This is a genomic window from Xanthomonas euroxanthea, assembly GCF_900476395.1.
In the GTDB taxonomy this organism is placed as follows: domain Bacteria; phylum Pseudomonadota; class Gammaproteobacteria; order Xanthomonadales; family Xanthomonadaceae; genus Xanthomonas; species Xanthomonas euroxanthea.
In genome coordinates this window covers 57672-115342 of record NZ_UIHB01000005.1, presented here as the reverse complement: position 1 = coordinate 115342, position 57671 = coordinate 57672, and the positions used below count along the sequence as shown (strand labels likewise).

General features: G+C 67.1%; 36 protein-coding genes (2 of these 36 cut by a window edge). 17 read left to right on the top strand and 19 right to left on the bottom strand.

Going from position 1 to position 57671, the window contains the following annotated elements; translation table 11 throughout:
• From yajC to secF, 3 genes are all read left to right on the top strand, one after another.
• A protein-coding gene (yajC, locus tag CPBF1521_RS14635; RefSeq protein ID WP_104533651.1) for a preprotein translocase subunit YajC crosses the window boundary here: on the top strand, window positions 1-41 show its final stretch. It extends 313 nt beyond the left edge of the window; only the last 41 of its 354 coding nucleotides appear in the window; its start codon lies beyond the left edge, outside the window; the stop codon is at window positions 39-41.
• Between the two features lie 185 nt (window positions 42-226).
• A complete protein-coding gene (secD, locus tag CPBF1521_RS14630; protein ID WP_166767480.1) occupies window positions 227-2071 on the top strand; it encodes a protein translocase subunit SecD in 1845 nt (614 codons plus the stop codon).
• A 59-nt stretch (window positions 2072-2130) separates the two neighbouring features.
• The gene (gene secF / locus CPBF1521_RS14625) at window positions 2131-3099 is read left to right on the top strand and encodes a protein translocase subunit SecF (RefSeq protein WP_115677457.1); all 969 of its coding nucleotides are present in this window, start codon (window positions 2131-2133) and stop codon (window positions 3097-3099) included.
• A 210-nt stretch (window positions 3100-3309) separates the two neighbouring features.
• On the opposite strand, the gene CPBF1521_RS14620 is transcribed toward secF, so the two are convergent.
• The 4 genes from CPBF1521_RS14620 to ptsP form a co-directional block, all read right to left on the bottom strand.
• The gene (locus CPBF1521_RS14620) at window positions 3310-4587 is read right to left on the bottom strand and encodes a carbohydrate porin (RefSeq protein WP_181901244.1); all 1278 of its coding nucleotides are present in this window, start codon (window positions 4585-4587) and stop codon (window positions 3310-3312) included.
• 186 nt (window positions 4588-4773) lie between these two features.
• On the bottom strand, window positions 4774-6510 hold the full coding sequence (locus CPBF1521_RS14615) for a PTS fructose transporter subunit IIC (RefSeq protein WP_115677456.1): 1737 nt from the start codon (window positions 6508-6510) through the stop codon (window positions 4774-4776).
• 113 nt (window positions 6511-6623) lie between these two features.
• On the bottom strand, window positions 6624-7580 hold the full coding sequence (pfkB, locus tag CPBF1521_RS14610) for a 1-phosphofructokinase (protein WP_115677455.1): 957 nt from the start codon (window positions 7578-7580) through the stop codon (window positions 6624-6626).
• A complete protein-coding gene (ptsP, locus tag CPBF1521_RS14605) occupies window positions 7577-10096 on the bottom strand; it encodes a phosphoenolpyruvate--protein phosphotransferase (RefSeq protein WP_115677454.1) in 2520 nt (839 codons plus the stop codon). Before ptsP ends, pfkB begins: the two co-directional genes overlap by 4 nt.
• A gap of 161 nt (window positions 10097-10257) precedes the next feature.
• Between ptsP and CPBF1521_RS14600 the strand changes: the two genes are divergently transcribed.
• Window positions 10258-11247 (top strand): LacI family DNA-binding transcriptional regulator, encoded by a 990-nt coding sequence (locus CPBF1521_RS14600; RefSeq protein WP_115677453.1) that lies wholly within the window; start codon window positions 10258-10260, stop codon window positions 11245-11247.
• A gap of 278 nt (window positions 11248-11525) precedes the next feature.
• Here CPBF1521_RS14600 and CPBF1521_RS14590 read toward each other — a convergent pair whose 3' ends face one another.
• Genes CPBF1521_RS14590 through CPBF1521_RS14580 form a run of 3 tightly spaced genes read right to left on the bottom strand, consistent with a single transcriptional unit; the run spans window position 11526 to window position 16687 of the window.
• A complete protein-coding gene (locus CPBF1521_RS14590) occupies window positions 11526-14696 on the bottom strand; it encodes a multidrug efflux RND transporter permease subunit (RefSeq protein WP_104582122.1) in 3171 nt (1056 codons plus the stop codon).
• Window positions 14697-14708: 12 nt separating this feature from the next.
• Window positions 14709-16013 (bottom strand): efflux RND transporter periplasmic adaptor subunit, encoded by a 1305-nt coding sequence (locus CPBF1521_RS14585; protein ID WP_115677452.1) that lies wholly within the window; start codon window positions 16011-16013, stop codon window positions 14709-14711.
• Window positions 16014-16027: 14 nt separating this feature from the next.
• Window positions 16028-16687 (bottom strand): TetR/AcrR family transcriptional regulator, encoded by a 660-nt coding sequence (locus tag CPBF1521_RS14580; protein WP_104582124.1) that lies wholly within the window; start codon window positions 16685-16687, stop codon window positions 16028-16030.
• Window positions 16688-16977: 290 nt separating this feature from the next.
• Between CPBF1521_RS14580 and CPBF1521_RS14575 the strand changes: the two genes are divergently transcribed.
• Window positions 16978-21987 (top strand): NAD-glutamate dehydrogenase, encoded by a 5010-nt coding sequence (locus tag CPBF1521_RS14575; protein WP_115677451.1) that lies wholly within the window; start codon window positions 16978-16980, stop codon window positions 21985-21987.
• Window positions 21988-22596: 609 nt separating this feature from the next.
• Here CPBF1521_RS14575 and CPBF1521_RS14565 read toward each other — a convergent pair.
• From CPBF1521_RS14565 to CPBF1521_RS14555, 3 genes are all read right to left on the bottom strand, one after another.
• Window positions 22597-23721 carry an NADP-dependent oxidoreductase gene (locus CPBF1521_RS14565; RefSeq protein ID WP_328589305.1) on the bottom strand — a complete coding sequence of 375 codons (1125 nt, stop codon included), beginning with the start codon at window positions 23719-23721 and terminating at the stop codon, window positions 22597-22599.
• 83 nt (window positions 23722-23804) lie between these two features.
• A complete protein-coding gene (locus CPBF1521_RS14560) occupies window positions 23805-24593 on the bottom strand; it encodes an SDR family NAD(P)-dependent oxidoreductase (RefSeq protein ID WP_115677448.1) in 789 nt (262 codons plus the stop codon).
• Window positions 24594-24641: 48 nt separating this feature from the next.
• Window positions 24642-25724 (bottom strand): alkene reductase, encoded by a 1083-nt coding sequence (locus CPBF1521_RS14555; RefSeq protein WP_115677447.1) that lies wholly within the window; start codon window positions 25722-25724, stop codon window positions 24642-24644.
• A 131-nt stretch (window positions 25725-25855) separates the two neighbouring features.
• Between CPBF1521_RS14555 and CPBF1521_RS14550 the strand changes: the two genes are divergently transcribed.
• Window positions 25856-26431 (top strand): TetR/AcrR family transcriptional regulator, encoded by a 576-nt coding sequence (locus CPBF1521_RS14550; RefSeq protein WP_104647918.1) that lies wholly within the window; start codon window positions 25856-25858, stop codon window positions 26429-26431.
• Window positions 26432-26522: 91 nt separating this feature from the next.
• Here the strand turns inward: CPBF1521_RS14550 and CPBF1521_RS14545 are convergent, their stop codons facing one another.
• From CPBF1521_RS14545 to aptA, 6 genes are all read right to left on the bottom strand, one after another.
• Window positions 26523-27959 (bottom strand): DHA2 family efflux MFS transporter permease subunit, encoded by a 1437-nt coding sequence (locus CPBF1521_RS14545; RefSeq protein ID WP_104582130.1) that lies wholly within the window; start codon window positions 27957-27959, stop codon window positions 26523-26525.
• A 540-nt stretch (window positions 27960-28499) separates the two neighbouring features.
• Window positions 28500-29492 (bottom strand): HD-GYP domain-containing protein, encoded by a 993-nt coding sequence (locus CPBF1521_RS14540; RefSeq protein WP_115677446.1) that lies wholly within the window; start codon window positions 29490-29492, stop codon window positions 28500-28502.
• Between the two features lie 31 nt (window positions 29493-29523).
• On the bottom strand, window positions 29524-33618 hold the full coding sequence (locus tag CPBF1521_RS14535) for a CHASE domain-containing hybrid sensor histidine kinase/response regulator (protein WP_115677445.1): 4095 nt from the start codon (window positions 33616-33618) through the stop codon (window positions 29524-29526).
• A 152-nt stretch (window positions 33619-33770) separates the two neighbouring features.
• Window positions 33771-35075: a DUF445 domain-containing protein gene (locus CPBF1521_RS14530; protein ID WP_104647914.1), complete on the bottom strand. Its 1305-nt coding sequence runs from the start codon at window positions 35073-35075 to the stop codon at window positions 33771-33773.
• A 493-nt stretch (window positions 35076-35568) separates the two neighbouring features.
• The gene (locus tag CPBF1521_RS14525) at window positions 35569-36426 is read right to left on the bottom strand and encodes a plasmid replication/partition related protein (RefSeq protein ID WP_115677444.1); all 858 of its coding nucleotides are present in this window, start codon (window positions 36424-36426) and stop codon (window positions 35569-35571) included.
• 111 nt (window positions 36427-36537) lie between these two features.
• The gene (gene aptA / locus CPBF1521_RS14520) at window positions 36538-37890 is read right to left on the bottom strand and encodes an omega-aminotransferase AptA (RefSeq protein WP_104582135.1); all 1353 of its coding nucleotides are present in this window, start codon (window positions 37888-37890) and stop codon (window positions 36538-36540) included.
• 407 nt (window positions 37891-38297) lie between these two features.
• Between aptA and CPBF1521_RS14515 the strand changes: the two genes are divergently transcribed.
• The 5 genes from CPBF1521_RS14515 (at window position 38298) to CPBF1521_RS14490 (ending at window position 46118) form a co-directional block, all read left to right on the top strand.
• Entirely contained in the window at window positions 38298-39977 is a 1680-nt protein-coding gene (locus CPBF1521_RS14515) for an OFA family MFS transporter (RefSeq protein ID WP_115677443.1), read from the top strand.
• 6 nt (window positions 39978-39983) lie between these two features.
• The gene (gene fdhD / locus CPBF1521_RS14510) at window positions 39984-40829 is read left to right on the top strand and encodes a formate dehydrogenase accessory sulfurtransferase FdhD (RefSeq protein ID WP_115677442.1); all 846 of its coding nucleotides are present in this window, start codon (window positions 39984-39986) and stop codon (window positions 40827-40829) included.
• On the top strand, window positions 40826-43174 hold the full coding sequence (locus CPBF1521_RS14505; protein ID WP_115677441.1) for an FdhF/YdeP family oxidoreductase: 2349 nt from the start codon (window positions 40826-40828) through the stop codon (window positions 43172-43174). The genes fdhD and CPBF1521_RS14505 overlap by 4 nt, the downstream gene beginning before the upstream one ends.
• Window positions 43164-43442, top strand: a complete 279-nt coding sequence (locus CPBF1521_RS14500; protein ID WP_166762180.1) for a hypothetical protein — start codon at window positions 43164-43166, stop codon at window positions 43440-43442. Before CPBF1521_RS14505 ends, CPBF1521_RS14500 begins: the two co-directional genes overlap by 11 nt.
• 1371 nt (window positions 43443-44813) lie before the next feature.
• A complete protein-coding gene (locus CPBF1521_RS14490) occupies window positions 44814-46118 on the top strand; it encodes an MFS transporter (protein WP_115677439.1) in 1305 nt (434 codons plus the stop codon).
• 27 nt (window positions 46119-46145) lie between these two features.
• On the opposite strand, the gene CPBF1521_RS14485 is transcribed toward CPBF1521_RS14490, so the two are convergent.
• From CPBF1521_RS14485 to CPBF1521_RS14475, 3 genes are all read right to left on the bottom strand, one after another.
• Window positions 46146-47444 carry a diguanylate cyclase gene (locus tag CPBF1521_RS14485; protein WP_047125193.1) on the bottom strand — a complete coding sequence of 433 codons (1299 nt, stop codon included), beginning with the start codon at window positions 47442-47444 and terminating at the stop codon, window positions 46146-46148.
• Between the two features lie 96 nt (window positions 47445-47540).
• Window positions 47541-48857, bottom strand: coding sequence for an NAD(P)/FAD-dependent oxidoreductase (locus CPBF1521_RS14480; protein WP_115677438.1), 1317 nt, complete (start codon window positions 48855-48857; stop codon window positions 47541-47543).
• Window positions 48857-50236, bottom strand: a complete 1380-nt coding sequence (locus CPBF1521_RS14475) for a glutamine synthetase family protein (RefSeq protein ID WP_115677437.1) — start codon at window positions 50234-50236, stop codon at window positions 48857-48859. Before CPBF1521_RS14475 ends, CPBF1521_RS14480 begins: the two co-directional genes overlap by 1 nt.
• Before the next feature lie 288 nt (window positions 50237-50524).
• Between CPBF1521_RS14475 and CPBF1521_RS14470 the strand changes: the two genes are divergently transcribed.
• From CPBF1521_RS14470 to CPBF1521_RS14445, 6 genes are all read left to right on the top strand, one after another.
• Window positions 50525-51280: a gamma-glutamyl-gamma-aminobutyrate hydrolase family protein gene (locus tag CPBF1521_RS14470; protein WP_115677436.1), complete on the top strand. Its 756-nt coding sequence runs from the start codon at window positions 50525-50527 to the stop codon at window positions 51278-51280.
• Between the two features lie 6 nt (window positions 51281-51286).
• Window positions 51287-52672 carry a glutamine synthetase family protein gene (locus CPBF1521_RS14465; RefSeq protein ID WP_104582144.1) on the top strand — a complete coding sequence of 462 codons (1386 nt, stop codon included), beginning with the start codon at window positions 51287-51289 and terminating at the stop codon, window positions 52670-52672.
• Between the two features lie 201 nt (window positions 52673-52873).
• The gene (locus CPBF1521_RS14460; protein WP_115677721.1) at window positions 52874-54250 is read left to right on the top strand and encodes an aspartate aminotransferase family protein; all 1377 of its coding nucleotides are present in this window, start codon (window positions 52874-52876) and stop codon (window positions 54248-54250) included.
• 212 nt (window positions 54251-54462) lie between these two features.
• Window positions 54463-55578, top strand: coding sequence for a polyamine ABC transporter substrate-binding protein (locus tag CPBF1521_RS14455; protein WP_115677435.1), 1116 nt, complete (start codon window positions 54463-54465; stop codon window positions 55576-55578).
• A gap of 192 nt (window positions 55579-55770) precedes the next feature.
• A complete protein-coding gene (locus CPBF1521_RS14450) occupies window positions 55771-56973 on the top strand; it encodes an HlyD family secretion protein (protein WP_104649074.1) in 1203 nt (400 codons plus the stop codon).
• On the top strand, window positions 56970-57671 hold the beginning of the coding sequence (locus tag CPBF1521_RS14445) for an MDR family MFS transporter (protein ID WP_104582146.1). The gene runs 885 nt beyond the window's last position; the window shows 702 of its 1587 coding nt (coding positions 1-702); its start codon is at window positions 56970-56972; the stop codon falls past the right edge of the window. Before CPBF1521_RS14450 ends, CPBF1521_RS14445 begins: the two co-directional genes overlap by 4 nt.

Sequence of the window (57671 nt, the reverse complement as noted above, 5' to 3'; positions counted from 1 at the left end):
GCCACGTGCTGCCCAAGGGCACGCTGAAGTCTGCCAACTAAGCGGCAGCCAACCTGCTGCGCCCACTGTCAGGTGGGCGCAGTTGGTGCCGCGAACCGGCGCGCATCGCTCCGCTCCGCGCACCGCCGCATCCACCTGACGACCGCTGGCGTCATTGTGTTGGCCGCTGGAAGTCGTTTTCACTGCTAGGCGCGTCGCCGGGATGGTGTCGCGCGGGACTGTCGCAATGCTCGAATTTCCTCGCTGGAAGTATTTCCTGATCCTGCTGGTGCTGGCGGTCAGTGCGTTGTACGCGCTGCCCAACATCTACCAGAAGGACCCGTCCGTGCAGATCACCGCCAGCCGCGGTGCCCAGCTCGACGACGCCTTGCGCAGCCGCATCGACGCCGACCTCAAGGCCGCCGGCATCACGCCGAAGGCCGTCACCAAGGAGGGCGACAGCCTGATGGTGCGCCTGCCCAGCCTGCAGGCACAGACCCGCGCCAACGACGTGCTGCGCCAGCAACTGGGCGAGAACTACACGGTGGCGCTGAATCTGGCCTCGACCGTGCCGGACTGGCTGGCCAAGCTGGGCGGCCGGCCGATGGTGCTGGGCCTGGACCTAGTCGGCGGCGTGCACTTCGCCATGCAGGTGGACCAGAAGGCCGCGCTGGAAAAGCGCCTGGACGGCTTTGCCGAAGATATCCGCACCACGCTGCGCGATGGCCGTATCGCCTATCGATCGGTCGAGCGTCGCGGCGACAACAGCATCCAGGTCAGCCTGAGCGAAGGCGCCAGCGCCGACGCCGCGCGCACCGCGCTGGCCAAGTCGCAGCCGACGCTGACCTATGACGTCAGCGGCCAGAACATCTCGGTGAAGGTGCCCGAGGCCGAGCTCAAGCAGATCGCCAGCGGCGCGATCGAGCAGAACCTCACCACCTTGCGTAACCGTGTCAACGCGCTTGGCGTGTCCGAACCGACCATCCAGCGCCAGGGCGAAGACCGCATCGTGGTCGAACTGCCCGGCCTGCAGGACACCGCCGAGGCCAAGCGCCTGATCGGTGCCACCGCCTCGCTGGAATTCCGTGCGGTGGTCGAAGGCAATGCCGAAGACGCCGTGCGCAGCGGCAGCATCCCGCCGGAAGCCAAGGTCTACCGCGTGCGCGATACCGGCGCACCGGTGCTGCTGAACAAGCGCGCGCTGGTGACCGGCGACCAGATGGTCAGTGCCAGCGTCAGCACCGACCAGAACGGCATGCCGGCGGTGGCCGTGACGCTCAACAACGTCGCCGGCCAGCGCATGCTCGATTACACCAGCGCCAACGTCGGCAAGCTGATGTCGGTGGTTTACATCGAGCGCATCCCCACCGTGACCATGGTCGACGGCAAGGAAGTGCGCAGCGTTCGGGTCAAGGAAGAAGCCTTGTCGCCGACCCGCATTGCGGGTGTGTTCGGCAAGAACTTCCAGACCACCGGTCTGGAGAAGACCGAGGCCGAAAACCTGGCCAAGCTGCTGAAATCCGGCTCGCTGGCCGCGCCGATGGATTTCGTCGAGGAATACGTGATCGGCCCCAGCCTGGGCGCGGAGAACGTGGAGCGCGGCGTCACCGCAGTGATCTACTCGTTCCTGTTCACGCTGGTGTTCTTCACCATCTACTACCGCGTGTTCGGCGCGATCACCTCGGTGGCGCTGCTGTTCAACCTGCTGATCGTGGTGGCGGTGATGTCGCTGTTCGGTGCCACCATGACGCTGCCGGGCTTTGCCGGCCTGGCGCTGTCGGTGGGCCTGTCGGTGGACGCCAACGTGCTGATCAACGAGCGTATCCGCGAGGAGCTGCGCCTGGGCGTGCCGGCCAAATCGGCGATTGCCGCCGGTTACGAAAAGGCCGGTGGCACCATCCTGGACGCCAACCTCACCGGCCTGATCGTGGCGGTGGCCTTGTACGCGTTCGGCACCGGCCCGTTGAAGGGCTTCGCGCTGACCATGATGATCGGTATCTTCGCCTCGATGTTCACTGCGATCACCGTGTCGCGTGCGCTGGCGGTGCTGATCTACGGCCGCCGCAAGAAGCTGAAGACCGTCGCTATTTAATGCGAGTCCCTCGCAAGAGCCCGCACATCCATGTGCGGACTTTTTAGGAAGATCTTTCAATGAAAATTTTTCCGCTTCATCTGATCCCGAACGACACCAGGATCGACTTCATGCGCCTGCGCAAGCCGGTGCTGATCCTGATGCTGGTGATCGCGGTGGCCTCGGTCGGCGTCATCGTCGGCAAGGGCTTCAACTACGCGCTGGAATTCACCGGCGGCACGCTGGTGCAGACCTCGTTCCAGAAGACCGTGGACGTGGATCAGGTGCGCGAGCAGCTGGCCAGGGCCGGCTTCGAGAACGCCCAGGTGCAGAACGCACGTGGCGGCAACGAAGTGATGATCCGCCTGCAGGCGCGCGAGCAGCACAACAACCGCGACGATGCCGCCAGCACAGTGGCCGAAGAAGTGCGCAAGGCGGTCAGCACCGCGCAGAACCCCGCCACCGTGCAGCCGGGCGAATTCGTCGGCCCGCAGGTCGGCAAGGATCTGGCCTTGAACGGCGTGTACGCCACGGTGTTCATGCTGGTGGGCTTTCTGATCTACATCGCCTTCCGCTTCGAGTGGAAGTTCGCGGTGGTCGCCAGCCTGACCGCCTTGTTCGACCTGCTGGTCACCGTGGCCTTCGTGTCGCTGACCGGCCGCGAGTTCGACCTGACCGTGCTGGCCGGCCTGTTGTCGGTGATGGGCTTTGCGATCAACGACATCATCGTGGTGTTCGACCGCGTGCGCGAAAACTTCCGCGCGCTGCGCGTGGAACCGCTGGAAGTGCTGAACCGCTCGATCAACCAGACGCTGTCGCGCACGGTGATCACCGCGGTGATGTTCTTCCTGTCGGCGCTGGCGCTGTACATCTACGGCGGCGAGTCGATGGAAGGCCTGGCCGAAACGCACATGATCGGCGCGGTGATCGTGGTGATTTCCTCGGTGATCGTAGCGGTGCCGATGCTGAGCATCGGACCGTTCGCCGTCACCAAGCAGGACCTATTGCCCAAGGCCAAGGACGTGGAGGCGCTGGCGCGTCGTCCTTGATCGGCCATGGATCTTGGATCACGAAAAAACCGCGCGCTGCGCGGTTTTTTCGTGTTGGCGCATCGAGCGGGTCAGCGCAACCCGTCGTAGGAGCGCGCCTGAGCGCGACCGGGCTTTATCGGGAATGCCTCATCGCGCTCAGGCGCGCTCCTACCGAGCTAGGTAAGTGCGCTGCAGTGTCCTGCAACGCACGCACCGATCCTCGCGGACCTACAGATTCCAATCGATCCGCATCCCCGCAATCAACGCGTTCTTCAGATCGTTGCTGCGGGTGGGTTCGTTGAACTGGTCGGGGTTGATCACGTAATGCAGGTTCGGCGCGATGCGCAGGCGCTTGGTGACCTGGATGCCGTAGCTGAGCTCCATCATGATCTGGTTGTCTGCGGGGGTGCCGGTGCCGCCTGCGGAGGCGCGCGCCAGGCGCAGGTTTTCGATGGCTTCGTCGCTGTACTTCTGCTGGGTGATCACAAACGCAATGTTGTCCTGCGGGCGGCTGGCGAAGGTGCCTTTCTGCACCAGGCCCAGTTGCACGAAGTGGTCCTCGATCGCCTGGCCGCCGGTGCTCTTGAGGATGGCGCCGAACACGGTCAGGCCGCGGGCGCCGGACGGATCCGGGTTGGTGACCTGCTGTTCGAAGCGGGCGAACAGGCCCGAGCGGCCCTGCTTGTTCTCGTAGCCCAGGCCGCTGAGCACAGCCGGGTTGCCGTTGCGGTCGCGCAGCGGGTCGGTGTAGTCGGAGTTGTCCTGCCAGCCGCCGAGTTCGTACATCGCGGCCATGCTGCCGTCGCCGCCCTTGTTCTTGTAGCCGACCGCGTACGGCACCACCACGCCGGTGGTGTCGTCGGTGCTCCACTTCAGGCCGTGCTGGCCATCCTGGGCCTGCACCGGGTTCACCTCGTAGGCGCCCACATGCACGTAGACCTTGGGCGTGACCCAGGCGGTGGCATGCGCAGCCCAGCTGGACACCGGCCAGTAGGTGAAGTTGCTGGTGCGGAACACGAAGGTGGGGTTGCCGCAGGCCGAGTTGCCCTGGAAGTACTGGCACAGGTCCGAGCCGAGGAAGTGGATGTTGGCCACGCTGCGGCCGGCTTCCAGTTCCAGGCGGTCGTTGAAGAGTTTTTGCAGCAGGGTGAAGTTGGCCAGGCGCGTGCCCTGGCCGCCGTAGATTTCCTGCACCGAGGTGCTGTTGCCGATGCTGCTGTTGGCCAGGTTGGTGCCGTGGCGGTTGGTGACGTACAGCTTGACCGTGGCGCCGCCCCAGCCGAACAGGCGGTCCATGTCGACGTCGGTGCCCACCATCAGCTGGCCGGCGTAGGCATCGCCGTTCTTGCGGCCGCCATCGATCATCGATGCCGCTTCGCCGGTGTAACCCAGCTTGAGCTTGAAAGCATCGGCGGCATCCTGCGCGTGGGCGAGCGGGGTCAGCGCCAGTGCCAGCGACAGGCACAGCAGGCGGGGACGGGCATGGCGGGGGGCGAGGGCGGTCATGGCAGGACTCCGAACGAAGGAAGGCGTGGCCGAGGTGGCGAACGCGACAGCTAGGGGATGGGCAAGCCGCTGGCCGCGCACGAAGGTGCGCAGCGCAGCGGTGAAACCAGTCAGGGGTGGAGTGGGGCGGCGATCAGGCGTGGCGCATGCGCGGACGGCACGCGGCAATGGCGAGGTGGCCGACCGTCAGGCGACCACGTCGGCCACCGGCTTCTTGAGCAGGCGCAGTGCCACCGCGGTGACCACCACGCCGACCACCAGGGCCAGCACGTAATTGAGCAGGTGGGTCACCGCGTTGGGGATCAGCAGCACGAAGATGCCGCCATGCGGTGCCTTCAACTCGGCACCGGCAGTCATCGAGATCGCGCCGGCCACGGCCGAGCCGATCACCAGCGCCGGGATGGTGCGCAGCGGGTCGCGCGCGGCGTACGGGATGGCGCCTTCGGTGACGAAGGCCAGCCCGAGCACGCCGGCGGCGGTGGCCGAGCCGCGCTCTTCCACGGTGAAGCGGTTGCGGAATACCCAGGTGGCCAGCGCGATGCCCAGCGGCGGGGTCATGCCGGCGACCATGGCGGCGGCCATCGGGGTATAGACCTGGCTGGCGATCAGACCAGTCGAAAAAGCGTAGGCGGCCTTGTTGACCGGCCCGCCCATGTCGAAGGCCATCATGCCGCCGAGCAACAGGCCCAGCAGCAGCGCGCTGCTGCCCTGCATGCCGCGCAGCCAGGCGGTGAGCCAGGCCAGCAGGTCGGCCACCGGTTGGCCGAACACGTACATCATCGCCAGCCCGACCAGCAGCGTGCCCAGCACCGGCAGGATCAGCACCGGCTTGAGCCCTTCCAGGTTGCGCGGCAGGCGGATGTAGCGGTTGAGCGCGGCCACGCCATAGCCGGCGATGAAGCCCGCAATAATGCCGCCAAGGAAGCCGGCATTGAGGTTGGCGGCGACCAGGCCGCCGATCATGCCCGGCGCGATGCCGGGGCGGTCGGCGATGGAGTAGGCGATATAGCCGGCCAGCGCGGGCACCATCAGGGTGAAGCCGGCCTTGGCGCCGATCTGGAACAGCGACCAGGCCAGCGTGCCCTGGTGCGCATCGTCGCCGGCATAGATGCCGCCGAGCGCGAATGCCAAGGCGATCAGCAGGCCGCCGGCGGTGACGAAGGGCAGCATGAACGACACGCCGGTCATCAGGTGCTTGTAGGCGCCGGTGCGGCCGTTGCCCGTGTTTTCGGCCTTGGCGGCGCCTGCGACCGGCGCCGCGCCGCCGTGCACGCCGGCTTCGGCCAGCGCTTTCTGGATCAAGGCCGGGCCATCGTTGATCGCCGGCTTGGTGCCGCTCTTGAACAGGCGCTTGCCGCCGAAGCGGGCCAGGTCGACCTCGCGATCGGCGGCGATCAGCACCAGGTCGGCAGCGCGGATTTCCTCGTCGGTCAGGGCGTCCTGCGCGCCCACCGAGCCCTGTGTTTCCACGCGGATCTGGTAGCCGAGCTTCTTGGCTGCCTGCTGCAGGCCCTCGGCGGCCATGAAGGTGTGCGCGATGCCGGTGGGGCAGGAGGTGATCGCGACGATGCGCTTGCTGCCGGCGCTTGCGCTGGCTGCGGCAGCCGACGCGTTTGCAGCTGCCGGTGCGGCGAGCTGGTGCACTGCGGCGGCCGGGTCGTCGAGTACCGCGCCCAGGCTCAGGCGCAGCAGCTGCGCATCGCCGAAGCGGGCGGTGTCGGCATCGGCGTCGCCGATCACCAGCACCTGGGTGGCGGCGCTGGCCAGGTCGCCCGGCAATGCGCCGAGCACACCCTGGTCGCTGCGGATCTCGATCGTCACGCTGCGCCCGGCGGCAGTGGCCGCGCGGCGCAGCGCTTCGGCCGCCAGGACGGCTTCGGTGCTGCGGTCGCCAGCGGCGATGACCACGATGGAAGAGGACATGCAAATCTCCTGCGTTGTTCGGTCGCCGGCGAGCGCCGGCGGGATACGTGGTGTCTTGCGCAAGACCCGGGCGCATTGCGGTGGTGTTCCCACCGGGCGCGCCGCCGGCCTTGCTAGGAGAGCTGGTCGATGACGACCTCGCCGGTGAGCTTGCGTACCTGCTGCGGGTTCAGCCGGCGCGCATCGCCGCTTTCCAGCCGGCTGACCGAGAACGCCGTCGCCAGACGGGCGCACTGTTCCAGATCGGTGGAGTCGTCGAGCAGCGCGGCGGCCAGGCCGGCCACCATCGCGTCACCGGCGCCCACGCTGCTGCCCTGCGCCAGGCGCGGCGGACGCGCGATCAGGCGCTGGTCGCGCTGCACGAACAGGGCGCCCTCGGTGCCCATCGAAATGACCACCAGCTGGATGCCGCGGGCGATCAGTTCGTGCGCGGCGGCGCTGAGGGCGGCGCGGTCGGTTAGCGGGCGGCCGGTCCAGGCTTCCAGCTCGTGCCGGTTCGGCTTGACTGCGTAGGGCAGCGCCTGGCGTGCGGCACCGAGTGCGGCCACCAGCGGCGCGCCACTGGTGTCCAGCAGCACGCGCGCACCGGCGGCGCCGGCCTGCGCCTGCAGCTGCGCCCAGCTGTCGTCCGGCAGGCCGGCCGGCAGGCTGCCCGATAGCACCACCGGCAGGCCGGGCCGCAGCAGCGGGGCGAGGTGGTCGGCCACGCCCTGCAGGTGCGGCTGGCCCAGGCGCAGGCCGGGCAGGTTGATGTCGGTGGTGTCGTTGCTGCGCGCCTCGACCAGCTTGAGGTTGGTACGGGTCTCGCCGGCCACGCGCTGGCAGTGATCGGTGATGCCGCGCTCGCGGAACAGCGCCTCGAACACGCCGGCATTGCCGACCCCGAGCACGCCGAGTGCGGCGACCTGGCTGCCCCAGTCGGCCAGGCACGCGGCCACGTTGATGCCCTTGCCGCCGGCATCGTTGCGCACGCTGCTGGCGCGATGCACCGCGCCCGGCTGCAGGCTGTCCAGCTGGATGGTCTGGTCGATCGCCGGGTTCAGCGTGACGGTGATGGCGTGCAGGTTCATGCCTGGCCCTCGCGCTGCGCTTCCAGGGCGCGCACCTGCTCTGCGGTTTCGCAGTTCAGCGCCTGCTCGGCCAGCTGCTGCAGCTTACTCAGCGCGGTGCCACGCAGGCGGGCCTTGACCGCCGGGATGTCGTTGGGCGTCATCGACAGTTCCTGCACGCCCAGGCCGGCCAGCAGGCTGGCGCCGAACGGATCGCCGGCCAGGCCGCCGCACACGCCGACCCAGCGGTCGTGTTTGCGCGCACCTTCGATCGTGCTGCGGATCATGCGCAGCACCGCCGGGTGCAGGCTGTCGGCTTCGGCGGCCAGTTCCGGGTTCTGGCGGTCGATCGCCAGCACGTACTGGGTCAGGTCGTTGGTGCCGATCGAGAAGAAGTCCGCATGCCGTGCCAGCACGTCGGCCTGCGCGGCGGCGGCGGGCACTTCGATCATGATGCCGATCGGCACCTCGGGCGCGTCGAGTTCGGCGCGGAGGCGCGCGCAGATGGCGCGCAGGGTGATCAGCTCCGGCACCGAGGTGATCATCGGGAACATGATCGACAGCCGCGCCCCGTCCTTGGCGGCGCGGTACAGCGCCCGCAGCTGCGGTTCGAGCAGGTCGGGGCGGCGCAGCAGCAGGCGCGCGCCGCGCACCCCCAGGAACGGGTTTTCCTCGTGCGGCAGCTCCAGATGCGCCACCTGCTTGTCGCCGCCGATGTCCAGCGCACGCACGATCAGCGGGCGGCCATCCAGCGCCTGCGTCATCGCCAGGTAGGTCTGGTACTGCTCGTCTTCGCTGGGCGTGCTGCCGCTTTCCAGGAACAGGAATTCGGTGCGCATCAGGCCGACGCCTTCGGCGCCCTGGGTCAGCGCCATCGCGACCTGGTCGGGCAGGTTGACGTTGGCACCGATGTCGATGTGGTGGCCGTCGGTGGTTTCGGCGGGCAATGCGCGCTGCGCGGCCTCGCGCTCGCGGATGGCCTGTTGTTCGGCGATATGCGTGCGTGCTGCGTCCAGGTCGAGTGCGGACGGGTTGATGTACAGCCGCCCGCTGCTGCCGTCGATGATGGCGGTGACGCCGTCTTCGATATCCAGCAACTGGCCGCCGGCCGCGACCAGCGCCGGCAGGCCCAGCGTGCGCGACAGGATCGCGGTATGCGAGGTCGGCCCGCCTTGCGCGGTGGCCAGGCCGAGCACGCGTGCGGTGTCCAGATTGGCGGTGTCCGACGGCGACAGATCGCCGGCGAGCAGGATGCAGGGCTGCTCCGGCAGGTCGGTCAGGCCGGCGCCGGCGGCGGCCGGGTCGAGCTGGGCCAGCACGCGGCGGCCGACATCGCGCAGGTCGGCGGCGCGGCCGGCCAGCACCGGGTTGCCCAGCGCGGCCAGGCCCGAGGCGATCTGTTCCACCGCCTGGTGCCACGACCACGCCACGCCGTGGCCTTCGACCATCAGCTGGCAGGTGCGGGTGATCAGGTCGGTGTCGTTGAGCAGCTCCGCCTGGGCCTTGAAGATCGCCGCGTCCGAGGCGCCGAGCCGGCGCTGGGTGTCGTCCTGGATCGCCGCCAGCTGCTGGCGGGTGCGGGTCAGCGCGTCGTGCAGCAGCGCGCCGCCATCGCCCAGGCCGACCGGTTGATCGGCCACTTCGGTCTGCGCCGCACGCAGCCGGTGCACGATGCCGATCGCCACGCCCGGGCTGGCGCCGATGCCGACGATGGCCGGCTGCGCCTGCGGCGGCGTCCAGCCGACCACCGGGGCGGCGCGGCGTTGCGCGGCGCGTTCGGCATCGGCCTTTTCCTGCGCGGTCAGGCTGTCCATCACCGCGCGCAGGCGCTTGAGCAGCGCGGCGGCATCGGGGCCTTCGGCCGAGACGGTGATGCTGTCGCCGGCACGCAGGCCGAGCTGCAGCAGCCCGACCAGGCTCTTGGCATCGGCGGCCTGGTCGCCGGCGCGCACCTGGGCGCGCGCCGAGAAACCGCGCGCGGTCTCGGCCCAGCGGGTGGCCGGGCGCGCGTGCAGGCCGCTGGGGTAGGCGATGGTCCACGCGAAGGTTTCGGCCAGGTCGGTGGCCGGTGCGGCGCTGGTGTCGGGCGCACGGTCGCCGGTCAGGGCGGCCACGATCACGCCGGGGTCGTCGGTGGTGAACAGTGCTTCCAGCTGGGCCGGGTCCTGGATCAGGCGGGTCAGCCGGCGCAGCAAGGTGATGTGGGTGTCGGACTGGGCGGCGATGCCGACCACCAGCCGGGTGGTCTGGCCCGGGTTCCACTCCACGCCCTCGGGCAACTGCAGCACCGCGATGCCGTCGCGGCGCACCAGGTGGCGGTCTTCGCCGACGCCGTGCGGGATCGCCAGGCCATGGCCCAGGAAGGTGTTCGCCAGGCCTTCGCGGCGCCGCATGCTGGCGTCGTAGCCCGGCGCCACGCAGCCGGCGGCGACCAGCAACTGGGCAGCCTGTGCGATGGCATCGTCCTTGTCGCGGGCATGCGCACGCAGACGCACGAGTTCGGGGGTGACGGGGGCGGCTGGCGACGGAGAGGACAAGACGGACTCCGGGATGGGAACGGGCTGGGCAGTATAGTGGGAACGTTCCCACGTTCCAGGTCAATGTGCGCTGCACAAAAACGGCGTAGTGCTTTCGGGTTAGCATCGGATCAGGCACCGCACCTGGCTGCAGGTGCGCAAATGGAGCGGGAACGGTCCCAGTGAGTATCAGCATCAACGACGTGGCCCGCGTGGCCGGGGTTTCCAAATCGACGGTCTCGCGCGCGCTGGGCACTGGCCCGGTCAGCGAGGAAGTACGGGCAAAGGTCGAGGCGGCGGTGCGCCAGACCGGCTACCGGCCCAACCTGATGGCGCGGCGCCTGCGCTCCCAGCAGTCCGGCATCCTGGGGGTGATCGTTGCCGACATCCGCAACCCGTACTTCACCGCGCTGATCCGCGCGGTGGAGGAGGTGGCCTACCGTGCCGGCATGCGCGTGACCCTGTGTAACACCGACGAAGACCCCGAGCGCGAGGCGCTGTACCTGCAATTGATGCAGGAAGAACGCATCACCGGGCTGATCTTCGCGCCAACCCGCAGCACGGTCGGGCGCATGCACGAGCTGGCGCTGGACTACCCGACCGTGCTGGTGGACCGCGCCGGCCCCGGCAGCCGCTACGACAGCGTGGTGCTGGACAACGCCGCGGCCATGGGGGAGCTGGTCGCGCATCTGCAGGCGCAGGGGTATCGGCGCATCGGCGGGCTGTTCGGCACCAGTACCACTGCCACCGAGCGCCGCAACGGCTATCTGGCCGCGATGGCGGCGCCGGGGCTGACGCCGGCCTACCGCGAAGTGGCGCCCACCGCCGAAGCGGCGATCGCCGAAGTCGGCCAATGGCTGGCCGGTGCAGACCGGCCCGAGGCCATTGTCACCAGTAACAGCCTGCTGTTGATGGGCGCGCTCAAGGCCGCCCGCACCGCCGGTCTGCGCCTGCCCGACGACCTGGCCCTGGCCGGCTTCGACAACGAGCGCTGGACCGACCTGGTCGAGCCCGGCATTACCGTGGTCGAGCAGCCGGTCGAGGACATGGGCCGCGCAGCGATGTCGCTGCTGCTCGAACGCCTGGGCAACCCGCAGCTGCCGATCCGCCGCATGGTGATGACCGGCCGCTGCGTGGTGCGCGGCTCCACTGGCCCCCGCACCCCACCGTAGGAGCGCACCCGGGCGCGACGGGCGTTACCGGTAGAGCCCATCGCGCCCAGGGGCGCTCCTACAGGTGCCTGGCGGGTGTTGCGGATCGCGCAGTGCGGCCTTGCCCGAGCACGGCATGTCACCAAACTCCGCCACCCGTAGGAGCGCACCCGGGCGCGACGGGCGTTGCCGGTCATGCCCGTCGCGCCCGGGTGCGCTCCTACGAGATATCACGGTTGCGCAACCCAAAAAAAAGCCCCGGCAGTGCCGGGGCTTTTCGTTCTACGCCATGTCCCAGATCAACGATCCGGACGATGGCTTCCGGCGTCGCCCTGTGCCGCGAGGTAGTCCTTGGACTGTTCGTCCAGCTTGTCGCCCAGCATGCGGCGCACCACCACGAAGAACAGCGGGATGAAGATCACGCCGAGCACGGTGGCGAACACCATGCCGCCGATCACGCCGGTACCGATGGAGTGACGCGAGTTGGCGCCGGCACCGGTGGAGATGGCCAGCGGCAGCACGCCCAGGATGAAGGCGAACGAGGTCATCAGGATCGGGCGGAAGCGCAGGTGTGCCGCTTCCAGCGTCGCCTCGCGCAGCGTCTTGCCTGCCGCACGCTGTTCCACCGCAAACTCCACGATCAGGATCGCGTTCTTCGCCGCCAGGCCGATCACGGTGATCATGCCGATCTTGAAGTACAGATCGTTCGGCAGCCCACGCAGCATCGAGAAGGTGATCGCACCCAGCACACCGATCGGCACCACCATCAGCACCGCCACCGGAATCGACCAGCTCTCGTAGAGGGCGGCCAGACACAGGAACACCACCACCACCGACAACGCCAGCAACAGCGTGGCCGCATTACCGGCGATGATTTCCTGGTACGACATGCCGCTCCAGTCGAAGCCGAAGCCCGGCGGCAGATCGTTGTTGACGATCTCTTCCATCGCCGTCATCGCCTGGCCGGAGCTGCCACCCGGCGCCGGGTTGCCGACGATGTTCACCGCCGAATAGCCGTTGTAGCGGTTCAACGCCGGCGAGGCGAAGGTCCAATCGGCCTTGACCACATTGCTCAGCGGAATCATTCCCGGCTGCCCATCGGCACCGACTGCTGTCGCACTGGGGCTGAAGAAGCTGCGCAGCGACTCGGGGCCGGTGCGGAACTGGTCGTCGGCACGGATGTTGACGCGCTTGATGCGGCCTTCGGAGAAGTAGTCGTTGATGTACACAGGCGCCAGCATCAGCTGGATCGAGCTGTAGATATCGCTGACGTCCAGGCCCATCGACTGCGCCTGCACACGGTCCACGGACAGCTGCAGCTGTGGTGCGTCTTCCAGGCCGTTCGGGCGCACGCCCACCATGGTGTCCTGCCTTTCCGCCGCCTTGCCCAGCACGATGTTGCGCGCCTGGGTCAAGGCTTGCTGGCCTGCGCCGGAGCGGTCCTGCAGCCACATGTCGAAGCCGCCGAACTGGCCCAGGCCCTGCACGGTGGGCAGGTTGACCACGAAGATCTGCGCGCCCTTGATGCCGTAGAAGGCACCGTTGAGCTGCTGGATCAACTGTTCGGCAGTGACGTCGCGCTCTTCCCACGGCTTGAGCCGGATGAAGCCCATGCCGACGTTTTCGCCCGAGCCCAGGAAGCTGAAGCCGGCGATCTGCAGCATGCCTTCCACGGCCGGCTGCTTCTCCAGCACCGCACGCATCTGCGCGAACGCCTCGTTGGTGCGGATCTTGGTCGCGCCCGGCGGCAGCTGCACGATGGCCACTGCAAAGCCCTGGTCTTCTTCCGGCAGGAAGCTGCCCGGCATGCGGGTGAACAGGAAGCCGCACAGCACCACCAGCACCACGAACACGATCATCCACGGCGGCGAGCGCTTGAGGGTGTGCCCGACCACGCCGACATAGCGATGCGCCAGCTTGTCGTAGTACTTGTCGAAGGTGCGGTAGATCCAGTTCTTCTTGGTCGAGTGGGTGGACTTGAGGAACGCGCCGCACAGCGCCGGGGTGAAGCTCAACGCCAGGAACGCGGAGAACCCCATCGACATGGCGATGGTCAGCGCGAATTGCTTGTAGATCGCGCCCGAGGCGCCGGGTTGCAGCGAGGAGGGGATGAACACCGCCGCCAGCACCACGGTGATGGCCACCACCGCGCCGGTGATCTGGGTCATCGCCTTCTGCGTGGCCGCCTTCGGCTCCAGGTGCTCCTCGCTCATGATGCGTTCGACGTTCTCGATCACCACGATCGCGTCGTCGACCACGATGCCGATCGCCAGCACCATCGCAAACAGCGTCAGCTGGTTGATGGTGAAGCCGATCATGTACATGCCGAAGAACGTGCCCAGCAGCGCGACCGGAATCACCAGCGTGGGAATCACGGTGGCGCGGAAGTTCTGCAGGAACAGCAGCATCACCAGGAACACCAGCACGATGGCTTCCACCAGCGTGTGGATCACTTCCTCGATGGAGATGCGCACGAAGGTGGTCGATTCGTACGGCGCAAACCAGGTCACGCCCTGCGGGAAGGTCGGCTGCAGTTCGTCGAGCTTGGCACCGACCGCCTCGGACACGTTCAGGGCGTTGGCGCCCGGCAGCAGCTGGATACCGAAGGCACCGGTGGGCTTGCCGTTGTACTGGGTGTCGAAGCCGTAGTTGCTCGGCCCCACGGTGACCCGCGCGACATCCTTCAAGCGCACCGTGGCACCGTTGTTGTCGGTGCGCAGGATGATGTTCTCGAACTGTTCCGGCGAGCTGAAGCGGCCCTCGGCCGACACGGTGGCGGTGAAGCTGATGCCTTCCGGAGTCGGGTCGGCGCCTACCGAACCGGCAGCGAACTGCACGTTCTGGTTACGCACCGCGGTCAGCACCTGGGTCGCCGACAGGTTGTAGCCCTGCAGCTTCTCCGGGTTCAGCCAGATGTTCATCGCGTACTCGGCGCCGAACTGGTTGGTGCTGCCCACGCCGGGCACGCGCGAAATCTGCTCGAGCACGCGCGAGCCGACGATGTCGTTGAGCGCGTCGCGGTTGATCGACGGGTTGTCCGAGCGCAACGCGGCCACCATCAGGAAGCCGGCGTTGGCCTTGGCCACCACCACACCCTGCTGGGTGACTTCCGAGGGCAGACGCGGCGTGGCCAGCGACACCTTGTTCTGCACCTGCACCTGGGCGATATCCGCGTCGGTGCCGGTTTCGAAGGTCAGCGTGATGGTCACGCGGCCGTTGGCGGCCGAGGACGAGTTGAAGTACAGCAGGTGGTCGATACCGGTGAGCTGCTGCTCGATGACCTGGGTCACCGCTTTTTCGGCGGTATCGGCGCTGGCGCCGGGGAAGTTGGCGGTGACGGTGACCTGCGGCGGGGCGATCGTGGGGTACGACTCGATACCCAGATTCAGGATCGAGATCACGCCCGCAAGCGAGATCAGGATCGCCACCACCCAGGCAAAGACAGGGTGTTCGATAAAAAACTTAGGCATGTCCGGGTTCCGTTACTGCTGCTTGGACTGGGAGTCGGCCGGCTGCGCCGCAGCGTCTGGCTTGGACTGTTCCTGCGCGGCCGGTGCCGCCGCGTCGGCCTTGTCGGCTGCCGATGCGGCCTGTGCGTTGCCACCCTGGGCGGCGGGAGCCGCGCCCGGTGCACCCGGCTGGCCGCCCTGCGCCGGCTTGTTCGGATCCCACGGCACGCCCTTGGCCGGCTGGCCTTCCTTGGCCTTCTGCACGCCATCGACGATCACCTGATCGCCCGGGGTCACGCCACCGGTGACGATCCACTGACCTTTCTGCTGGCCGTCGACGGTGAGATTCTTGCGCACCACCTTGCCGTCCTTGCCCAGCACCAGCGCGTAGGCGCCGGTGGCATCGCGCTGCACGGCCTGCTGCGGCATCAGGTAGGCGTTGTTGCGCTGGCCCAGGCTGGCCTTGAAGGTCACGAACGCGCCCGGCAGCAGTGCCTGTTCCGGGTTGGGCAGGGTCGCGCGCAGCGACACCGCACCGGTGCTCGGGTCCACCGTCACCGCCGACACGTCCAGCGTACCGGGGTGCGGGTACTGCGTGCCGTTGCCCAGTTCCACGTTGATGGTGGACTTGCCATCGCCGCTGAGCTGCACGTTGCCGCTGCTCTGGGCTTGGCGCAGGGCGGCGAGCTCTTCGCTGCTCATCGCAAAGTTCACATACAGCGGGTCGATCTGGTCGACCGTGGTCAGCAGGGTGGCCTCTCCCGAGCCGACCAGTGCACCTTCGGTCACGCGCTGGATGCCGGCGCGGCCGGTGATCGGCGAGGTGACGCTGGCAAAGCCGAGCTGGATGCGGGCGGACTCGACCTGGCCGCGTGCCTGCTGCACGTTGGCGCGGGAGGAGCGCTCGGTGGCTTCGGCGTTGTCGATGTCGGCACGCGACACGTACTGCTGCGGGGCCAGGCTGCGTGCGCGCTTGGCGGCGACCTGGGCATTGGCGTAGGTCGCCTCGGCGGCGGCCAGCTGGCCCTGCGCCTGCAGCAGCGTGGCTTTCAGCGGTGCCGGGTCGATCTCGAACAGCGGCTGGCCTTCCTTGACGTCGGTGCCCTCGGTGTACAGGCGCTTGAGCACCACGCCGTCCACGCGTGCGCGCACGTCGGCCGAGCGGAATGCCGACAGGCGGCCGACCAGGTCGCGTTCCAGCGGCAGCGTCTGCGGCTTCATTTCCAGCACCGACACTTCCGGCGGCGGCGGCGCCTGCTGTTGTTCGGGCTTGCTGCAGGCAGCCAGCGCCAGGGTGATGGCACAGGCCAGGCCGAATGTGCGGAGCGGGGCGATCATCAGGAGGAACTCCGTTAGGGTCTTGAAGTGAGAAAGGAAAGCGGGGACAGCGAAGGCGTGGCAGCGACCGCGGCAAAGGCGCGCAGGAACGTGTCGACAGCGAACTGCGCCCACTGCTGCCTGGCGGGGAGGCCGGCGCGGTGGGGTACCTGAAAGCGTTGCCGGTCGAAATCCAGACCGACGATCATGCTCAACAGCAGTTCGGCCATACAGTGCGGATCGTCATGGCGCAGCTGGCCGGCCTGCATCGCCTGTTCGAAGCGCTGCGCCAGGCGCTGCTGCATACCGACGACCCCGTCCTGGAAGATCTGCTGCGACTGGTCGGGAAACCGGTGCGATTCGGCCTCCACCAATCGGCAGGTCTGTAGCACATCGGGCCGGTTCAGGCGGTCAAGATGGGCCAGCGCAAAGGCCAGCAGATCCTCGCGCAACTCGCCGGAGGCGGTGCCCAGTGGCACCGTGGCCAGATGCACATGGTCCTGAAGGACATCGCGCAGCAGGTTTTCTTTACAACCGTAGTAACTATAGAGCGTCTGCTTGGAACAACCGGCACGCTCGGCCACGGCATCCATGCTCAGCCGCATGCCACGCTCGGCAAGCAGCGTATGCACAGCCGCATGGATGCGGCGATCGCAATCCGAGCGCCGGGAAGCACGGTGGGAACGGGGGGTCATGGCGGTAGACTATACCGTCCAGTTTAGTTTTTAAACAGGCTTGACGGTCGCAATTCTGTCTGTACAGCGCCTTGTGCGCCAAGCGTCGGGCCCGACTTTGCCGGTTGTGGCGGTCCGGCAGGCCGATGCGCGGCCGCCAATGGGCCGCCTCCCGAGGAATTACAGTCGGGTAGCGCTTGGATGCCGCGTCCGGGGCCGGCGCCGGCCCCGGGAATTTGCGCTATGCAGCAAGGCGCCTTCATCCGGCGCCGGTACAATTCAGGTTTTCCACCGAGCATCCCAGCGCTCTCATGACAGCCAAGAAAGCTGCTTCGAAATCGTCCACGACGTCGGTCACACCGGTCGCCGAACATGCCGTCCCCGTGCTTGCCACCGCGCCGCAGGCGGTCACCCTGGAGCCGGTCTTTGCCGCGTTGCGCAAGCGCTACCCGGCTGCCCGCCAGTCCGAGGTGCAGCTGTTTGCAGCCGACTTCTACCGGCGCATGGAAGAGGACGAGTTCCCCAACCACCCACCCGAACAGTGGGCGGCCCTGGCGGCCGACATGCTGGAGTTTGCGCGCACGCGCAAGGCCGGCACGGTCAATGTGCGGGTGTTCAACCCGACCCTGAAGAGCCACGGCTACGAGTCGCCACACACGCTGCTGCAGATCGTCAACGACGACATGCCGTTCCTGGTGGACTCGGTGAGCATGACGCTGTCGGACCTGGGCATCGGCGTGCACGTGCTTGGCCACCCGGTGCTGCGCATCGCGCGCGACAAGGCCGGCAAGCTGACCGCGGTGGGCGAGGGCAAGAGCGAATCGCTGATGGTGCTGGAGATCGACCGCCAGCCTGCCGACGACATGCCCAAGGTGGAAGCGGCCGTGCGCAAGGTGCTGGCCGAAGTGCGCGCGATCGTGCACGACTGGGCGTCGATGCGCGAAAAGATGGTGATGCTGGCCGATGACCTGGCCACCCGCCGCCTGCCGATGGACGACATCAGCCGCCACGAGGCGCAGGAATTCCTGCGCTGGGCGGCCGCCGACCACTTCACCTTCTTCGGCTACCGCGAGTACCGCGTGGAGAAGCAGGACGGCCAGGACGTGCTGGCGCCGGTGGAAGAAACCGGCCTGGGCCTGATGCGCGGCCGCGACACCTCGCCGGCGCGCCCGGTGACCACGCTGGCGGCGCATGGCCTGAACACCTCGGCCAAGCTCAAGGACGCGCTGATCCTGACCAAGACCAATGCGCGCTCGCGCGTGCATCGGGTCGGCTACATGGATTACATCGGCATCCTGGAATTCGATGCCAAGGGCCGCATCGTCGGCGAGCAGCGCTTCCTGGGCCTGTTCACCTCCAGCGCCTACAACCGCCGCCCGTGGGAAATTCCGCTGGTGCGGCAGCGCCACGAATACGTGATGAGCAAGTCCGGGCTGACCCCGAGCAGCCACAGCGGCAAGGCGCTGCGGCATATCCTGGAGACATTGCCGCGCGAGGAGCTGTTCCAGTCCAACGAGGAAGAGCTGTACCGCACCGCGATCGGCATCCTCGGCCTGCAGGAGCGCGTGCGCAGCCGCATGTTCCTGCGCCGCGACAAGTACAGCCGCTTCATCTCCGCGCTGGTGTACATCCCGCGCGAGCGCTTCAACACCGATGTGCGGCTGCGCATCGAAGCCTTGCTCAAGGAGGCGCTGCACGGCGAATACATCGATTCCAGCGTGGTGCTGGGCGAATCGCCGCTGGCGCAGTTGCACCTGATCGTGCGGCCCAAGAGTGGCGAGGCGCTGGAGTTCAACACCACCGAGCTCGAATCGCGGCTGGCGCATCTGCTGCGCAACTGGCGCGATGCGCTGCGCGAGGCGCTGGTGGCGCGGCATGGCGAGGTCAATGGCCTGCGCATGGCCGCCAACTTCGGGCGTGCGTTGCCGGCCGGCTATATCGAAGACTCGTCGATCGAATCGGCGGTGTCCGACGTCGAGCATCTGGCGGCACTGGAAGGCCCGGATGACCTGCATCTGAGCCTGCAGGAGATCCGTCGCGACGACGGCGTGCGGCTGGATGCCGGCGAAGGCCTGCGCCTGAAGCTGTATCGCCAGCTCGACGACATCCCGTTGTCCGATGCGATGCCGATGATGGAGAACCTGGGCCTGCGCGTGATCTCCGAGCGGCCGTACCGGCTGCAGGTCGGCGAGACGCCGGTCTACATCCAGGATTTCGAGGTCGAATCGACCTCCGGCAGGATCAATGCGGCCAACGCCGACGCCGGTTTCGGCGAAGCCTTCGAGCGGATCTGGAGCGGCGATGCCGAGAACGACGGCTTCAACCGCCTGATCCTGGCGGCCGGCCTGCACTGGCGCCAGGTCGCGCTGCTGCGCGGCTATTGCAAGTATCTGCTGCAGACCGCGGTGCCGTTCTCGCAGGCCTACGTCGAGGCGACGTTCACCCGCTATCCGCTGCTGGCGCGCCTGCTGGTGGAACTGTTCGAGGCGCGCTTCGATCCGGCCACCGGCAGCGAGACCAAGGCGCAGATCGTTGCCGGGCAGGAACGCCTGCGCGAGGAACTGTCGGTGCTGGCAGCTGGCGACGAGGCCACGCTCAAGGCGCTGGAGCCGGTGCTGCAGGCGCGCGGCAGCGACCGCGATGCGCAGCAGGAGGCTGCGCGCGCCACGCTGCTGAAGCTGATGGACCGCGTTTCCAGCCTGGACGAGGACCGCATCCTGCGCAGCTTCATTGGCGTGATCGACGCGACGCTGCGCACCAACTACTACCAGACCGACAAGAGCGGCAAGCACGGGCACTGCATCAGCTTCAAGCTGGATTCTTCGATCGTGCCGGACCTGCCCAAGCCGCGTCCGTACCGCGAGATCTTCGTCTACAGCCCACGGGTGGAAGGCGTGCACCTGCGCTTTGGCGCGGTGGCGCGTGGCGGCCTGCGCTGGTCGGACCGGCGCGAGGATTTCCGCACCGAGGTGCTGGGCCTGGTCAAGGCGCAGATGGTCAAGAACACCGTCATCGTGCCGGTCGGCGCCAAGGGCGGTTTCTACGTCAAGCGCTCGCCGGTGGGCGGCGACCGTGACGCGATCCAGGCCGAAGGCATCGCCTGCTACAAGCTGTTCATCCAGAGCCTGCTCGACATCACCGACAACATCGTCGGCGGCAAGATCGTGCCGCCGCCGCAGGTGGTACGCCATGACCTGGACGACCCGTACCTGGTGGTCGCGGCCGACAAGGGCACCGCCACGTTCTCCGACATCGCCAACGGGCTGGCGCTGGACCACGGCTTCTGGCTGGGCGATGCATTCGCTTCCGGCGGGTCGGTCGGCTACGACCACAAGGGCATGGGCATCACCGCGCGTGGTGCGTGGGAGTCGGTCAAGCGCCACTTCCGCGCGATGGGGCGCGATTGCCAGAGCCAGGATTTCAGCGTGGTCGGCATCGGCGACATGTCCGGCGACGTGTTCGGCAACGGCATGCTGCTCTCAAGGCATATCCGGCTGCTGGCCGCGTTCGATCACCGGCATATCTTCCTGGACCCCAATCCGGATGCCGCCGCTTCGTTCGCCGAGCGCGAGCGCCTGTTCAAGCTGCCGCGTTCCAGCTGGGCCGACTACGAGGCCAAACTGATCAGCGCCGGTGGCGGCATCTATCCGCGCACGCTCAAATCCATCGACATCAGCGCGCCGGTACGCGAGGTGCTGGGCTTGGAATCCAGCGTCAAGCAGCTCTCGCCGAACGAGCTGATGAACGCCATCCTCAAGGCGCCGGTGGACCTGTTCTGGAATGGCGGCATCGGCACCTACGTCAAGGCGTCCAGCGAGTCGCACGCCGATGTGGGCGACCGCGCCAACAACGGCCTGCGCGTCAATGGCGGCGAATTGCGCTGCAAGGTGGTGGGCGAGGGCGGTAACCTCGGCCTGACCCAGCTCGGTCGCATCGAGGCCGCGCAGGCCGGGGTGCTGCTCAACACCGACTTCATCGACAACTCGGCCGGCGTGGACACCTCCGACCACGAGGTGAACATCAAGATCCTGCTCAACGACATGGTGCAGGCCAAGAAGCTCACCTACGACGCGCGCAACACATTGCTCGCATCGATGACCGACGAAGTGGCCGACCTGGTGTTGTGGGACAACTACCGCCAGAACCAGGCGATCAGCCTGATGGAGCGGATGAGCGTCAAGCGCCTGGGCTCCAAGCAGCACTTCATCCGCACGCTGGAACTGCAGGGCCTGCTCGATCGCCAGATCGAGTTCCTGCCCTCCGATGCCGAACTGTCCGCACGCAAGGCACGCGGGCAGGGCTTGTCGCGCCCGGAGCTGTCGGTGCTGTTGTCGTATTCCAAGCTGGTGGCGTTCCAGCAGCTGCTGGAATCGGATATCCCCGAAGACCCGTATCTGTCCAAGGAACTGCAGCGCTACTTCCCGCAGCCGCTGCAGAAGAAGTACGCCGATGCGATGGAGCGTCACCGCCTCAAGCGCGAGATCATCGCCACCGCGGTGACCAACACCACCATCAACCGCATGGGCGCCACCTTCCTGATGCGCATGCAGGAAGACACCGGCCGCAGCATCGCCGAGGTCGCCAAGGCCTATACCATCAGCCGCGAGACGCTGGATGCACGCGCGCTGTGGACGCAGATCGACGCGCTGGACGGCAAGGTGCCCGAGTCGGTGCAGATCGATGCACTGGAAGTGATCTGGCGCCTGCAACGCTCGTTCGTGCGTTGGCTGCTGCTGCGTCCGGGCCAGATGCCGGGCATCACCGCGGCGGTGGAGCGTTACCACGGCCCGTTCAACGACATCCGGGTCGCTTCCGGTGTGCTGTCGGATGCGCAGCGCCCGCAATACGAAGCCAGCGTGCAGGAATGGCAGGACAAGGGCCTGCCGCCGCAACTAGCGCAACAGCTGTGCGAGTTGCGTTACCTGGAACCGGCCTTCGACATCATCGAAACCGCGCGTACCCGTAAGCTCAAGCCGGTGGACGTGTCCAAGGTGCATTTCCGCCTGGGCGAAGCGCTGCGCCTGCCGTGGTTGTTCGAGCAGATCGACGCGCTGGAGGTCAACGGCCGCTGGCATGCAGTGGCACGTGGTGTGCTGCGCGATGAACTGGCCGCGCATCAGCGTGCACTGGTGGCGCAGGTGCTGACCATGCCCGGCAGCAGTGCCGAGGACAAGGTGGCCAACTGGCTGGCGCGCGACGATTCCAGCCTGCGCTTCACCCTGGCGATGCTGGCTGATGTGGCCGAGCAGAAGACGCTGGACTACCCGACCGTGTCGGTGGCGGTGCAGCGACTTGGGCAGCTGGCGGCGCACGGGATGTAACGACGTGCAGCGAGGTGATGGCGGAGCAGGTGCTTCGTCATCACCCTCATTTCCTGTTGGCAAATGTCGTCGTTTCGCACCAAAGAGCCGCCTTTGGGGGTTGATGCTGCTCAGCTCAAACCAGGCGCATCCAGCACTGCTCTTGCCATGCACACCGACCCTCTCCACTGGCCCTTGCCCGCTTACCGTCGCGGGACCCTGAGCGGCATGGATGCCGCGCCGGAGCCTACATGGACGTACTTGCGGCGTGTCCCGCGATGGTGGGCGGGCAAGGGCCCTGCAGCAAACTCGCAGCGTCGAGGGCGCGGTGCCCTCACCGCTTGCGGGACACGCCGTGAACCCGTCCCTGGGGGCTCGGTGGCGGCATCCATGCCGCCACACGGTCCCGCAACCGGTGAGGACACCGCACCAGACAGTGTGCTGACTGTTTTACTGAAGGCGCTGCAGACACGCCGCAGATGGGGTGCGCTGCAATCAACTGCATATTTTCAGTGCGCATTACAAACATGGACACGTGTTGTGCACTATTGCTGAAACAGTGCGACGGCGCGGTTCGCCGTGTACGGTCTTCTTGTCGCACCCATGGCCCACGGACTTACGTCCGGTGTCTTACTTGATCTTGACGACCACCTTGCCCTTGGCGCGGCCCTGGGCCAGATATTCCAGCGCCTGCTTTGCCTGGTCGAACCCAAAGACCTTGTCGATGACCGGGCGGATGCGTCCGGCTTCGAGCAGTTCGCCGATCTTCGCCAGTTGCGCGCCATCGGGACGCACGAACAGGAAGCCGTAGGCGACGTTGCGCTTGTTCGCCAGGCGGATGATTTTGCGGCTCATCATGGCGAAAACGACTCTCAGCACCACGTTGAGCCGGCGCGCACGCGCGAAGGCCGCGTCCAGCGGCCCCACCAGCGACACGATCCTGCCGCCGGGCTTGAGGATGGCGAGCGATTTTTCGATCGTATCGCCCCGTATGGTGCCCAGCGCGATGTCGTAGCCGCGCAGCACGGTCTCGAAGTCCTGTTGCCTGTAGTCGACCACCTCGTCTGCGCCAAGGCTGTTCACCAGCGCGACATTGCCGGTGCTGGTGGTGGTGCCGACAGTGGCGCCGAGGTGTTTTGCCAACTGGATCGCGATGGTGCCGATGCCGCCGGAGCCGGCGGGAATGAACACCTTCTGGCCGGGCTGCAGTCCGGCACGTTCCTTCAGGGCCTGCCAGGACGTGAGTGCGACCATCGGCAGCGCTGCCGCCTGCACAAACTCCAGATTGGCCGGCTTCAACGCTGCGGCGTCTTCCGGTACCGCGACATACTCGGCGATGGTGCCGCGGCCAAGATCGAACACGCTGGCGAAAATCGCATCGCCCGGCTTGAAGCGGGTGACGCGGCTGCCAACCTCGATGACGACACCGGCCACGTCGCTGCCCAGCGTGGCGGGCAGCTCAAATTTCACCACGGGCTTGAAGATGCCGGTGGGAATCATGTTGTCGATGGGGTTCACGCCCGCGGCATGCACCTCGACCAGCAGTTCGTCGGGCTGCAGCGTCGGGCGGGCCAGCTCGCTGAAGCCGATGCCGGGAGCCTTGCCGTAGCGTTTGAAGGTGAGTGCTTTCATCTGGTTCCAGTCCAATGCCGTGGTTGTAGGGATGCGTGGCCGGGTACGACGCGGGCCCCGGCCGCCTTCATCCCTGCCGCCTGATCGCCACATGGGCCATGTAAATCCATCGAACCCGTGCACGCGTGCGGCTGCGTGCCGTCTCCATGCAGGTCCGCAGCGCTCACCGTGGCGAGCGCTGCGGGGCAGCAGCGTCGTTCGGCCGGTCAGGCTGCCGGCTGATAACGTTCGGCGGCGTTTGCCTGCCGGATGTCGGACAGCAAGCCCTGGCGCGCGCCATCCAGCGCGTCCCAACGTTCGGCCACGTGCAACGGCGGAATGGTGACCAGCTCGCGGCGATCGAAGCCGACCAGCGCGGCGTCGACCAGTTCGCCCACGTCCATCAGGTCGCTGAGCGTGTTGACGTCGATACCGGCGCGTCCCCAGATCTCGGTGCGCGTGCCGGCCGGCAGCACGGCCTGCACATAGACGCCCTTGGCGCCCAGCTCCAGGTGCAGCCCCTGCGACAGGAACAGCACGAAGGCCTTGGTGGCGCCATAGACGCTCATGCCGAATTCCGGAGCGAAACCCACCACCGAGCCGAGGTTGACGATCGCGCCGCTGCCGGACTGTGCAAAGCGCGGCGCAACGGCGGCGGACAGGCGCGTCAACGCGGTGACATTGAGCGCGATCAGGCGGTCGACCGCCTCGGCGTCCTGCTGCAGGATGCCGCCGGACTGCGCCATGCCGGCGTTGTTGATCAGGATGCCGATCTGCGCATCCTCGCGCAGGCGGGTTTCCACCGCGGCCAGATCGGCGGCCTGGGTCAGGTCGGCCTGCAGCACATCGACGCTGACGCCATGTGCATCGCGCAGACGCGCAGCCTGCGCATCCAGGCGGGCCTTGTCGCGTGCGACCAGTACCAGGTCATGGCCGCGTTGCGCGAAGCGCTCGGCGTAGACGGCGCCGATGCCGGTGGAGGCGCCGGTGATGAGGACAGCGGGAAGCGTGGACATGCAGGATTCCTTGATGAGAGTGGATGAAGGACGCCAGGCGAGACAGCCTCAGCCGGCGAGGGACGGGTAGTCGATATAGCCTTCGGCGCCACCGCCGTAGAGGGTGGCCGGATTCAACGGCGCCAGCGCTGCGCCGGTCCGCAGGCGCTGGACCAGGTCGGGGTTGCTGATGAACGGGCGGCCGAAGGCCACCAGGTCGACGTTGCCTGCGCGCACCTGGGCGTTGGCCAGGTTCAGGTCGTAGCCGTTGTTGGCCAGGTAGGTGCGGGTGAACTTGCTGCGCAGCGCGGCATAGTCGAACGGGGCCGCATCGCGCGGGCCGCCGGTCGCACCTTCGACCACATGCAGGTACACGATGCCCAGCGCGTCGAGTTGCTCGGCGATGTAGTCGTATTGCGGCTGCGGATCGCTGCCGGAAATGCCGCTTGCCGGCGATACCGGCGAGATGCGCACGCCGGTGCGATCGGCGCCAATCTGCTCGCTCACTGCGGCGACCACCTCCAGCAACAGGCGCGCGCGGTTTTCGATCGAGCCGCCATAGGCATCGGTGCGCTGGTTGGCGCCGTCCTTGATGAACTGCTCCAGCAGGTAGCCATTGGCGCCGTGGATTTCGACGCCGTCGAAGCCGGCGGCAATCGCATTGGCCGCGGCCTGGCGGAAGTCGTCGACGATGCCCGGCAGTTCATGCAGCTCCAGCGCGCGTGGTTCGGAGACATCGGCAAAGCCGTTGTTGACGAACACCTTGGTCGCCGCGCGGATCGCCGACGGCGCAACCGGTGCCGCGCCGCCCGGCTGCAGGTCGACATGCGACACCCGGCCGACGTGCCACAGCTGCACGAAGATGCGCCCGCCGTTGGCATGCACGGCGTCGGTGACCGCGCGCCAGGCGGCAATCTGCCCGGGCGTGTACAGGCCGGGGGTGTCCTGGTAGCCCTGGGCCTGGGGCGAGACCTGGGTGGCCTCGGTAATCAGCAGGCCGGCCGAGGCGCGCTGGGCGTAGTAGGTGGCTGCCAGTGCGCTCGGCACCAGGCCGGCACCCGCACGGTTACGGGTCAGCGGCGCCATCACGATGCGGTTGGCCAGGGTCAGCGTGCCCAGTGCATAGGGTTCGAACAGCGAAGGGTGGGTCATTGACGGGGCTCGGACAGCAGGAAGTGGCAAAGATTACGATCAAAATCTAAGATGTCAATACTTTGATGTCGGTCAACATCAATGTACGCTCTCGCTTTCCCAGGCGCGCATCACCACGGAGTGTCCCAACGATGAAAGTGACCAAGGCACAGGCACAGGCGAATCGGGCGCACGTCGTCGAGACGGCCTCGGTGCTGTTTCGCGAGCGCGGTTATGAAGGGATCGGCATCGCCGATCTGATGGCCGCTGCAGGTTTCACCCACGGTGGCTTCTACAAGCAGTTCCGCTCCAAGGCGGACCTGATGGCCGAGTCGGCGGCCTGCGGCCTGGCCAATACCGCCGCGCAGACCGAGCAGGTGGACAAGGCGGATTTCGTGACGTCCTATCTGTCGCGCGAACATCGCGACAGCCCTGCCACCGGCTGCACGATGGCTGCGCTGGGTGCCGATGCCGCGCGCCAGCCGGAGGAAGTGCGCGATGCGTTTGCTGCCGGGGTCGAGAACCTGTTGGCAACGCTCGACCGCAGCGGGGCTGCGCCCGGCACTGCGCAGGCTGCGGCCGAGCGCGCCAGCAACCTGGGCATGATGGCGCATGCCATCGGCGCCATCGTGTTGTCGCGGGCGTGCCCGAACGCCTCGCCGCTGGCCGACGAAATCATTGCGGTGTGTCGCGACCAGATCCTGTCGTCGCTGCAGCCATCCAATTGACCGGGGTGGGCTGTCCACCGGCGTTTTGCTGCTGACGCGTGCCGATTCCAGGTCACGCTCGCGCAGGTCCGCCGGCTGCGCGGTGGTGGTGTCAGCCGCTCGACGCCCGGTGCCCGCTCATTTCCTGCCCGGCATCCTTGTCGAAACGCAGGTGCCACCAGGTGGCGCTGAGCGAGATCAGGCTCACCACGCAGAACGCCAGCGAGAAATCGCGTTGCTGCGGTTGCAGATGATCGCCGGCCAGCATCGCCAGCTTGAGGATCATTGCGCCGGCGCAGACGCCGACCGAGAGCATCAGTTGCTGCAAGGTGGTGTACAGGCTGCTGGCGCGGCTCATGCGCGATGCGGGCACGTTTTCGTAGGCGATGGTGTTGTAGGCGGCGAACTGGAACGACATGAAGGCGCCGCAGCACAGCAGCAGGCCGAACATCAGCGCCGGCGGCCAGTCGGGCCGGAACAACGCACACACCATGTAGCCCAGGCTGGCGAGCACGCCGTTGCCGATCAGGCTGTTGCGATAGCCGAAGCGGCGCAGCAACTGCGGGGTGATGCTGCGCATCAGCAGTGCGCCGAGTGCGGTGGCCAGGATCAGGCGGCCGCTGTGCGCGGCGCTCATGCCGAAGCCGATCTGGAACAGCAGCGGCAGCAGGAATGGATGCGCGCCCTGGGTGATGCGCATCAGCGCACCGCCAATCACCGATAAGCGGAACGAGTCGATCCGCAGCAGGCTCAGGTCCAGCAGCGGAGCAGGGTGGTGGCGGGCATGCCACAGATACCCCAGCGCTGCGCTGGCGCCGATGGCCAGCAGCCAGCTCGCGGTGCCGATGCCGTCCTGCTGGCTGACCATTTCCAGGCCGAACAACAGACAACCCAACGCGGTGCCGCACAGCACGAAACCGCGCAGATCGAAGCGGGCCGGGGCCGACTCGGTCGGGATTTCCGGGATGAAACGGCGCACCAGCAGGAAACCGGCCACGCCGATTGGCACGTTGATGTAGAAGATCCAGCGCCAATCCAGGTACGAGACGAACAATCCGCCCAGCGGCGGGCCGAGCATCGGGCCGATGAAGGCGGGCACCAGCGTCCAGGCCATGGCCGACACCAGATGGCGGCGTTCGACGGTGCGCAGCAGGATCAGCCGGCCGAGCGGGGCCATCATCGCGCCGCCGGCGCCCTGCAGCACGCGCGCGGCGACCATGGTGGGCAGGCTGTCGGCCAGCGAACACAGGATCGAGCCGCCGACGAACACCCAGATCGACGCGCCGAACACGCGGCGCAGGCCAAAGCGGTCGGCGATCGCGCCGCTGGCCGGAATCAGTACCGCCAGCGCCAGCAGGTAGCTGGTCATGGCGATGCTCATTGCCGGCGCGGCAACGCCGAAATCGCGTGCCAGGGTCGGCAACGCGGTTGCCAGCACGGTGGCATCCATCTGCTCCATGAAGATGGCGCAGGCCAGGATCAGCGAGATGATGCGGTAATCGGGATAACGCGGCGGCGTGACGCCGGCCTCGGACACGCTGGAGGACATCGGACTCTCGGTTGCGGGGCCGCAGCGGTGGCGCGCAGATGGCGATCGGACCGGCCCGCGTCGCACGGTGTTGTGCGGCGCAACATGGGTATTGTCCGCCGCTGCGCAGCGGGGTTCAAGCGTGCAGGGGTAACAGTGCGTGTGTCTGGAGGTGGATGCGCCGGGGCTGTCTTGGGATGCTGAGGGAGCTGCGCTGGCGTCCGGATCGCCGTCAGCGTTGTTCCGGGCGGCGCGGGTGGCTGATTGGTGTGGCGAGTCGGGATGACTGGTCGGTCGCCAGGCTGGGCGTCCCCTCATCCGGCGCTACGCGCCACCTTCTCCCGGGGGGAGAAGGGAAGCACCGGCGCGCATCTTTCTTCCGACTGGCCCCTTTCTTCCGACCGGAGAAGGGAAGCATTGGCACCCATCCTTCTCCCGACCGGCACCGTTATCCCGACCGGAGAAGGGAAGCATTGGCGCTCGTCTTTCTCCCCGACCGGAGAAGAACAGCTCCCTGTTGGTGCGAGATGCCGGGAGCGGCCGCAGCGCGCATTGTGTGGATCAACGCTGTGCGGCCGGATCGTCCCAGGCGTCCATGATCTGCAGGATCTGCGGCAATGCCTCGCGAAAATGCTGCACCAGGCGCGGCTCCAGTTGCTTGCCGGCCATGCTGTCGAGCTTGCGCATGGCGTCGTCCACCGTCCATGGCGCCTTGTAGGCGCGCCGTCCGCACAGCGCATCGAACACATCGGCCACCGCCACGATGCGCGCCGATTCGGGAATGGCATCGCCGACCAGGCCCGTGGGATAGCCGCTGCCGTCCCAGCATTCGTGGTGATGCAGGGCGATCTCCGCAGCCAGCTGAAACACCGGCCCGCGACCGTGCCGCAGCAGGGCGTGGCCGACCTGCGGATGCTGGCGCACCACCGAGCGTTCGTGTTCGTCCAGCGTATCGGACAGGTGCAGCAGGCCGCCGGGTGCCGCAATCTTGCCGGCGTCGTGCAGGGGCGCGGCATCCTGCAGCAACTGCGCCCGTTGCGCCGGCCAGCCGATCCCTTCGGCCAGCACCCGCGCATAGGCGGCCATGCGCCAGATATGTGCGCCGGTGTCGGCATCCTGGCCCTGCCCGGCGGTGCCGAGCAGATGGATCGCATCGCGGTACTGCTGGGCCAGCCGCGCGTTTTCGGCCAGCTTCAACTGGGTGGCGATGCGGACCTTGAGCAGGGCGGGCGAGTAGGGCTTGCTGACGTAGTCGGCCGCGCCCGCTTCCAGGCCTGTGCGCTCGTCGTGCTCGCTGTTGCGCGAGGTCACGAACAGGATCGGGATGGCCGCGCTGGCCGGTTGCTGCTTGAGCGTGCGCGCCACCGCATAGCCGTCCATGTCCGGCAGCTCGACATCCAGCAGGATCAACGACGGCGTGTGGCGAAGCACCGCCTCCAGCGCTTCGCGGCCGGACTTGGCGAACACCAGCGGGAAATCGTCGCGCAGCAACTGGCGCAGGGTGGCCAGGTTGCTGGATTCGTCGTCGACACACAGCAGGGGACGATGCGCCATGAAGACTCCTTGCGACCTGCGTGGCGACCGGTCAGTGCGGGTGAGTGGCTTGCCAGTCGCGCAGCGTGGCCTCGGCGCGACGGAAGTCGAAATCATCCACCGCACGCTGCAGTCCTTCCTGCAGGGTGCGCGGCAGGCGCGGCGCGCAGATCAGCAGCGCGTGGTCGATCCTGTCGGCATCGTCGCTGCCCAGGGCCGCTTCCAGGATCTGCACGCTGTCTGCGTCCAGCGCGACCGCATCGTCACTTGCCGCCTCGTCGCTGCTGCCGTGTTGCAGGAAGGCGTGGATCGCGGCGGTGGTACGCTGCATGGTGTCCTTGAGCGCGATCAGCGCCGAGGTGATGTCGTGGCCTTCCTCGATGCGGGTCTCCAGATCGCTGGCGGCACCGGCCAGGGCCGGCAAGGCCAGCGACCCGGCTGCGCCACGCAGCTTGTGCGCCAGCGCGCCGATCGCCGGCAACTCATTGCGGCGCAGATGCTCGGCTGCAGTCTCGGCCGGGTCGGGGTTGTCGCGCAGCAGTTTGAGCAGATAGCGCTCGTACGGTTCGCGCTCGCGCCACAGGCTGCGCGCACGCGCCGCATCCAGCACCTCCGGGTCGGCATGTTCCCATTCGGGGCCGGCAGGGACGTCGGCTTCGTGCGGCAGCGAGGGGATGCGCCGCACGCCGGGCTGCAGGAAATGGCGGATGGCGGTGACCAGTTCCTCCACATTGAAGGGCTTGGCGATGAAACCGTTCATGCCGGCTTCCAGCGCCTTCTCCTGTTGCGGGCGAAAGGCGCCGGCGGTCAGCGCGATCACCGGCAGGCTGGCCAGCGCCGGGATCTGCCGCAGCCGCCGCGTGGCTTCGTAGCCATCGACCACCGGCATCTGCACGTCCATCAACACCAGCTGGAACAGCTCCGGGGCGCGCTTGAGCGTGTTGACGGCCTGCTCGCCATCGTGGGCGACCGTGACCATGGCGCCTTCGCCCTCGAGAATGCGCTGGGCCACTTCGCAGTTGATCTCGCTGTCGTCCACCAGCAGCAGATGCGCACCTTCGAGGCGGCGCGCCACGAAGGTGGGCGTCACCGGCCGCGCGCCGGGGCGTGCGTCGACCAGTTGCTCCATCAGCCGGTGCAGCGCTGCACTGGTGACCGGCTTGGTCATGACCGCATCCAGATCCTGTTGCTCCGGATGCTGTTCAAGCAGGCGGCGCTCGTACGCGGTGACCATGACGATCACCGGATGCGGGCCGGGCACGGCGCGCGCGCGGATCTGCCGCGCGATCGCCACCCCGTCGATATCGGGCATGCGCCAGTCGAGCAGGAAGATGTCGTAGGGCTCGCTGGCCTGTTCGATCGCCTGCAAGGCGGCCTGGCCGCTGGCGACCGCATCCACGCGCCAGCCGAGTTCGGTGGCGATGCGCACCAGGTTGTTGAGCGCGGCATCGTGGTCGTCGGCGATCAGGACGCGCGGCATCGCTTCGGGCGGCAGCGCGGGCAGCTCGCGCTGGGCCGGCGGCGGGGCCGCTTTTTCCAGCGTGATCACGAAATAGAACTCGCTGCCGCGGCCGGGCACGCTTTCCACTTCCAGCTCGCCGCCCATCAACTCGATCAGGCGCCGGCTGATGGTCAGGCCCAGGCCGCTGCCGCCGTAACGCCGGCTGGTGGAGGTGTCGGCCTGCAGGAACGGCGAGAAGATCAGGCTCTGCTTTTCCTTGGAGATGCCGATGCCGGTGTCGCGCACCGAGAACAACAGCTTGAACTTGTTCGGATCGCCGCTGGGGAAACGCCGTACCGACAGCACCACTTCGCCCTGCTCGGTGAACTTGATCGCGTTGCCGACCAGGTTGACCAGCACCTGGTTGATGCGCAGCGCATCCCCGAGCAACCAGCGGCAGTCGCGCGGCAGCGGTTCGACGATCATTTCCACCGGTTTGGTGCTGAGCGAGGAACGCATCAGGTCGGCGATGTTGTCAAACAGTTGATTGAGGTCGAACGGTGCGCGTTCCAGGTCGATGCGCCCGGCCTCGATCTTGGAGAAGTCCAGGATGTCGTTGATGATTTCCAGCAACGAACGCGCGGAGCGATCGATCTTGGTCACCATGTCCTGCGCCGCAGCGGGCAGTTCGCTGCGCTGCAGCAGGTACAGCATGCCCAGGATCGCGTTCATCGGCGTGCGGATCTCATGGCTCATGTTGGCCAGGAAATCGGACTTGGACTGGTTGGCGCTCTTGGCCGCGTCCATCGCCAGGCGCAGTTGTTTCTCGTGCAGTTTCTGTTCGGTCAGATCCACCGCCATGCCCAGGTAGCCGATCACCTGGTCGTTGTCGTCGCGCAGCGTGCTCAGGGTCAGCAGCACCGGCAGGCGGCGGCCTTCATGGCTGACGTAGGTCCATTCGCTGGTGTCGCTGCGGCCCAGGCTGGTCAGCGCGGCGATCGCCTCCAGGGTGTGCGCCACCGGCGCGCCGGTCTGCTCGGAGAGCATGTGCGCGCGCTGCTGCAGTTCCTCGGGCTCGATGAACTGGCCGGCCTTGCGGCGGCCGATCACCTCGTCGGCGTTGTAGCCCAGCAGCTTTTCCGCGGCCCGATTGAACAGCGTGACAAAGCCAGCGGAGTCGGTGGCGATGATGGCAAAGCCGGCATGCGCCAGAATCGCCCGATGCAGCGCGGAGAACTTCATCAGTTCGCTGGTGCGTTCGGCGACCTGATGTTCGAGCGATGCGTTGAGCGCGACGATGCGCTGGTGCGACCGCACCCGCTCGGAGATGTCGCGGAAGAAATGCGAATGCCCGCTCAGGGTGTCGTTACGTTCGATGATCGGGGCCTTGCTGGCCAGTACATGCACCAGATGCCCGTCGCGATGGCGCATGCTTTGCGCCGCGGAGGCATCGACCGACTGGTGTTCGTCGGCGTGCGCGATGTCGGCAATCGCATACGGCTGCGGCGACAGCAGCATCGTCAGGTTCTGGCCGATCGCCTCGTCCGCGCTGTAGCCGAACATCGCCTCGGCAGCGGGATTCCAGTGGGTGATGTCTCCGTCCGGGGTTTCGGCGACGATGGCTTCGCTGGAATGGCTGACCAGCGCCGCCAGCTCCATCTGCTTGCGCAGCACTTCCTCGCGCCGCAGCCCGTTGCTGAAATACAGCACCAGCAATGCCGCAAGCAGCACCGACACGCCCAGCACCAGGCCGCCCATCAGCCATGGCGAGGTCTGGTTGAGCGAGGCCAGGAAGCTGGCGGTGGGGTGGGCGGTGATGATCCAGGTGCGGCCGTAGATCTGCAGCTGCTGGATCACCGGCGGGCGACGTGCGCTGTCGCTGGACGGCGTGCCGCTGCGGTAGAAATTGTGGGTGGGCTCGTTCCTGTCGGACAGGTCCAGTGCCAGGTCGTCGCGCTCGCCCAGGGTGCTTTGCACCATCTGCTCGACGCTGAAGGGCGCATACACCCAGCCGCTGGTGGCGGCCATGCGCTGCTGCGGCGTCTGCAGCGGCATGCCTTCGCGATAGACGGCCAGCAGCACCAGGAATCCGCTCTCGCTGGGAATGCGATAGCCGGACAGCGAGATCGGCGAGGTCATGATCGGCAGGCCGCTGCGCGCGGCCTGCAGTGCGGCGGCGCGGCGACGTGGCTCGGAGGCGATGTCCAGGCCGATCGGACGGTTGCCCGAGGACTCCGGCTCGAAATACAGCACGATGTAGCGCTCGCCGTCCCAGGGCTCCAGCGGCCGCCGCTTGATGTCCGGTGCGCCGTCGGCACGGGCGGCCTGCAGGAAGGCCTCTTCGTCGGCGGGCGCGACGCGATGGATGTAGCCGTAGCCCAGCACGCCGGGAAACTCGCGCGTGTAATCGCGCGAGCGGCTGTACAGGGTGAAGCGGTCGCGACTGATGATCTCCTTGCCGGCGCCGATCACCGCGCCGCGCGCGCCGCGCAGCCCGTGTTCGAAGGTATACATGCGCTCGCTGATATTGCGGGTCAGCGTGCGCACGACGTAGTTGAAACGCTGCTCGCGCTCGAGGTCGTTATGTCGCTGCAGCGACAGGCCGGCGAAAATGGCGGCAATCAAACCTGCGGCGAGAATCAGCAGGGCCCCGATCGACGCACGGCGCCCGTATTTCCTGCGCAGATCCCAGCGGCCATTCGGCATTTGTGTCCCTTTGCCTTGCCTGTTGCGTGCCCGGTGTGCTGACCGACAGTGAGGTCGGCTTCGTGGTGGCGCCTGACGATCATCAGAATGCGTGCGGTCTTCCCCGTGTCTGCACGTGCTTCCGGTGGGCGATCAACGTCATTGCCAATGCATCAGAACGCCAGCCAGATCGATAATGCGTGAAGGGCGAGACCGATCAGTCCGCCCACCAGCGTTCCATTGAACCGAATGTATTGCAGATCGCGTCCGACACCCAATTCCAATTGTTCGACGAGGTGACGTTCGTCCCAACTTTTCACCGTCGACGCAATATGCTCGGTCACCGATGCGCGCAAGCGCGTGGTGAGTTTGTCGGCTGCCTGCAACATGTGCTGGTTGAGCGCTTCACGCAGCGAGGGATCCTGCGACAATGCCTGGCCGAGCGATTGCATGGAACGCTCCATGTGCGCGGCCATCGATGATTCCTCACGCGCCAGGTCGTTGCGCAGCGCATCGCGGATCTCGCCCCACAGCCCTTGCACGTAGTCCTGCAGGGCCGGATGCTCGATCGCGCGCTGCTTGAGTTCTTCCACGCGCTCGGCCATTGCCGGCTCGTCGCGCAGGCGCGCGATGTAGCGTTGCAGCCAGGCTTCATAGTCGAGCCTGATTGGATGCTCGGGCGTCTTGAGGATGTCCTGCAACTCCTCGATCGCCGCACGCGCCATGCGGTCGGCCAGGCTGTCGCCGATCTCTTCGATCGGCTTGACCCAGTTCACCGTGCCGACCAGCTTGGGCCACTCGCGCCGCGCGTAGCGCACGATTAACGCCGAGGCGCGCGTCTTGACCTGCTCCTGGTCCAGCCACTCGCCCAGGCGCAGCAGCACCTCGTCCAGCAATTTCTGGTGCCGGCCATCGGTGGTGAGCAGCGCCATGATATCGCCGACGGTGGCGGCGGCATTCCACTTGCGCAGACGGTCGACCACGAAGCGCTGGATCGCGCGGCGCACCGCAGCCTCGTCCAGCAGCTCCAGCGCCTGCAGCATCCAGCTGCGCGCCATCTGCGCGAGCATGCGCGCCTGCTCGGGTTTGGCCAGCCATTCGCCGAGGCGGCTGGCCGGGTCGAACACGCGCAGTTTGTCCATCAACGCATCCGGGGCGAGGAACTGGTCGCGCACGAACACCGCCAGGCCATCGGCCAGACGGTCCTTGCCGCGCGGCAGGATGGCGGTATGCGGGATCGGCAGGCCCATCGGGCGGCGGAACAAGGCCACCACCGCGAACCAGTCGGCCAATGCGCCGACCGTGGCCGCTTCGCAGAAGGCCGAGACCCAGGCCCAGACGCCTTGCTCGCCCATCAGGTGGCTGACGACGAAGCCGGCGAACATGGCCAGCAGCAGGGCCACTGCCAACAGCTTCATGCGCTGCAGCTGGGCACGACGGGGATCGACGGGACGGGGAGTGCTGAGACTGGGTTCCATGTCCGAAGTGTACCCAGTCGCCGGAGCAGGGCATGTCCACGGCGCGCGTCATCGGTTCGGTAGGAGCGCGCCTGAGCGCGATGGCGTTACCGGGAAAGCCGTGTCGCGCCCGGGTGCGCTCCTACGGGTGGTTGCAGCGATCGCGGTTGCCATTCGCGCAGCGGCAGATCGGTTTTGTAGGAGCGCGCCCGAGCGCGATGGCGTTACCAGGACAGCCCGGTCGCGCCCGGGTGCGCTCCTACGGGTGGTTGCAGCGATCGCGTCCGCCATTCGCGCAGCGGCCGATCGTTTTGTAGGAGCGCGCCTGAGCGCGATGGCGTTACCGAGACATCCGGTCGCGCCCGGGTGCGCTCCTACGGGTGGTTGCAGCGATCGTGGTCGCCATTCGCGCAGCGGCCGATCGTTTTGTAGGAGCGCGCCTGAGCGCGATGGCGTTACCGGGACAGCCCGGTCGCGCCCGGGTGCGCTCCTACGGTGATGCACTGTCGGGTATTCAGCCGCGCAGGCGCTCCAGCTGTGATTGCAGCGCGGTCACCTTGGCCTGCAGCGCGGCGTTTTCGTTTTCCAGTTCGGTCACGCGGCGTTGCAGGGCTTTCACATCGCGGCGTTCGGCTTCGCCGCCTTCGGCCTCGTCGGGCCTGGGTTTGCGCTTGGCGTCGCGCACGCGCTTGGCCGCCTGTTTGAGCTCGGCCTTGCCGGCCTGCGCGGCGGCGCGTTGCTCGTCCTCGGACAGGGTGGCCACGGCAGCGGCGGCGCTGATGGAAATCTCGCCGGCCTTGACCGCCTGCACCACTTCCGGGGCGGCCTGTTTGTGGATGCGCTCGATCATCACCACCTGGTTGTTGCTCAGGCGGGCCTCGCGCGCCAGCTCGGCGCGGCTGACCGGGGTGGAGGTCTCTTCCCACGGCGGGCTGTCGCTGTCGGCGGCGGTCTGCACGGTGCCGTGTTCGATGCCGGCGGCGGGCTGGTCATCGTCGGCAACCGCCGGCGCTTCCGCCGCGGCGTCGGCATCGCGCTGGCTGCGCTGGCGCGCGGCCAGGATCTCGCGCTTGCGCAGCGCCAGCACGCCACGCTGGAAGTCCGACACGCTGCGCCGGCCCAGGTGCTGCTCGATCATCCACAGGTGCACGTCCTGCATCGACTGGAAGCGCGGGTTCTGCACGGTCTGGAACGGCAGGCCGTGCTTCTTGCAGATGCCGTAGCGGTTGTGGCCATCCACCAGCACATCGCCCCACAGCACCAGTGCATCGCGGCAGCCCTCGGCCAGCAGGCTGCGCTCCAGCGCCTCGTGCTCGTCGGGCGTCAACGGGTCGATGTAGGCCTTGAGTTCTTCTTTGACAACGATGTTCATGCGGCAACTGCGGGGAAGTGCGGGGCCGGCATTGTAGTGAGCCTGCTCCGGCTTTGCGCGCTTGACCGGGCTACGCGCGGACGGTACACGCGGGCGCCCGTGCCGTCGCCGTCAGGCAGTGCTGCGCAAGATCTTCCCCAGCGTTTCGACCATCTGCCCGATCTGCTCGGGGGTGACGATCAGCGGCGGTGACAGCGCGATGACATCGCCGGTGACGCGCACCAGCAGGCCGCCGTCATGGAAGCAGCGCTCGAAGACTTCGTAGCCGCGTGCGCCCGGCGCGCCGTCGCGCGGGGCCAGCTCGACCGCGCCGATCAGGCCGATATTGCGGATGTCGATGACGTGCGGCAGCCCGCGCAGGCCGTGCAGCGCATCTTCCCATTGCCGGCCCAGCGTGATCGCGCGGTCGAACAGGTTCTCCTCGGCGTAGGTGTCCAGCGTGGCGATCGCCGCGGCGCAGGCCAGCGGATGGCCGGAATAGGTGTAGCCGTGGAAGAGCTCGATCGCGTTCTGCGGGCCGTGCATGAAGGCGTCAAAGATCGCATCGGCCACCAGCACCGCGCCCATCGGCACGCTGCCGCTGGTCAGCCCTTTGGCGGCGGTGATCAGGTCCGGGGTGACGCCGAAGCGTTGCGCCGCAAACGCCTCGCCGACCCGGCCGAAGCCGGTGATGACCTCGTCGAACACCAGCACGATGCCGTGGCGGTCGCAGATGGCGCGCAGCCGCTGCAGATAGCCTTCCGGCGGCAGGATCACCCCGGCCGAGCCGGACACCGGTTCGACGAAGACCGCCGCAATGGTGGAGGCGTCATGCAGGGTGATCAGGCGTTCCAGATCGTCGGCCAGTTCGGCGCCGTGCGCCGGCAGCCCGCGCGTGTAGGCATTGCGTTGCAGATCCAGCGTGTGCCGCAGATGGTCGGTGCCGGCCAGCAGGGGGCCGAACCATTTACGGTTGTTGGGCAGCCCGCCGATCGACATGCCGCCGAAGCCGACCCCGTGGTAGGCCTTCTCGCGGCCGATGAAGCGGGTGCGCTGGCCCTCGCCGCGCAGGCGGTGGTAGGCGAGCACGATCTTCATCGCGCTGTCGACCGCCTCCGAGCCGGAGTTGGTGAAGAACACATGGCCCAGGCCGGGCGGGGCGATCGCGGCCAGCCGCTGTGCCAGTACGAACGGCAGCGGTGAGCCCATCTGGAAAGTCGGTGCGAAATCCAGCGTGCCGGCCTGCGCGCGGATCGCCGCCACGATGCGCTCGCGTGCATGGCCGGCATTGCAGCACCACAGCCCGGCAGTGCCGTCCAGGATCTGGCGCCCATCGACATCGCGGTAGTACATGCCGGCAGCGGAAGCCAGCAGGCGCGGGCGCGCCTTGAACTGGCGGTTGGCGGTGAACGGCATCCAGAACGCGTCCAGCTGCGCCGCTGCCTGCAACGCATGCGCGTCGTCGCGCGGAGGGTGGTCGTGCATGGCGGGCTCCGTCGCTGGGGAGCGTCCGACTCTACGGCCACCGCGCGTCGGCCGTCACCCCCGCAGAGCGCGACGGCGGCCACGATTTCCGGACCCGCATGCGCCGATCCGCACGGACTAGTCAATTAGTCGCAGCGTCTGCCGCTAAGCTCTGGGAACGCCTTGTGGCGCGGGCCGGGACGGGTGTTTGAGCGGCTGCGGGGCGCGCCGAAGCATTGCAAAGATTCAACGATCGCCGATGATGCGCCAGACGAGTGCCAGTTGGGCCTGGTAGTCGCCGCTGCCCTTATCGCAACACGTCAATCGATCGCAGCCATCAATCGTTTTCGCGGCCACTGACACCGCCTATGTGCAGGCGTTGTGTCAGGCGCTCCGGACACTTCATCGTACTTTTTAGGGGAACGGGAATGACACAAGGGTCCACCGTGGCGAGCGCCAATGGCGCAGACGCCGGCCTGCTGTCCAAGGAGCGCATCGTCGCGCGTCCTGGGTTCAATCGTTGGTTGGTACCGCCGGCCGCATTGGCGATCCATCTGTGTATCGGCATGGCCTACGGCTTCAGCGTGTTCTGGCTGCCGCTGTCCAAGGCGCTGGGCATCACCGAAGCGATCGCGTGCCCGGCCGACATGGGCCTGTTCGCGCGCATGGTCGCCACCACCTGTGACTGGAAGATCAGCGAACTGCAGTGGATGTACACGTTGTTCTTCGTGCTGCTGGGCTGCTCGGCGGCGGTCTGGGGCGGCTGGCTGGAACGTGCCGGCCCGCGCAAGGCCGGTGTGGTCTCGGCGCTGTGCTGGTGCGGCGGGCTGGTGATATCGGCGGCCGGCATCCACTTCCACCAGATCTGGATGCTGTGGCTGGGCTCGGGCGTGATCGGCGGTATCGGTCTGGGCCTGGGCTACATCTCGCCGGTGTCGACCTTGATCAAATGGTTCCCGGACCGCCGCGGCATGGCGACCGGCATGGCGATCATGGGCTTCGGTGGCGGCGCGATGATCGGCAGCCCCCTGGCCGATGCGCTGATGCGCCACTTCGCCACGCCGACCTCGGTGGGCGTGATGGAAACCTTCCTGGTGATGGCGGCGCTGTACTTCGTCTTCATGATGGCCGGCGCGTTCGGTTACCGCGTGCCGCCGAGCGGCTGGACCCCGGCTGGCTGGACCGCGCCGGTGGCCAGCAACAACGCCATGATCACCGCCAACCACGTCCACGTGAGCAAGGTCTGGGGCATTCCGCAGTTCTGGCTGCTGTGGGGCGTGCTGTGCCTGAACGTGTCGGCCGGTATCGGCGTGATCGGCATGTCCTCGCCGATGCTGCAGGAAGTGTTCGGCGGCCGCCTGATCGGGGTGGATGCCGGCTTCGGTAGCCTGGATACGGCGCAGCTGGCCAGCATCGCGGCCATCGCGGCCGGCTTCACCGGCCTGCTCAGCCTGTTCAACATCGGCGGCCGCTTCTTCTGGGCCAGCATGTCCGACAAGCTCGGCCGCAAGAACACCTACACGCTGTTCTTCGTGCTGGGCATCTGCCTGTATGCGGCGGCGCCGTCGGCCGGCAGCGTGGGCGGCATCGCGCTGTTCGTGGGCATCTTCTGCATCATCCTGTCGATGTACGGCGGCGGTTTTGCCACCATCCCGGCGTATCTGGCCGACCTGTTCGGCACCCAGATGGTGGGCGCCATCCACGGCCGCCTGCTGACCGCCTGGGCCACCGCCGGCATTCTCGGCCCGGTGGTCGTCGGCTACATGCGGGAGTACCAGCTGGCCCACGGCAGCCCGCCGTCACAGGTCTACAACACCACCATGTACATCCTGGCCGGCATGTTGGTGCTCGGTCTGATCTGCAACCTGTTGGTGCGTCCGGTGGCCGCGCGTCACTTCATGACGCCCGACGAACTGGCGCGCGAGAAGCAGCTGGCGCACGAGAAGGTGGACCGCAGCGGCAAGGCGATCCTGCCGCCGGAGCAGATGGCGCGCATCGGGCATGGCGGCAATCCCGCGCTGGTCGCGCTGGCCTGGCTGGCCGTCGGCGTGCCGATGTGCTGGGGCATCTGGGTCACGCTGCAGAAAGCCTTCGTGCTGTTTCATTGAGATGAGATGACCACTTCGTCTTCCCGTTCCGTGCGCGCCGGCAGTGTGGTGCGCACGGTCGTCCGCCACCGCGGCGGCCGCAACGCCACGGTGCAGGACATGGTGGCGGCCGAAATGCCGGTCGCCTTCCACTACAACGGCGTGCCGTTCGCGGTGATGATGGCCACGCCGGAGGACCTGGAGGATTTCGCACTCGGGTTCTCGCTGAGCGAAGGCATCGTCGAGCACCCGCAGGACTTGCGGGTGACGGCGGTGGAGACGTTCCTGGAGGGCGCCTCGCTGCAGATCGAGATTCCGCCCGGGCGTGCCGCCGCGCTGGACCAGCGGCGGCGCAACCTGGACGGGCGCAGCGGTTGCGGGGTATGCGGCAACGAATCGATCGAAGCGGTGCTGCGTGTGCCACCGGTGCTGCAGTCCGCGCTGCAGATCGATGTGCAGACCCTGGCGCGGGCACTGGATGCGCTGCATGCGCAGCAGCCGATCGCCGCACAGACCGGCGCGGTGCATGCCGCCGGCTGGGCCGATGCGCAGGGTGTGGTGCGTTACGTGCGCGAGGATGTCGGCCGGCATAACGCGCTCGACAAGTTGATCGGTGCCCTGGCGCGCGCGCGCGTGGATGCATCGCATGGGTTTGCGGTGGTGACCAGCCGCGCCAGTTACGAAATGGCCATGAAAGCCGCGCAGGCCCGGATCCCGCTGCTCGCAGCGATTTCGGCACCGACCGCGCTGGCGATCAGCCTGGCCGACAGTGCGGGACTGACCCTGATCGGGTTTGCCCGCAATCACGATTGTGTCGTTTACAGCCATCCGCAGCGCCTGGACTTGGGCGTCGCCGTGGGAGAACCCGCATGAGCAAGAAGACCATCCAGCAATACGACAATCCCGCTGGCGGCTGGGGCGCACTGCGCTCGGTGGCCAAGCACCTGATGGAACAGGACATCGCGGTGCAGGGCGCCAAGACGCTGCTGCATGCCAACCAGCCGGACGGTTTCGACTGCCCCGGCTGTGCCTGGCCCGACCGCGACCACACCTCCACCTTCGAGTTCTGCGAGAACGGCGCCAAGGCCGTTGCCGCCGAATCCACCGCGCGCCGCGCCGGGCCGGAGCTGTTTGCCTCGCACAGCGTCAGCCTGTTGTCGCAATACAGCGACTACTGGCTGGAAGGGCAGGGCCGGCTGACCCAGCCGATGCGTTACGACGCCGCCACCGATCACTACGTGCCGGTAAGCTGGGACGCGGCGTTTGCGCAGATTGCCGGGCACCTCAACGGGCTGGCATCGCCGGACGAGGCGATCTTCTACACCTCCGGGCGCACCAGCAACGAAGCGGCCTTCCTGTATCAGTTGTTCGTGCGCGAGTTCGGCACCAACAACTTCCCGGACTGCTCGAACATGTGCCACGAGCCGTCCGGTACTGCGCTGCGTTCGCAGATCGGCGTGGGCAAGGGCACGGTGTCGCTGCACGACTTTGAACTGGCCGATGCGATCTTCATCTTCGGCCAGAACCCGGGCACCAATCACCCGCGCATGCTCGGCGAGTTGCGCCAGGCCTCCAAGCGCGGCGCGGCGATCGCAGCATTCAATCCGTTGCGCGAGCGCGGGCTGGAAAAGTTCGCCGACCCGCAGGACAAGCTGGAGATGCTGCACAACGGCTCCACCCGCATCGCCTCGGATTATTTCCAGCTCAAGATCGGCGGCGACCTGGCCGCGGTCAAGGGCATCATCAAGCATGTGCTCGAGCGCGACGCGCAGGCCCAGCGCGATGGCACGCCGCGTTTGCTGGATCTGGAATTCATCCACGCCCACACCGCCAATTTCGAGGCCTTCGCCGCCGAGGTGCATGGCGAATCCTGGGACACCATCATCGAAGAGTCCGGGCTGGACGAGGCCGCGCTGCGCAAGGCCGGCGAGCTCTATCTCAATGCCGAGCGCGTGATTGCCTGCTGGGGCATGGGCATCACCCAGCACAAGCACTCGGTGGCCACCATCCACATGATCACCAACCTGCTGTTGCTGCGCGGCCATCTGGGCCGGCCGGGCGCGGGCGTGTGCCCGGTGCGCGGGCACAGCAACGTGCAGGGCGACCGCACGATGATGATCTACGAAAAACCGCCGGCCGCCTTCCTGGACAAGCTGCAGACGCTGTTCGGGTTTGCGCCGCCGCGCGAAGACGGGTTCGACACCGTTGGTGCGATCGAAGCGATGCTGGACGGGCGCGGCAAGGTGTTCTTCGCGATGGGCGGCAACTTTGCCGCGGCCACGCCGGATACCGACGCCACGCACCGCGCGCTGCGCAACTGCGAACTCACCGTGCATGTGACCACCAAGCTCAATCGCAGCCATCTGGTGCATGGCCGCGATGCGCTGATCCTGCCATGCCTGGGCCGTACCGAAATCGACATCCAGGACGCCGGCCCGCAAGGCGTGACGGTGGAGGATTCGATGAGCATGGTGCACCTGTCGGCCGGCATCAACCCGCCGGCCTCGCCGGACCTGCTGTCCGAGCCGGCGATCGTGGCACGCCTGGCCGAGGCAACGCTGGGCGCGCGCAGCGCGATCCGCTGGCGCTGGCTGGTGGGCGACTACGACCGCGTACGCGATCTGATCGCACAGGTCTTCCCGGATTTTGCCGACTTCAACCAGCGCGTGCGCGTGCCGGGCGGTTTCCGTCTGTCCAACACCGCGCGTGATCGCCAGTGGGTGACGCCCGAGAAGCGCGCGGTGTTCAAGCCACACGCGGTGCCGACCGACAACCCGATCCACCGCGCACGCCGCAGCCACACCGGGCAGATGGTGTTTACGCTGGCCACCACGCGCTCGCACGATCAATACAACACCACCATCTATGGGCTGGACGACCGCTACCGCGGCGTGTTCGGCGAGCGCCGCGTGCTTTTCATCAATGGCGCGGACATCGCGGCATTGAACATGAAGGCCGGCGACTGGGTGGATCTGGAGAGCCTGTGCGAGGACGGTGTGCATCGTGAGGCACGCCGCTTCCTGCTGGTGGACTACAACATCCCGCGCGGCTGCCTGGCAGCGTACTACCCGGAAACCAACGCATTGGTGCCGCTGTCCAGCTTCGCCGACGAAGCGCGTACGCCCACCTCCAAGTCGATTCCGGTCATCGTGCTGCCGCACCGCGTAGAAACCGCCGATGCGGCGCCGCGCGACATCGGAGCGGTGCTTGTCCGCTGATCCACAGCTCACCGCGCAGTTGCTTGTTGCGTTGGCCGACACGCCGGAGGGCGTGTCGCTGGCCCGGTTGTGCAAGCAGCTGGGCGTGCGCATGAGCGTCCTGCTGCGCACCCTGGCGTGGTTGGGCAGCGCCAGCCTGGACGGTCACCCCGGTCCGGGCTGGATCCAGGTGGAAGCGCGCGGCGAGCGCCAATTCGCGGTGCTGACGGATGCCGGGCGCGCTGCGCATGCGCAGCGTGCAATGGCACAGGCGCCGCACGGCGACTGAGCAACTTGCTGGTACTTCCCGGCTGAGGAAAGCGGGAGACTGAAACCTCTTCACCTGCAAGGGAAGCTTGATCAGACGCAACCTGATCCGAACAACGCAGGCCATGCTTTGCTTGCAGCCAAACACACCGAGTGTCTCGACAGGTCCTTGCCCGCTCACCGTCGCGGGACCTTACGCGGCATGGATGCCGCGTAAGAGCCTACACGGACGTACTTGCGGCGTGTCCTGCGATGGTGGGCGGGCAAGGGCCCTGCAGCACACCCGCAGCGTTGAGGGCGCGATGCCCTCACCGCTTGCGGGATACGCCGTGAATCCATCCGTGGAGGCTCGGTGGCGACATCCATGCCGCCACACGGTCCCGCAACCGGCGAGGGCACCGCGCCAGACAATTGGTCGGCGCTCGTCTGAAAGCTGTCTGTAATGCGGCGTGCATCAGACGTGCATCCGATGCTTCATGATCGAACGAGACGCATCCAGCACCGCTCTCATCATGCACACCGACCATCTCGACAGGTCCTTGTCCGCTCACCGTCGCGGGACCTTACGCGGCATGGATGCCGCGTAAGAGCCTACACGGACGTACTTGCGGCGTGTCCTACGAGGGTGGGCGGGCAAGGGCCCTGCAGCACACTCGCAGCGTCGAGCCCCCAGGAGGTGCCCACCGCGTGCGGGACACGCCGTGAACCCGTCCTGGGGGCTCGGTGGCGGCATCCATGCCGCCACACGGTCCCGCAACCGGCGAGGACACCGCACCAGACAGTTGGTCGGCGCTCGTTTGAAGAGCTATCTGTCGCGCGGTGCGCATCAGACGTGGAGGCGATGCTTCACGATCGAACAAGGCGCACCCAGCACTGCTCTACGTGACGTACCGACCACCTCGACTGGTCCTTGCCGGCCCACCGTCGCGGGACCCTGAGCGGCATGGATGCCGCGCCAGAGCCTACATGGACGTACTTGCGGCGTGTCACGCGATGGTGGGCCGGTAAGGGCCTTGCAGCCAAATAGCTGACCAACCGCTCTGTCAGTGATCTATCCGCATTGTCTGACGACCACCCTAAAATAAGCGGAATTTCGGGAGTTAGCGATATACCCAGAGCGGACTTGCGGCGTGTCCTGCCGTGGCGAGCAGACAAGAGCTCTACAGCCAAGTCGCAGACCCGCCGCTCTGCAACCGACGCATTTTCGGCGCGATCAATCCTCGGTGAAGAGAACGCGCCGCGCGCTGTCGGTCACTGCCAGAACTGAGGCTGACATGGCCCACCTGGGCCGGAGGTCACGGCTGTAACTTTTTGCCCACCGGTGGGCCTGCGCAAACCGTTGCTGCAATCTGCCAGAATCGGCTGTCCCGTCTTGTCTGGAAGCCGATCAACGATGACTGCTGCTGCGCCGCTTGCTGCTCCCATCAATTCGCCTGCGCGCGTGCTGTTCGCCAGTCTGATCGGCACCACGATCGAGTTTTTCGATTTCTATATCTACGCCACCGCCGCGGTGCTGGTGTTTCCCACCCTGTTCTTTCCGGCCGGCGACGGCAGCGCGGCGATGCTGCAGTCGCTGGCGACGTTTGCAGTGGCCTTCGTCGCGCGGCCGGTGGGCTCGGCGGTGTTCGGCCACTTCGGCGACCGGATCGGGCGCAAGGCCACCCTGGTGGCGGCGCTGCTGACGATGGGCCTGTCCACCGTGGCGATCGGCTTGCTGCCCAGCTACGCCCAGATCGGCGTGTTCGCCCCAGCGCTGCTGGCCTTGTGTCGCTTCGGCCAGGGCCTGGGTCTGGGGGGCGAGTGGGGCGGGGCCGTGCTGCTTGCCACCGAAAATGCACCGCCGGGCAAGCGCGTGTGGTACGGCATGTTTCCGCAGTTGGGTGCGCCACTGGGCTTTCTGCTGTCCACCGGCACCTTTCTCGGCATGGGCGCGGTGCTCGACGATGCGCAGTTCATGCAATGGGGCTGGCGGGTGCCGTTCCTGGCCAGCGCGCTGTTGGTGCTGACCGGTCTGTGGGTGCGCCTGAGCATCACCGAGACGCCGGATTTCCAGAAGGCCCTGGACCACAAGACACGTGTGCGCCTGCCCTTGGGCACGGTGATCTCGCAGCACTGGTCGGCGCTGATCATCGGCACGCTGGGCGCGTTCGCCACCTTCGTGCTGTTCTATCTGATGACGGTGTTCGCGCTGGGCTATGGCACAAAGACCCTGGGCTACGACAAGGAGCAATTCCTGTTGTTGCAGATGGCCGGCATCGTGTTTTTCGCGATCGGCATCCCGCTCTCGGCCAGGTTTGGCGACCGGCATGGTGCGCCGCTGGCGATGATGCTGGCCAGTGTTGCGATCATTGCGTTCGGGTTGGCATTCGCGCCGCTGTTCCAGGCCAATCACCCGCTGCAGGTACTGGCATTTCTGGGGCTGGGCTTCTTCTTCATGGGCCTGACCTACGGCCCCTGCGGCACGTTACTGGCCGAGCTGTATCCCACCGAGGTGCGCTACACCGGTGCCTCGCTGTCGTTCAACCTGGCCAGCATTCTCGGTGCGGCGCCGGCGCCGTACGTGGCCACGCAGCTGGCCGCACGCTTCGGCGTGCAGGCGGTGGGGCAGTATCTGGGCGGCGCTGCGGTACTGAGCCTGGTGGCGTTGATGGCCGCACGTGCGATGCGGCGCCGTTCGGCATCGGCGATTTCGACCTAGCCAGCGCGGCAGCGGAGCCGACGCGTCTCAGCTGGCCAGGCGCACCTGGTTACGGCCGCCGGCCTTGGCCAGGTACAGGTATTTGTCCGCTTCGCCCAGCAGGTGGTGCAGCGACTGGCCGTCTTCGGTGGCGATGCACACGCCGATGCTCACCGTCATGCTGAGGGTTTCATTGCCGATTCGCACGCGCAGCGCGCTGATGCGCTCGCGCAGGGTTTCGAAGTAACTGGTGGCGTTGGCGGCATCCAGCCCCGGCACCAGCAGGCAGAATTCCTCGCCGCCGAAACGTGCCACCAGATCCTGCGGCCGCGCATGGCTGGAGACCGATGCGGCCACCGCCCGCAGCGCCTGGTCGCCGGCTTCGTGGCCCCAGGTGTCGTTGATGTGCTTGAAGTGGTCGATGTCCAGCATCGCCGCGGTGACCGTCTGCTCCTGCGACAGCAGGGTGGGGATCACCCGCTGGCTCTGTTCCAGGAAATAGCGCCGGTTGGGCAGGCCGGTGAGGAAGTCGCGGGTGGCCAGGTCCTGCAGCGTGCCGATCAGTTCCAGCTGGTCCACATTCTGCGATACGCGGCAGAAGAATTCTTCGCGCGAGAACGGCTTGCGCAGGAAGTCGTTGGCGCCATTTTTCAGGAAGCGCGGAATCAGCGACGAATCGCTGTTGCCGGAGATGCCGATCACCGCGACCTTGTCGCGCGAACGGATCGCGCGCAGCCGGCGGGTGAACTCCACCCCTTCCATACCGGGCATTTCCTGGTCGACGATGGTCAGGCGGATACCGGGATCGCGCTCGATCGCCTGCAGGCCGGCCGCACCGTCGGCCGCCAGCACCACGCGGTAGCCGTACATGGACAACAACGCGGCTGCATAGGTCCGTGCAGACAGGGAATCGTCCACCACCAGCGCCGCGATGCGGCGGTTGCGTTCCAGGCGCTGCACCAGCCAGGCCAGATACTCGATGCTGCCGGGCGCGTTCTTGAGCACGTAATCGATGATCTGCTGCTGCAGCACGCGCTGGCGCAGGTCCTCGTCATAGACGCCGCTGACCACCACGGTGGGCAGTTTGCGCGAAAGGAAAAATTCCACGACCTTGTCGCGGTCGCCGTCCACCAGCACCAGGCCGGTCAGAACCAGAAACCAACCGTCTTCTTCATCCAGTACGCGGGCCGCTTCCGCCAGGGTCGACACGACCGTGACCGGCAGTTCCACACGTTGCTCGATGGCTTCGCGCAGCATGCTGGTGAAGGTGCGCGAGTTCTCCACCAGCAACACGCGTTGCGGCAGGACTGCGCTTTCGCTATTGCGATGTAGGGTACCTGGGGACATCGGCTGGCCGTGCGGATCGAACCGTCCTACCGGCTAACGGCCCGGTTCGCCAAAACTTGAGCGCCGCGTCTCAAAGTGCCCAAGATCGCGCCCCTCTCACCACAATGCATCGCGCAGCCGGTACCAGCTCATCGCGGCCACCAGCAGCGGGGTACGCAGCAGGCGCCCACCGGGGAAGGGCCGATGCGGAATGCGCGCGAACACGTCCAGCCGTTGGCTCTGGCCGGCGATGGCCTCGGCGATGACCTGGCCGGCCAGCCCGGTGGCGGCGACGCCATGCCCGGAGAATCCCTGGGCGAAATACACGTTGGACCCCAGCCGTCCCCAGTGCGGGGCGCGATTGCGCGAGATGTCCACGTAACCGCCCCACAGCGTTTCCAGCGGCACGTCGTGCAGTTGCGGAAAGACCGTGTGCATGCGCCGGGTCATCAACCGATCCAGCCCGGGGGGCGGGCGCGATGAGTAGCTGGCGCGTCCGCCGAACAGCAGCCGGTGGTCGGCGCTGAGCCGGTAATAATCCAGTGCCCAGTTGGTGTCGGCGACCGCCATGTCGTTGGCGATCAGGGCGCGCGCGCGGGCTGCGCCCAGCGGCGGCGTCGCGCCGACATAGGTGCCGACCGGCATGATGTGGCGTTCCAGCGTTGTGGAAATGCCCTGCAGCAGGGCGTTTCCGGCGATCACCCCGAAGTCGGCGCTGACGCTGCCCTGGTTGGTCTGCATCGTCACGCGCGCGCCATGTTCCATGCGGGACACCGCCGAGGCCTCGTGGATGCGCACGCCGGCCGCCAGCGCTGCGCGTGCCAGGCCCAGTGCGTAGGCCAGCGGATGCAGATGGCCGCTGGCCGGGTCGAACATCGCGCCCAGGTAGAGCGGGCTGTCGAGCACCTGCCGGGTACGCGCGCGGTCCCACCATTCCAGCGGGTAGTCATAGCGCTCGGCCATCCGCACGATGCCGTGCTGCAGGGCCTGCACCTGGCGCGGTTTCAGCGGCACATGGGCGTGACCGTCGCGCCAGTCGCAGGCGATGGCATAACGCGCGATGCGCGCGCGCAGCAGGCGCATGCCGTCGCGCGAGAAGTCGAACAGCAGCCGCGCGTCGGTATCGCCGACCAGCGCTTCCAGCGTGTCCTGCTCGCAGCCGTAGCCGACGATGGCCTGGCCGCCGTTGCGACCGGAGGCGCCCCAGCCGATGCGCCTGGCTTCCAGCACGATGACGGAGTAGCCGGCCTCGGCCAGGGCGAGCGCGGCGGTGAGGCCGGTATAGCCGGCGCCGAGGATGCAGACATCGGCACGTGCGGCGCCCTGCAGGCGCGGTTGTTCCGGCAAGGGCGGCGTACTGCGCGCGTACCAGCTGTCGGGATAGCCATTGCCCGGCGGATCGGCAGGCGGCAGGGGCGTACCCGGGCCGTCCATCAGACGGTTCGCAGATACCGGGCGTAGTCCAGATCCGGCACCAGCGCCTGGTAGTCGAGCAGCTCGCGCTGTTTCTGCTGGCCGAATACATGCTGGAACTGGCTGCCGAACTGCGCGCCGACGAAGTCGCTGGCGCCGAATGCATCCACTGCGCCCTGCCAGGTGCGCGGCCGGAACACCGATTGCGCATAGGCATTGCCGGTGACTGGCTCGGTGGGCTCGCCGGGGTGTTGCAGGCCGTCCAGCATGGCGGCAAGCACGGCGGCGGCGGCCAGGTACGGGTTGGCATCGGCGCCGGCGATGCGGTGTTCGATGCGGGTGTTGCGTGCATCGCTGTGCGGGATGCGCAGCGCCACGGTGCGGTTGTTGAAGCCCCAGCTTGCATCCAGTGGCACGAAGGCGTTGCTGACGAACCTGCGGTAACTGTTGGCGTGCGGTGCGAACATCAGCAACGAGGCCTCCGCGTGCCGTTGCAGGCCGGCGATGGCATGGCGCAGGCGGTCGGCAGGTGCAGCGACGCTGCCGGCAAACACGTTGTGCCCGTCGGCATCGAGCAGGCTCACGTGCAGGTGCAGGCCGCTGCCGGCCTGGCCGGGAAACGGCTTGGCCATGAAGCTCGCGAGCTTGCCCTGCTGCTGCGCAATCGCCTTGATGGTGCGCTTGAGCAGGAGTGCCTCGTCGCAGGCGGCCACCGCATCGGCACGATGCTGCAGGTTGATTTCGAACTGGCCGGGCGCGTATTCGGCCACGGCGGTGTCGGCCGGGATGCCTTGCTGCCGGCAGGCGGCGGTGACCGCGTCGGTGAACGTGCGCTGGTCGTCCAGGTCCTGCAGCGAATACACCTGGGTACTGTCGCTGCGCGCACCGGTCTGCGGGTCGCGCGGTGTTTGCGGACGCCCCTGTGCATCGGGCACTGCATCGAACAGGTAGAACTCCAGTTCCACTGCAATCACCGGTGTCAGGCCGAGCGCGGCGAAGCCGTGCAGCACGCGCTGCAGGACCGCACGCGGTGCAACCTCGAACACGCTGCCGTCCGGCTGATGCATCGCCAGCAGCAGCTGTGCCATCGGCCGCGGTGCCCACGGCACCGGGCGCAGCGAGCCTGCAATGGGCCGGCAGATGCGATCGGCATCGCCGATGGCATAGCCCAGCCCGGTTTCTTCGACGGTATTGCCGGTGATGTCGGTGGCGATCAGCGACATCGGCAGGCACACCCCATCGCGATAGATCTTGCCCAGGACCTCGGCTGTCACGCGTTTGCCACGCAGCACGCCATTGGTGTCGGGCAACAGCAGGTCGACCGCCTCGCAGCCATCGATCCGCGCCAGCGTGGCGGCATCGGTGGCGGGCAAGCACGCGACGGAGTTCTCGGAAACCATGGGGCACCACCTGCAGGGTCGCTGCCCAGACTAGCAAAGCGCACGTGATCTTTCGCAATCGTGCGCGTGCCGGCCCTGGCAATGCCGCTGGCTGCGCGGTAAGTTCGCAGGCATCCACGACACACCCTCAACCCGTGGCGAAGACACGCTGACGTTGCGTTGCGATCGGACGCATGCAATGCCGCGCACGATTGCAAACACGCGCCACCCTGTGGCCAGCACATTGCCAGCGCCTGCCTGACGGTGAGCGCACCCGTTTCCCTGCCGCGTACAACCGGAATATCCAGCATGGCTGTCGTTCCCCTGGTCGGGTTGCCGACCGATCGCATCCAGCAAGGGCCGCATCCGTTTCTGGCCACCGGCGAAAAATACATCCGCGCGGTGGTGGACGCGGCCGGCGCAATGCCGGTGCTGTTGCCGAGCCTGCAGCCGGCGCTGGATGCGGGCGTCTGGCTGGATCGCCTGGATGGCCTGTTGCTGACCGGCGCGGTGAGCAATGTGGAGCCGCATCACTACAGCGACGAGCCGAGCTGGGAGGGCAATCCGCACGACCCGGCGCGCGATGCCACCAGCCTCGGGCTGATCCCGCAGGCACTGGCGCGCGGCCTGCCGGTGCTGGCGATCTGCCGCGGGCTGCAGGAGGTCAACGTGGCGCTGGGCGGGCGCCTGCATCAGCGCGTGCATGAGGTGCCCGGTCTGGCCGATCACCGCGAGGACCGCGCCGCGCCGCTGGACACGCAGTACGGCCCGGCGCATCCGGTGCAGCTGCAGGCCGGCGGCCTGCTGGCCGGCATGAGCGACAGCGCGCAGGTGGCGGTGAACTCGCTGCACGGGCAGGGCATTGCGCGGCTGGCCGACGGCCTGCTGATCGAGGCGACCGCGCCGGATGGCCTGATAGAAGCCTTTCGCGGCCCCGGGCCGGGCTTCCTGCTGGCGGTGCAGTGGCACCCGGAGTGGCGTGTCACACAGCATCCGTTCTACCGTGCCATCTTCCAGGCCTTCGGCGAGGCCTGTCGCCAATATGCCGCCCGACGCGGTCAGTGAGGTTGCATGTCCATCCGCACACGTTCGCGCACGTCCACGCCCAAACAGCCCGAAAGCGCCCTGCGCCGCTGGCTCAAGGAGCGCCACATCACCGAGGTCGAGTGCCTGGTGCCGGACATCACCGGCAATGCACGCGGCAAGATCATTCCGGCCGACAAGTTCTCGCACGACTACGGCACCCGGCTGCCGGAAGGCATCTTCGCCACCACCGTTACCGGCGATTTCCCGGACGATTATTACGCGCTGACCTCGCCATCGGATTCGGACATGCATCTGCGCCCGGACGCGTCCACCGTGCGCATGGTGCCGTGGGCGGCCGATCCTACTGCGCAGGTTATCCACGATTGCTACACCAAGGATGGGCAGCCGCATGAGCTTGCCCCGCGCAATGTGCTGCGGCGCGTGCTGGAGGCGTATGCCGAAGCCAGGCTGCAACCGGTGGTGGCGCCGGAGCTGGAATTCTTCCTGGTGCAGAAGAACACCGATCCGGATTTCCCGTTGCTGCCACCGGCAGGGCGCTCGGGGCGTCCGGAGACGGCGCGGCAGTCGTATTCGATCGATGCGGTCAACGAGTTCGACCCGATCCTGGACCTGATGTACGACTACTGCGATGCGATGGAGCTGGACGTGGATACGCTGATCCACGAATCCGGCGCCGCGCAGCTGGAGGTCAACTTCACCCATGCCGATGCGCTCTCGCGCGCGGACCAGGTGTTCCTGTTCAAGCGCACCATGCGCGAGGCCGCGCTGCGGCATGGCGTCTATGCGACGTTCCTGGCCAAGCCGATGGAGACCGAGCCGGGCAGTGCGATGCACATCCACCAGAGCCTGCTGCATGCCGGCACCGGCAAGAACGTGTTCAGCGGCAAACGCGAGGGCGGCTTCAGCGACACCTTCGCGCATTATCTGGGTGGCCTGCAGAAGTACATTCCGATGGCGATGGGGCTGCTGGCGCCCAACGTCAATTCCTACCGGCGGCTGATGTTCGGCGAGGTCTCGCCGAGCAATGTGCTGTGGGGCTTCGACAATCGCACCTGCGGGCTGCGCGTGCCGATCGATGCACCACAGAACATGCGGGTGGAAAGCCGCTTTGCCGGCTCCGACGCCAACCCGTATCTGGCAATGGCGGCGACCCTGGCCTGCGGGTTGCTCGGCATCCGCGAGAAGCTCGAGCCGACCGCGCCGATCAGCAGCAACGGTAAGGAGCAGGGCTACGATCTGCCACGCTCGCTGGGCGAGGCACTGGACGGACTGGAGGGCTGCGAGGCCTTGCAGGACATGCTGGGGCAGCGCTTCGTGCGCGCCTATATCTCGGTGAAACGGAAGGAATACGAGACCTTCTTCCGGGTGATCAGTTCGTGGGAGCGCGAGTTCCTGTTGTTGAATGTGTAAGGCTTATGCGCGTCGCGCAGCGTGCCGCACCGTTCCCTTCTCCCACCGGGAGAAAGTGCCCGAAGGGCGGATGAGGGGAGGTTGTCTGGCAATGGCTCGAACCCACGTGCACTGCTGGCGTCCGACGCGTTCTGCGCCAGCTGCTTTTTATAACGCCACTGCATTCGCGCCACTGGCGTGAGCCACCTTCCGGAGCAAGCCGTGCACCCCACCGCGTTGAAAACCCTGCAGCAACTCGATGCCGCCCATCACCTGCATCCATTCAACGACAACGCGGCATTGGCCGAGCAGGGCACGCGCATCCTGACCCGCGGCGAGGGCGTGTATGTCTGGGACGCGCAGGGCAACAAGCTGCTGGATGCGTTCGGCGGCCTGTGGTGCGTGAATGTGGGCTACGGGCGCACCGAGCTGGCGCAGGCCGCAGCGCGGCAGATGGAACAGCTGGCCTACTACAACAGCTTCTTCCAGTGCACCACCGAGCCCACCATCCATCTGGCCGCCAAGCTGGCGGAGCTGGCGCCGGGCGATCTGAATCACGCGTTCTTCGCCAACTCCGGGTCGGAGGCCAACGACACCATCCTGCGCCTGGTGCGGCATTTCTGGGCGGTGCAGGGGCAGCCGGAAAAACGCATCTTCATCGGCCGTCACGACGGTTACCACGGCACCACCATGGCCGGTGCCAGCCTGGGTGGCATGAAAGGCATGCACAGGCAGGGCGGCTTGCCGATCCCGGATATCCACCACATCGCGCCGCCGTATCACTTCGGCGATGGCGGCGACATGGACCCCGAGGCCTACGGACTGCTGGCGGCACGTCGGCTGGAAGACCGGATTCTGCAGCTCGGGCCGGAACACGTAGCGGCGTTCATCGGCGAACCGATCATGGGCGCGATCGGGGTGTACATCCCGCCGCGCAGTTACTGGCCGGAAATCGAACGCATCTGCCGGCGCTACGACGTGCTGCTGGTGGCCGACGAGGTGATCTGCGGGTTCGGGCGTACCGGTGCCTGGTTCGGCGCGGAGTATTTCGGCTTCCAGCCCGACGTGATGACGCTGGCCAAGGGCATCACCTCCGGCTACATCCCGTTGGCAGCGGCAATGTTCAACGATCGCGTGGCCGGTGTGCTCAAGGCGCAGGGCGGCGAGTTGGCGCATGGCGGCACCTATGCGGGGCATCCGGTCTGCGCGGCGGTGGGGCTGGAGAACCTGCGCCTGCTGCAGGACGAGGGCATCGTGGAACGCGCGCGCACCCACATCGCACCGTATCTGGCGCAGCGCTGGGCCGAGCTGGGCGAACACCGGCTGGTGGGGGAGGCGCGTATCGCCGGGCTGGTCGGGGCACTGGAATTGGTGCCGGACAAACGCCGGCGCGGCGCCTACTTTCCCGAGCGCGGTCGGGTTGGCGCCCTGTGCCGTGATTTCGCGCTGCGGCGCGGGCTGATCCTGCGTGCCACCCATGACGCCATGCTGCTGTCGCCACCGTTGATCATCACCCGCGAACAGGTCGACGAACTGTTCGACAAGGCTTGGGCGGCGCTGGACGATACCGCGCAGGCGCTGGGCGTCGGCGCGGTGTAAGCCCTGCCGGCGCAGCTCCCGAGGCTGAAGGTCTCGCACGTATGTGCAAAGGACGGCGGGCCGGTGCGATTCCGGCATCGGCCGTGCCGCCTGCCGCAGCGCACGCGGGAATTCCGCACGCCACGCTGTGCAAACACAAACACCATGGGTAGGCTGGACCTCCGACCGGCCGTACACCGGCCCGCCCTGATCGCGCTGCCCTGGAGACCCGCATGACGCTGCGACTGCTCGCCCTGACGCTGTCCACCACCTTGCTGGCCGCCTGCGGTGGCCGCAATGCGCCCGGCGACGCCGAGGCGCAGGCCAAGGTGCTCAATGTCTACAATTATTCGGACTACATCGCCGAAGACACCATTCCCGCGTTCGAAAAGAGCACCGGCATCAAGGTCACCTACGACGTGTTCGACAGCGACGAGATGGTGGAAACCAAGCTGCTCGCCGGTGGCAGCGACTATGACGTGGTGGTGCCAACGCTGAACTTCTTCGGCCGGCAGATCCAGGCCGGCGTGTTCCTGCCGCTGGACAAGGGCAAGATCCCCAATCTGGCCAATCTGGACCCGGACATCATGCGGCGCATCGCCACGCAGGATCCGGGCAATGCCTATGGCGTGCCGTATATGATCGGCACCACCGGCATCGGCTACAACGTGGACAAGCTCAAGGCGATCTTCGGCAGCACCGAGGTCGCCAACAGCTGGGATCTGGTGTTCAAGCCGGAAAACCTGTCCAGATTGAAGGACTGCGGCGTGACCCTGCTGGACACGCCCTCGGACCTGATTCCGATCGCGCTCAACTACCTGGGCCTGGATCCGCACAGCAGCGCACCGGCCGACATCGAAAAGGCCGCCGCGCTGATCAAGACGATCCGCCCGTATGTGCAGAACTTTCATTCCAGCCAGTACGTGACCTCGCTGGCCAACGGCAACACCTGCCTGGCGGTGGGCTGGTCGGGCGACATCATCCAGGCGCGCGACCGCGCGGTGGAAGCCGGCAACGGCATCAAGGTGGCCTATGCGATCCCCAAGGAAGGCGCGCCGCAGTGGTTCGACATGCTGGCCATTCCCAAGGACGCCAAGCACCCGGACAACGCCTACGCCTTCATCAATTATCTGTTGAAGCCGGAGGTGGCCGCGGCCAACAGCAACTTCATCCACTACGCCAACCCGGTGCGCACCGCCACGCCGCTGGTGGACGCGGCGATCCGCAACGACCCCACCATCTACCCGCCGCCGGAGGTGACCGCCCGGATGTTCACCTATGCGATCAATCCGCCCGAGGTGGACCGGCTGTATACGCGGCTGTGGACCGAGATCAAGACCGGGCGCTGACAGCCGCCATCGCTGTCTTATTCCTGTAGGAGCGTCCGCCGGCGTCTGTCCGGAAGTCCGAGCGGACGCTGACTGCGGTCATCACGCAATCTGTACCGGGCGGTTCAAATAATTGTATGGTTGCGCCGCCTTCGCCGAACCGCTGATGCGGCCCGTCGCGCGCGCCTCGCCCACGACACAGGACACCCCACCTTGAGCAATCACGACCAGCAGTCCAACGATGGCCAGCCTTCGGGCACGGATGCGCAAGGCAGCGGCGCGCACGACGAGCAGGAGCCACCCAAGCCCTCGCCGTTGAAGAATCCCAAGGTCAAGTGGACGCTGATCGTGGTCGGGGTGCTGGTGGTGGTGCTGCTGGTGATCTGGCTGGCCTATTACCTGATCAAGGGCCGCTACATGCAGGACACGAACAACGCCTACCTGCAGGCCGATTCGGTCGCCGTGGCGCCGCGGGTCAGCGGCTACGTGACCAAGGTGATGGTGAGCGACAACCAGATCGTGGAGGCCGGCCAGCCGCTGCTGCAGATCGACGACCGTACCTACCAGGCCACGCTGCAGCAGGCCGAGGCCGCAATCGCCGCGCGCCAGGCCGATATCGCCGCTGCCACCGCCAATGTCTCCGCACAGGAGTCGGCGCTGGTGCAGGCACGTAGCCAGGTGAGCTCGGCAGCGGCAAGCCTGACGTTTGCCCAGGCCGAAGTGAAGCGCTTCGCGCCGTTGGCCGCCTCTGGCGCGGACACCCACGAACACCAGGAAAGCCTGCAGCACGAACTGCAACGCGCACGCGCGCAGTACCAGGCCGCGCAGGCGCAGGCCAAGGGTGCGCAAAGCCAGATCCTGGCCAGTAACGCGCAACTGGAACAGGCCCAGGCCGGCGTCAAGCAGGCCACTGCCGACGCCGACCAGGCCCGCGTGGCGGTGGAAGACACCTTGCTGACCAGCCGCATCCACGGCCGCGTCGGCGACAAGACCGTGCAGGTCGGCCAGTTCCTCGGGGCGGGTACCCGCACCATGACCATCGTGCCGCAGGAATCGCTGTACCTGATCGCCAACTTCAAGGAAACCCAGGTCGGGCTGATGCGTCCCGGTCAGCCGGCCGAAATCGAGGTCGATGCCTTGTCGGGCGTCACGCTGCACGGCAAGGTCGAGAGCCTGTCGCCGGGGACCGGCTCGCAGTTCGCACTGCTGCCGCCGGAAAATGCCACCGGCAACTTCACCAAGGTGGTGCAGCGCGTGCCGGTGCGCATCCGCGTGCTGGCCGGCGAGGAGGCGCGCAAGGTGCTGGTGCCGGGCATGTCGGTCGAGGTCACCGTGGACACGCGCTCGGCCAAGGACGCCAAGCAACGGGCCGAGGAGGAATCCGATCGCGTGCAGGCGCAGGAGCGCGCGCAGTGAGTGCAGCGGCAGCCACCGGCCCGCGTGCCGGCGGCAGCGCGCAACGCGAGAAGGCCGAGCCGGGCGCCTGGCTGGCGGTGCTGGCTGGCACCATCGGCTCGTTCATGGCGACGCTGGACATCTCCATCGTCAATGCGGCGCTGCCTACCATCCAGGGCGAGGTCGGCGCCAGCGGCACCGAAGGCACCTGGATCTCCACCGCGTATCTGGTGGCCGAGATCATCATGATCCCGCTGACCGGCTGGTTCGTGCGCACGCTGGGCCTGCGCAACTTCCTGCTGATCTGCGCGGTGATGTTCACCGCGTTTTCGGTGGTGTGCGGGCTGTCGACCTCGTTGACGATGATGATCATCGGCCGTGTGGGGCAGGGCCTGGCCGGTGGCGCGCTGATTCCCACCGCGCTGACCATCGTCGCCACGCGCCTGCCGCCCAGCCAGCAGACGATGGGCACCGCCCTGTTCGGCATGACCGTGATCATGGGCCCGGTGATCGGCCCGCTGCTCGGCGGCTGGCTCACCGAAAACGTCAGCTGGCACTACGCGTTCTTCATCAACGTACCGATCTGCGTCGGCCTGGTGGCCTTGCTGCTGCTCGGCCTCAAGCATGAGAAAGGCGATTGGGCCGGCCTGCTCAATGCCGACTGGCTGGGTATCTACGGCCTGACCGCCGGCCTGGGCGGGCTCACCGTGGTGCTGGAA

What these genes read in the sequence shown, in the direction of transcription:
- CPBF1521_RS14590 (WP_104582122.1), bottom strand. Translation starts at nt 14,696, where the DNA reads ATGCCTAAGTTTTTTATCGAACACCCTGTCTTTGCCTGGGTGGTGGCG.
- CPBF1521_RS14465 (WP_104582144.1), top strand. Translation starts at nt 51,287, where the DNA reads ATGTCCATCCGCACACGTTCGCGCACGTCCACGCCCAAACAGCCCGAA.
- CPBF1521_RS14540 (WP_115677446.1), bottom strand. Translation starts at nt 29,492, where the DNA reads ATGGCGCATCGTCCCCTGCTGTGTGTCGACGACGAATCCAGCAACCTG.
- CPBF1521_RS14555 (WP_115677447.1), bottom strand. Translation starts at nt 25,724, where the DNA reads ATGACCCACCCTTCGCTGTTCGAACCCTATGCACTGGGCACGCTGACC.
- CPBF1521_RS14490 (WP_115677439.1), top strand. Translation starts at nt 44,814, where the DNA reads ATGACTGCTGCTGCGCCGCTTGCTGCTCCCATCAATTCGCCTGCGCGC.
- secF (WP_115677457.1), top strand. Translation starts at nt 2,131, where the DNA reads ATGAAAATTTTTCCGCTTCATCTGATCCCGAACGACACCAGGATCGAC.
- CPBF1521_RS14475 (WP_115677437.1), bottom strand. Translation starts at nt 50,236, where the DNA reads ATGGTTTCCGAGAACTCCGTCGCGTGCTTGCCCGCCACCGATGCCGCC.
- aptA (WP_104582135.1), bottom strand. Translation starts at nt 37,890, where the DNA reads ATGCACGACCACCCTCCGCGCGACGACGCGCATGCGTTGCAGGCAGCG.
- CPBF1521_RS14455 (WP_115677435.1), top strand. Translation starts at nt 54,463, where the DNA reads ATGACGCTGCGACTGCTCGCCCTGACGCTGTCCACCACCTTGCTGGCC.
- pfkB (WP_115677455.1), bottom strand. Translation starts at nt 7,580, where the DNA reads ATGAACCTGCACGCCATCACCGTCACGCTGAACCCGGCGATCGACCAG.
- secD (WP_166767480.1), top strand. Translation starts at nt 227, where the DNA reads ATGCTCGAATTTCCTCGCTGGAAGTATTTCCTGATCCTGCTGGTGCTG.
- CPBF1521_RS14505 (WP_115677441.1), top strand. Translation starts at nt 40,826, where the DNA reads ATGAGCAAGAAGACCATCCAGCAATACGACAATCCCGCTGGCGGCTGG.
- CPBF1521_RS14545 (WP_104582130.1), bottom strand. Translation starts at nt 27,959, where the DNA reads ATGTCCTCCAGCGTGTCCGAGGCCGGCGTCACGCCGCCGCGTTATCCC.
- CPBF1521_RS14560 (WP_115677448.1), bottom strand. Translation starts at nt 24,593, where the DNA reads ATGTCCACGCTTCCCGCTGTCCTCATCACCGGCGCCTCCACCGGCATC.
- CPBF1521_RS14615 (WP_115677456.1), bottom strand. Translation starts at nt 6,510, where the DNA reads ATGTCCTCTTCCATCGTGGTCATCGCCGCTGGCGACCGCAGCACCGAA.
- CPBF1521_RS14580 (WP_104582124.1), bottom strand. Translation starts at nt 16,687, where the DNA reads ATGACCCCCCGTTCCCACCGTGCTTCCCGGCGCTCGGATTGCGATCGC.
- CPBF1521_RS14535 (WP_115677445.1), bottom strand. Translation starts at nt 33,618, where the DNA reads ATGCCGAATGGCCGCTGGGATCTGCGCAGGAAATACGGGCGCCGTGCG.
- CPBF1521_RS14525 (WP_115677444.1), bottom strand. Translation starts at nt 36,426, where the DNA reads ATGAACATCGTTGTCAAAGAAGAACTCAAGGCCTACATCGACCCGTTG.
- CPBF1521_RS14530 (WP_104647914.1), bottom strand. Translation starts at nt 35,075, where the DNA reads ATGGAACCCAGTCTCAGCACTCCCCGTCCCGTCGATCCCCGTCGTGCC.
- CPBF1521_RS14620 (WP_181901244.1), bottom strand. Translation starts at nt 4,587, where the DNA reads ATGACCGCCCTCGCCCCCCGCCATGCCCGTCCCCGCCTGCTGTGCCTG.
- fdhD (WP_115677442.1), top strand. Translation starts at nt 39,984, where the DNA reads ATGACCACTTCGTCTTCCCGTTCCGTGCGCGCCGGCAGTGTGGTGCGC.
- CPBF1521_RS14470 (WP_115677436.1), top strand. Translation starts at nt 50,525, where the DNA reads ATGGCTGTCGTTCCCCTGGTCGGGTTGCCGACCGATCGCATCCAGCAA.
- CPBF1521_RS14585 (WP_115677452.1), bottom strand. Translation starts at nt 16,013, where the DNA reads ATGATCGCCCCGCTCCGCACATTCGGCCTGGCCTGTGCCATCACCCTG.
- CPBF1521_RS14515 (WP_115677443.1), top strand. Translation starts at nt 38,298, where the DNA reads ATGACACAAGGGTCCACCGTGGCGAGCGCCAATGGCGCAGACGCCGGC.
- CPBF1521_RS14550 (WP_104647918.1), top strand. Translation starts at nt 25,856, where the DNA reads ATGAAAGTGACCAAGGCACAGGCACAGGCGAATCGGGCGCACGTCGTC.
- CPBF1521_RS14480 (WP_115677438.1), bottom strand. Translation starts at nt 48,857, where the DNA reads ATGGACGGCCCGGGTACGCCCCTGCCGCCTGCCGATCCGCCGGGCAAT.
- CPBF1521_RS14575 (WP_115677451.1), top strand. Translation starts at nt 16,978, where the DNA reads ATGACAGCCAAGAAAGCTGCTTCGAAATCGTCCACGACGTCGGTCACA.
- CPBF1521_RS14485 (WP_047125193.1), bottom strand. Translation starts at nt 47,444, where the DNA reads ATGTCCCCAGGTACCCTACATCGCAATAGCGAAAGCGCAGTCCTGCCG.